The following is a 57,060-nucleotide window of genomic DNA, read 5'->3' as shown; positions in this document are numbered from 1 at the left end:
GTGACGATGTCCGCGGCGCTGATGCGCAAGACGCTGGTGGAGGCCGGGCATCACGCGCGGCACCGCAGCGCGTTCGGCGCACGGCTGCTGGATCAGCCGTTGATGCGCAACGTTCTGGCCGACCTCGCCCTGGAGTCCGAGGCCGCGACCGCGCTCACCCTGCGGCTGGCGGGAGCGGCCGACCGGGCGGTGCGCGGGGACGCGGGCGAGGCGGCGTTCCGGCGGATCGCCACCGCCGTCGGCAAGTACTGGGTCACCAAGCGCGGCCCGGCCTTCACCGCGGAGGCCCTGGAGTGCCTCGGCGGCAACGGCTACGTCGAGGACTCCGGCATGCCCCGCCACTACCGCGAGGCTCCCCTGCTGTCGATCTGGGAGGGCTCGGGCAATGTCAACGCCCTCGACGTGCTGCGGGCGCTCGGCAGGGAACAGGGCGCGGCCGAGGCGCTGTTCGGCGAACTCGCCCTGGCGCAGGGGGCGGACGCCCGACTCGACGCGGCCGTGATCCGGCTGAAGGGCATGCTGTCCGAGGCCTCCCAGACCGGTGCCCGGCGTCTGGTGGAGCTGATGGCGATGGCACTCCAGGCGTCCCTGCTGGTCCGGCACGCCCCGGCCGAGGTGGCCGACGCGTTCTGCGCGACCCGCCTGGGCGGCGACTGGGGGCACGCCTTCGGCACCCTGCCCGGCAGCGCGGACCTGGACACCGTCCTGGAGCGGGCCCTGCCCGCCGCGCACTGACCGGATCGCACACGGTCACGTCTCGATTCCACCCCGTTGTCAGTGCCGTGGTGCAGACTCCGGAGCAGAAGGCACTTGCCTGGGGAGGACGACGTGTTCACGGGGATCGACGAGGTCGACTGGGCCTCGATGCGCCATGCGTACGGCAGCGCCGAGGACGTGCCCGCACTGCTGAGGGGCCTGGCCTCGGCGGACCCCGCCGAGCGTGAGACCGCGCTCGACGGTCTGTACGGCGCCGTGCACCACCAGGGAGACGTGTACGACTCGACGCTCGCCTGTGTTCCGTTCCTGTTCGCGCTGGCGGCGCGCCCGGACCTGCCGGACCGGGGGGCCGTCGTGGAGCTGCTGGTCAGCATCGGCGGGGAAGGCGAAGGGCCGTCCGCCGTACGGGCCGGCGCCGAGGTCTTCGCCCGGCTCACCGGGGACCCGGACCCCGGCGTGCGCGGGACGGCTCCGGGCGCGCTCGTGCGGTTCCTGGACCAACCGGCCCGGGTGCTGGACCTGTTACGGGAGCGGCTCACCGTGGAGCGGGACGACCGAGTCCTGCTCGCCCTCGTCGAGAGCCTGGGACTGTACGCCCGGCGGAACCCCGCGCACGCCGACGCCGCGGTGGACCTCCTGGCGGCCCAGGCCGCGCTGCCGCACGGGCCGGAGCTGCGACTGGCCGCGCTCGGCCAGCTCGCCGGATGCGCGCCCGACCGCATACCCGCCGACCTGGTTCCCACCGCCGTCCGGCTGCTGCAGGAGCGGTCCGAACGGCGGTCCCGCCAGGCGGCACTGTGCGCCCGCCCGCACACCGACACCCTCGTCGGACGGCTGCGCCGGCTGCGGCCGTCCGACGAGGAGGGCTCCCAGCTGCTGCGCACTTTGCACAACGCGCTCGACGGCCGGACCGGCGACCGGATCGCCCTGCTGGTCGGGCAGTTGAGCAGCCCGGAGTGGGCGGACCGGTGCAACGCGGTGTGGATGTCGGGCGGCCTGTTCCGCACCTGGCGTGCCGACTTCAGCGAGCCGGCCGCGCTGATCGGGGCGCAACTGGACGCGTCGGAGGACCGGTTGCGGGACGCTGCGGTGGCCGCGCTGAAGCAGCTCTTCGAGCTCGCCGCTCCCGCGGCGGACGGTCTGCACAGACTGGTGACGGCCCGTCCCGATCTATGGGTCCGGCAGTGGGAGCACGGCGCGCCCGCCTTGGGTGATCCGCTGCGGGCACTGGTGCGGTGCGGGGATCCGCGGGCCGTGCCGGTGCTGGGCGAGGTGCTGGCGGGGGCTGTGGTGCCGGACGACCTGGGTCATGAGATCTCCTGGCTGGGCGCCGCCGCGGCACCGCTCGCACCGGCGCTGCGGCGCCGCCTGGGCTCGCTCGCCCTCGACGATCCAGGGACACCGGGGCGGGCGGCGCCGCTGCTGCGGGCGCTCGGCGGGCTGGGGGACGCGGAGTCGGTGCCCGAGACGCTGCGGCTGCTGGAGGCCGGCGGGGCCGTCGAGTACGCGGTCCCGGCGCTCGGCGCGTGGAGCTCCGCCGCGCGGGAGGCCGTACCGGCGCTGTCGCGGCTGCTGGACACGGAGTTCGCCGTCCCGGCGGCGGCTGCCCTGTGGTCGATCGACGGGGATGCTTCCGCTGTACTCCCCGTGCTGCTGAATGAGTTGAGGCACCGGGACTCCCGTCGGTGGGGGACGGCGGCCGAGGTGTTGGGGCGGATGGGACAGGCGGCCCGTGCCGCGTTGCCGGAGCTGCGCCGGGCGGCCGACTCTCCGGGGCCGGCGGAACGACGGGCGACGGCGGCGTGCGCCCTGTGGCGGATCGGCGGCGAGGTTGAGACGGTCAACCCTGTGCTGCGCTCCGCCTGGACGGAGAAGCCGCACCTGCGCCGCCGGATCGCCGTGTGTCTGCGCGCCATGGGCCCGGCAGGCGCCCCGCTCGGCGACCTCGTGGCCACGGAACTCGCCGCGCTCCGCCGCCACACGGCCCACTCCGAGGGGTACGGCAGCCACGACATCCCGCACGACGAGGAACTACTGCGCCTGTGCCGGGAGGTGCTGCCGGCTCCCTGGACGCAACAACAGGCGGCAACGGGGTGAGTTGTCTGCCAGGAGGTGCCCCCCCTGCTGGGCCCCTGGCCCTGAGCCCCGCCCCACCGCTCACCCCGTCGTGCGCCCCCACAGCGGCCCGAAGCGCGTCCACTCGGTCTCCCACTGGTCGATCCGCTGCCGCTCCAGGCGTCCGCGCAGCATCCGGCCGCCCGCGAACGGCACGACCGCCGCGCCCGCTCCCACCAGGCCCCCGGCGAGGGCGGCGCGCGAGCGGGCCTGGGCGGCGGTGGCGGGCTCGGTGACCAGACGGCCGGTGCGGTCCGTCCAGACGGTGACCGCGGTCCCGGCCTCGCTGCCCGGGCGGACCCGGACCTGGCCGGTGCGGTGGGAGCCGTCCGGGGCCGTCCAGGACACCTCCGCCCACATCCGCTCGCCGTTGAAGACACCGGGCGCGTGAGCGGTCAGCCGCGCCTGCACCGGGCGCCACTCGGCGCGCTCACGGGCCAGGCCGTGCTCGATGGAACCGGCCGTGGCCAGGCCGACGGCCACGCCCACGAGGACGGTGAGCGCCCCGGCCCCCAGCAGCACCCAGGACTCCACCGCGTCGGCACGGCGCTTGAGCGGATTGCGCCGCCAGCGCCACCACCACACCCTCGGACCTCGCAGCGGACCTCGCAGCGGACCTCGCAGCGCCATCGCGGGCTTCCTCCTCATGCGCACACCGACCTGCCGGGCCGCCCTCCCATACGACGGACGGCGCCCCGACGCTCACGCCATCTGCCGGTCCCCCGACCGTCGCACACGCCGCTCACCCCTCGCTCGGGTCTTGGGGAAACCGCCCCTCCCGTCCGGGCTGCGGGCTATCATCGCCGCGCTGACCTGCGACGAAGCCGTTTCCAGAGGTGACTGTCAGTGCCGGGGTGCAGACTGGCCGGTGTCTGAGACAAAGACGTCGCGGAGGTGATCGGCATGACCGAGGTACTGCTGGCGGTTGGCACGCGCAAGGGCCTGTTCATCGGCCGGAAGCGGGGTGGCGCCTGGGAGTTCGACGAGAGCCCTTATTTCAACGCACAGGCCGTGTATTCGGTCGCCATCGACACCCGCGGTGAGACTCCGCGGCTGCTGGCCGGCGGGGACAGCGCGCACTGGGGGCCGTCGGTGTTCCACTCCGACGACCTGGGCCGCACCTGGACCGAACCGGCCCAGCCGGCCGTCAAGTTCCCCAAGGACACCGGGGCTTCACTGGAGCGGGTGTGGCAGCTGCACCCGGCGGCGGCCGAACCGGACGTGGTCTACGCGGGCACGGAACCGGCCGCGCTGTACCGCTCGGAGGACCGCGGGGAGAGCTTCGAGCTGGTCCGCCCGCTGTGGGAGCACCCCACCCGCTCCCAGTGGGTGCCGGGCGGCGGCGGAGAGGGCCTGCACACGGTGCTGACCGACACCCGGGACCCGCGGTCGGTCACCGTGGCCGTGTCGACCGCGGGCGTCTTCCGTACCTCGGACGGCGGCGCGAGCTGGACGCCCTCCAACTCCGGTGTCTCCGCGGTGTTCCTGCCCGACCCCAACCCGGAGTTCGGCCAGTGCGTGCACAAGGTGACGCGGGACGCGGTGACTTTGGACCGGCTGTATCTGCAGAACCACTGGGGGGTGTACCGCAGCGACGACGCGGGCGCGACCTGGACCGACATCGGCGAGGGGCTGCCGTCGACGTTCGGTTTCGCCGCGGCCGCCCATCCGCACCGCGGCGACACGGCGTACGTCTTCCCGATCACCGCCGACGCCGACCGGGTGCCCGCGGACCGCAGATGCCGGGTCTTCCGCACGGCGGACGCGGGCAAGACGTGGGAGGCGCTGTCGGCGGGGCTGCCGCAGGAGGACCACTTCGGCACGGTGCTGCGGGACGCCCTGTGCACCGACGACGCGGACCCGGCGGGCGTGTACTTCGGCAACCGCAACGGCGAGGTGTTCGCCTCCGCCGACGACGGCGACAGCTGGCGGCAGTTGGCCTCGCATCTGCCGGACGTGCTGTGCGTGCGCGCGGCGGTGGTCGGATGAGCCGCACCGGGTCACGGCCGGGCCCCGGCCACCGGTTGATCGCCGCTGTGGGTACGGCAGTAGGGTGACGCCCGTGGCACCACGACCCTTGCATGAGATCGTCGAACCGGGCTGGGCGAAGGCCCTGGAACCCGTCGCCGGACGGATCGCCGAGATGGGCGACTTCCTGCGCGCGGAGATCGCCGCGGGACGCACCTATCTGCCTGCCGGACCGAATGTGCTGCGGGCCTTCCAGCAGCCCTTCGACGACGTGCGCGTCCTGATCGTCGGACAGGACCCGTATCCGACACCGGGACACGCGGTGGGGCTGTCCTTCTCGGTCGCGCCCGAGGTGCGTCCGCTGCCCGGCAGCCTCATCAACATCTACCGGGAGCTGACCACCGACCTCGGGCTGCCGCAGCCGTCCAGTGGTGATCTGACACCGTGGACGGAGCAGGGCGTGCTGCTGCTCAACAGGGCGCTGACCACGGCTCCGCGCAAGCCCGCCGCGCACCGCGGCAAGGGGTGGGAGGAGGTCACCGAGCAGGCGATACGGGCGTTGGCCGCGCGCGGCAAGCCGCTGGTGTCCATCCTGTGGGGCCGGGACGCCCGCAACCTGCGCCCTCTGCTGGGCAGTCTGCCGTCGGTGGAGTCCGCCCACCCCTCCCCCATGTCGGCCGACCGCGGCTTCTTCGGCTCGCGGCCGTTCAGCCGGGCCAACGACCTCCTGATCAGGCAGGGGGGTCAGCCGGTGGACTGGCGCCTGCCGTGACCGGGGCCCGCGGACTCCTCGCCGTCGACTCGGGAGGATCCGGGCTGCGGGTCGTCGTCGGCACCGTCGAACGGGGCGTGCTGGCCCAGCGGGAGTCCCGCGAGCCGGTGCGCACCGGTTCACGCGGGATCGACGCCGGGCACTTTATGGAGCAACTGGTGCCCCTGGTGCGGGAGTCGGCCGCCGAGGCCCGGCTCGCCCAGGTGCACACCGCCGCGATCGGGGCCGCGGGATTCGCCTCGCTCGGGGACGGTCTGCGCGCGGAGCTCCCGGCCGCGCTGCGGCGGGCGTTCGGCATCCGCAGGGTCGCGCTGGTCGCCGACGCCGTCAGCGCCTACGCCGGGGCCCTCGGGTCCCGGCCCGGTGTCGTCCTCGCGGCCGGTACCGGTCTGATCGCCATCGGCACCGACCTGAAGCGCTGGCGCCGGGCGGACGGCTGGGGCCATCTGCTGGGCGACTGCGGCGGCGGGGCGTGGATCGGACGGGCCGGACTCGAGGCGGCGCTGCGGGCGTACGACGGGCGGCCCGGCGGATCGAACGGCCTGCTGGCCCGCGCCGAGAAGCTGTTCGGACCGATGCCCGGACTGCCCGGGCAGCTGTACCCGCGGCCCGACCGTCCCGCCGTTCTCGCCTCCTTCGCGCCCGAGGTGGCCGGCTGCGCCGGGGGCGACCCGGTCGCCGCGGGCATCCTGCGGGAGGCGGCCCGGCACCTGGCCGAGTCGGCGGCCGCCGTCTGCCCGGCCGAGGGGGAGCCGCGAGTCGCGCTCACCGGCGGGCTGTTCAGGATGAGGGACCCCCTCCTCGTACCCCTGGAGGCGGAGTTGGCGCGCCGCCTGCCGCACGCTCGGCGGGTGGCGGCCGACGGGGATCCGTTGCTCGGGGCTGTCCGGATCGCGACGGAGTTGGCGTCGGATGCGCTCACTCTGCCGGGTGACGAATCGATGCTTTGCGTGGTCAGAGACGGGGAGGACTGATCGCCTGCGCCCGCCCGGTGCCGCAACGCGCGTAACTCATCAGACAAAACCGGACGGATACCGCTCACCTGCACCCTCCCCGAACAGGGGAGCCCAGGAAGCCAGTAACATGCGGCGCCATGAGCTCCCCCACTGGGCCCGCCGGCCTGCCAGTACGAATGCCGCGCCCCCGACAGCCGGGCCGGCACCGCCGACCCGAGCCTCTGGCTGCTCCCGAGGGCGCGCCCGCGCTCGTCCTCGCGGTCCCTGGCACGCCGGGCGCCCCCACGCGCAGCCTCGCCGAGGAGGTCGTGAGCATCGCCCGCTCGGAGCTGCCCGGCCTGGATGCCCGGATCGGGTACCTCGACGGGGACGACGCGGAGTTCCCCACCCTGCAGAGCGTGCTCGCGCACACCGCCCACGAGCGCACCGCCCGTTACGAGCAGGCGATCGCCGCGGGTGTGGAGGCCAAGGCCCCCGAGGGTCCGGTCGCGGTCGTGGTTCCGCTGCTGGCCGGTCCGGACAACTCGCTGCTGCGCCAGGTCCGCCAGGCCGTGATGGACAGCCGGGTGGCCGCCGATCTGACCGACGCGCTCGGTCCGCACCCGCTGCTCGCCGAGGCGCTGCACGTGCGGCTGTCGGAGGCCGGGCTGGCCCGCGCCGACCGCGCCCGGCTGTTCACCGTGGCGACCGCCGCGGACGGCATCATCCTGGCGTCCGTGGGCGGCGACGAGGCCGTGCAGGCGGCCGGGATCACCGGCATGCTGCTCGCCGCGCGCCTCGCCGTGCCGGTGATGGCGGCAGCCCTGGACCAGGAGGGCTCGATCGCCTCCGTCGCCGAGCAGCTGCGCGGCTCCGGCTCGCAGCAGCTGGCGCTCGCCCCGTACCTGATAGGGCCGGAGATCGACCCGGCGCTGATCGAGGACGCCGCGCAGGAGGCGGGCTGCTCCGCCGCCGAGCCGCTCGGCGCCTACCCGGCCATCGGCAAGCTGGCCCTGGCCAAGTACACGACGGCGCTGGGCATCGCCCCCCAGCAGCCGCAGGGCGCGCCGGTCCGCTGAGACCCGGCCGACGCCCGACGCACGACGGAAAGGGCCCGCTCCACGAGGAGCGGGCCCTTCGTCGTACGCGCAGGTGCCGCGAGGCCGCTCAGCCGATGAGCACGCAGGATGCCGCCGGGACCTCGATGGAGCCGCCGTAGCGGGGCAGTCCCGACGCCGGGTCCACGGCGAACCAGGCCACGTCGCCGGAGCGCTCGTTGGCCGCGTACAGGAAGCCGCCCGCCTCGGTGAGCGCCCTGGGCCAGTGGCCCCGGCAGGGCACGGTGCCGAGCAGCCGGAGCGTGTCTCCTTCGACGGCGAACGCGGACAGGACGTCCTCGCCGCGGGTCGCGGTCCACAGGAAGCGTCCGTCGGGTGAGGCGACGATGCCCGAGGGGTACGCGTCGCCCGCCGGGGCGCCCGGCAGCACCGGCGTCTCGGCGAGGGGCTTCAGGGAGCCGTCGGCGGTGTCCCAGCGGCAGACGGTGACGGTGGGGGTGAGTTCGTTGATCACGTACGCGTGCGTGCCGTCCGGGTGGAAGGCCAGGTGGCGGGGGCCCGAGCCGGGGCGCAGCGCGTACTCCCCGTGGAGTTCCGGGCGGCCGTCCGTCAGGGTGCACACCCGTACCGAGTCGGTGCCGAGATCGACACTGACGGCCCAGCGCCCGCTGGGGTCGGCCTGCACCTGGTGGGCGTGCGGGGCCTGCTGGCGGGGCGTGTAGGGGCCGGAGCCGGTGTGCGGGAGGACGCCGGAGGGGGCGCTCCCGAGGGAGCCGTCGGGGCGCACGGGTACGGCGCTGACGCTTCCGGAGCCGTAGTTGGCGGTCAGGACGTGTCCGTCGTACAGGCCCAGATACGTGGGGCCGCTGCCGGCCACGGGGGTGGGTGAACCGAGGGGATCGAGCCTGGTGCCGGTCACGCGGTACGCGGCCACGGCTCCGTCGCTCGTCTCGCTGACCGCGTAGAGCGTGCCGCCGTCGGGCGCCAGGGCCAGGTAGGAGGGGTCGGGCAGGTCGTCGTCCGTGCCGGTGAGGACCGTCAGTGCCCCGCTGTCGGCGTCCACGGCCGCCGTCACGATGCCTGGCCCTCCGGCCGCCGTGAACGACCCGATGAAGGCCCGCCTGCCACCGTCTGCCACCGCTGTCCCCTTTCGGTCGGGTGCCGTCCGGAGGTGACGGTAGCAGTCGATCAAACGCGGTCTAGACCAAGTAACCCACATGCGGCGACGTCAGCGGGGCGGAAGGAGGCCTTACCGGGCGACGCCGGGATGCCGGGGACGCCCGGTAAGGAGCGCGCCACCAGGGCGCCTTTTTCGTGGGACGGCGTGGCGCTCCGCCAGGGCGCCTTACGTGGGACCGGCGTGGCGCTCCGCCAGGGCGCCCTGCCGGGCCACGGAGGGCTGCCGCCAGCACGCCCACCGAGCCACGGCGAGGGTTGCCACCAGTAGGCCCCACCGAGCCACGGCGAGGGTTGCCGCCAGTACGCCCCACCGGGCCATGGCGGAGCCCGCCGCCAGCACTCCAACCGGCCACGCCAGGGGCTGCCGCCAGCACTCCAACCGGCCACAGCAAGGGCTGCCGCCAGGACGCACCACCGGGCCACGGCGGAGCCCGCCGGCAACACGCCAACCGGCCACAGCAAGGGCTGCCGCTAGAACGCCCACCGGGCCACGGCAGAGGCTCCTGCCAAGACACCCCACCGGACCACGGCAGAGGCCCCCGCCAAAACACCCCACCGGACCACGGTGAGGGCCGCCGCCGGCACGCCCCACCAGGCACGGCGGGGGCCCAAGACGCGTCCCGAGCTGAGCGGCGCGCGGACTTCCGGAGCGGACCAGCGGAGACCCGGCGCCCGGACCTCCGGAGCCGAGCGCCCAGACCCGGCGACGGGACCTCGGGCGTCGACCAGCGGGACCCGACGCCCGGACCCCCGATCCGACCGCAGAGACCCGGCGACCAAACCTCAGACCCCGACCCCAGACACCCGAGCCCAGACCTCAGACCCCGACCCCAGACACCCCGAGCCCAGACCTCAGACCCCGACCCCAGACACCCCGAGCCCAGACCTCAGGCCCCGACCAGTGGAGACCCCGCGCCCGGGCCTCCAGGGCCGACCAACGGGGACCCCGACGGCCTTCTGAGCGGTGTCGCAAGCTCCGCCAGTGCCCGCTCCAGGCCGTGCAGATGGGCCAGTGCGGGGTCCGCCGCCGGTGGCTGCTCGCCGGGGGCGGTGATGTCCGTACCGCCGGTGAGCGCCTCGACCGCGGCCTCGACGCGCCAGCACGCCGCGGCCAGACGGGCGTCGTGGGAGGCCACCGGGTCGGCGGCGACGGCCACCAGGCCGCGGATCTCGCGGGCGCAGTCGTCGAGCAGGGCGAGGACCCGGCGGGCGCGGCGCTTGCGGCCCCGCATCGGGTTGAGCGGGTGGACCAGCGGGGCGACCGACAGCCGGACCCGGCCGAGGAGCTGCTCCAGCTCGGCCACCCGGGAGGCCGGGTCGGCTGTCGTGGAGCCCGCGAGACGGGCGGCGGCCTCCGCGGTGGCGGCGTGGACGCAGCGCAGGGCGCGCTGGATCCAGGCGTCGGTGACGGCGTGGGTGGTGACGGGCAGGACGAACAGCACAGCGAGGACGGCGCCGAGTGCGCCGACCCCGGTCTCCGCGAGGCGCAGCGCCAGCAGCGCGGGATCGAGGACGCCGAGCAGGCCGTAGAGGAGCTCGGCGAGGAGGGTGACGCAGAGCATCATCCAGGTGTACGAGACCGCGGCCGTGTAGAAGATGCCGAAGACGCAGACGGCCAGGATGACGGCCGTGGGGACGGGCGCGCCGTTCACCGGGAGCGCGATCACCAGTCCGAGGCCGATGCCGATGACCGTGCCGAGGACCCGGCGGAAGCCGCGGACGAGTGTCTCGCCGCGCGAGGTGGTGTTGACGAAGACCCACCAGGTCGCGCCGACGGCCCAGTACCAGCGTTCGCCGGAGATCAGCTGGCCCACCACGAGGGCGAAGCCCGCGCCGGCGGTGGCCTGGACGGCCTGGCGTGTGGTGATCCGGGCCAGGCCGGTGCCGCCGGGGGCGGCGGGCACGGGCGCCGGGGGCAGGCGGCGCTCGTAGCACCACAGGCCGAAGCGCACGCCGAAGGCGATGAGCAGGGACAGCAGCAGGGCGGCGTAGAGCTCGGGGAGGTGGCGCGGGGTCGCCTGGAGGAACTGCGCCACGAAGAACGTCATGAACGCGAAGACGCCGAGGCTGTGCCCGCGCGGCCCCCAGCGGCGCGCGTACACGCCCGCGCCGACCACCGCGAGGAAGGTGAGGTCGCGGGCGAGCGGCTGGTCGTGCAGTTCGGCCGCCGCGGCGAGCACGGGCAGGCCGACGAGCGGCAGCAGCGCGGTGGTGACCGCCTGGCCGCGGACCGTGGGGTCCGTGACGGTGAACAGGGCGAGCAGGGCGGCGAGGCCGCCGGTGACGGCGCCGACGAGGGAGTGCCCGGCCAGCCCGCAGACGACCACCGCGAGACCGATGCCGACGACGGCCCGCGCGGCGAAGCGCAGCCGCGCCCGTCCCGGGTCCGGCGCCATGAACACCCTCTTCAGCACTGCTGTCCGCCCCCTTCTCCGGCCGGCATGAAAAAGGCGCCGCGGAGGTCCGCAGCGCCATCGACGGGCCCATTGCAGCATCAGCCCGACTGCTGGCTCAAGTGGCGTCGAATATGCTGGTCCATTGGTACAGGAAAATCGGTCCCGGCCCGCCCACCGGCGGGCCAACGGACCATGCAGGAGGAGGCCGGGCCCATGGCCGTGGACGAGCTCGACACCCGCATCCTGCGGCTGCTGCTGGAGCAACCGCGCACCAGCGTGCGCGAGTACGCCCGCATCCTCGGGATCGCCCGCGGCACCCTCCAGGCCCGGCTCGACCGCCTGGAACGGGACGGCGTGATCACCGGCACCGGCCCCGCCCTCTCCCCCGGCGCCCTCGGCCACCCCGTCCTGGCGTTCGTGCACATCGAGGTCACCCAGGGACACCTGGACGACGTGGGCGACGCGCTGGCCGCCGTACCGGAGATCGTGGAGGCCTTCTCGATCACGGGCGGCGGGGATCTGCTGACCCGGGTGGTCGCGCGGGACAACGCGCACCTGGAGGACGTGATCCAGAAGCTGATCAGCCTGCCCGGTGTGGTCCGCACCCGGACCGAGGTGGCGCTGCGCGAGCGGGTGGCGCACCGGCTGCTGCCGCTGGTGGAGTCGGTGGGCCGCTCGGCCCGCACATAAGGACCACATATAAAGCCCGCCGGTGAACCCCGACAGTGGCCCTTGGCATGCTGGCTCCATGAGCAATCTCGGCGGCATCTCGGTCATCTTCGATCTGGACGGAACGCTCGTGGACAGCGAGCCGAACTACTACGAAGCGGGACGGCAGACCCTCGCCGAGCACGGCGTGCCGGACTTCTCCTGGTCCGAGCACGAGGGTTACGTCGGCATCAGCACCCTGGAGACGGTCACCGACTGGAAAGCCCGCTACGGCCTGCGGGCCTCGGTGGAGGAACTCCTCGCCGCCAAGAACCGCCGCTACCTCGACCTCGCCCGCGCCTCCACGCGCGCGTACCCGGAGATGCGGAAGTTCGTGGAGCTGCTGGCCACCGACGGGGTGGCGATGGCGGTGGCGTCGGGCTCCTCGCGGGAGGCGATCGAGGCGGTGCTGGCCGGCACCGGCCTGGACACCTATCTGCGCACGATCGTCTCGGCCGAGGAGGTCGAGCACGGCAAGCCCGCCCCCGACGTCTTCCTGGAGGCGGCCCGCCGCCTGGGCGCCGAACCCGCCGACTGCGTGGTCCTGGAGGACGCCGCCCCGGGCGCCGCCGCCGCGCACGCCGCCGGGATGCGCTGCATCGCGATCCCGTACGTCGCCGCGCAGGCCGACGCCCCTGAGTTCGCGACGGCCGGGCTCCTGCTGCGGGGCGGCCAGCCGGAGTTCACGGCGCGGGCCGCGTACGAATGGCTCGCCGCCGCGGGGCAACCCTGAGCCGGTCTCGCTGGTCATGCGTTGCATGATCCGGATGCTCCGCGGCCCCGGGCTGCCCCGATGACGGCGTCGCGCGGTGAGCTGATCCGCGTGTACGAGCTCTATCGCCTGCACGCCGACCGGGAAGGGGCGGAGCTCACCGGGCGGTTGTTCACCGTCGCCGCCCGGCTGGCCGCGGGGGCCGCGGTGGTGCTCGGATGGCTGGCCGGGATCCTGTTGTGGGCGCATCCCGACGGGACGGGGCCGCGGACGGCTCTGGCGGTCGGCGGCGCCGGACTGGCCTGCGGGGTGCTGTGGGCCGTACTGCTGTGGCGGGCCGCGCGCTGGCTGCGGCGCGGCCTGGTCGCCGACGCGGGCAGCCGGCCGCCTCGGGTGGCCGGTCTGGCGTCCGACAACTGGGGTGACCCCGAGTGGCTGTGGAACACGCTGAGGATCGCGAACCTCGTGCTGATCGCCGTGCCCATCGCCGGGTTGGTGCTGGCCCTCGGCGCCACGGCCTCGGCGACGGACCCGGACAGATGGCTGACCGCGGGGCGGTGGGTGGTCACCGGGGTGGTGCTGCTGATCACCGGGCTCATGGGCGGGATCATCGGCGGCTTCTCCGTCGGCTTCGGCGCCGGCACCGAGGACTGCTGGACCCTGCGCGGCGCTCTGGGCTGGCTGCTGGTCTACGGCGTGCCCTTTCTGCTCGCCGCGCCACTGCTCTCCGGCGTGCACGCGATGTGGACCGGCATCCTGGCCGGTGTCGCCGTGCTGTGGCTGCTCGTCGCGCCGGTGAACAAGGCCGCCAAGGAGATCCCGAGCGTCTCCTCCGACTGAACGGCCGGAACTGACCGCTCCGGACCTGTTGACCCCCACGCGCCTCCTCCCTATCGTCTGGTCGACTCTTCGCACATTGTTCGAAATACCGGCAAGGCACTTGTCGGTCATCGTGAGCACGACGTGGACCCGTGGAGGAGCACCCATGGCACCGCCCCTCTCCAGACGCTCCCTTCTCCAGGCCTCGGCCCTCGCCGCGGCCTCCCTCGCGCCAGCCTCCCCCGCCGCGGCGGGCGTTGCTCGAGCACCCTCCGCCGCCGCACCGGCCACCTGGACCGTACGGCCCTTCACGCTCGGCCAAGTCGCCCTCGGCCAGGGCCTCTTCGCCGACAAGCGCAAGCTGATGCTCGACCACGCCCGCGGCTACGACGTGCACCGGCTGCTGCAGGTCTTCCGTGCCAACGCCGGTCTGCCCACCGGTGACGCGGTCGCCCCCGGCGGCTGGGAGGGGCTGGACGGGGAGGCCAACGGCAACCTCCGCGGGCACTACACCGGCCACTTCATGACCATGCTCGCGCAGGCCTGGGCGAGCACCGGTGAGCAGGTCTTCGCCGACCGGCTCCGCACCATGGTCGGCGCGCTGACCGAGGTGCGCGCGGCCCTGCGCGAGGACCCGCAAGTACTGAGCACCACAGGGAAGTTCGGCACCGCGGTCGAGAACGTGCGCGGCTCCTACCAATACGTCGACCTGCCCTCCGGCGTCCTCGGCGGCACGTCCGCGGTGACCCTGTCGGCGTGGGTGAAGCCCACCCACGACGGTGACTGGGCCCGGGTCTTCGACTTCGGTGACGACACCACGCGGTACATGTACCTGGCCGCCCGCAACGCCGACGGAGTGCCGCGCTTCGCCCTCACCACCGCGGGCCCGGGCGCCGAGCAGGGCCTGAACGGCACCGCCGCGCTCCCGCTCCACCGGTGGAGCCACCTCGCCGTCACCCTCGCGAACGGCACCGGCGTCCTGTACGTCAACGGCACCGAGGTGGCCCGCAACACCGCGATGACCCTCACCCCGGCCGCGCTCGGCACCCCCGTCAACAATTGGCTCGGCCGCTCGAACTACACCGCCGACCCCGTCTTCGCGGGCGCCTACGACGAGTTCAACATCTGGTCGCGGGCCCTGACGGCCGCCGAGATCACCGAGCTGCAGAGCGAACGCGCCGCCGGTTCCTCCGCCGGACGCGGCGACCTGGCGTCGTACGCCTTCGACGAGACCGCAGGCGGCACCTTCGCGGACGCCTCCGGCCGGAACCTCACCACCGCCCTGCGCCGCACCTGGGGCGCCCCCAGCCACCCCGGCTTCCTGGCCGCCTACCCGGAGACGCAGTTCATCGACCTGGAGTCGAGGACCAGCAGCGACTACACGCAGGTGTGGGCGCCGTACTACACCGCGCACAAGATCCTCCGAGGCGTCCTCGACGCCTACCTCGCCACCGACGACGCCCGCGCCCTCGACCTCGCCTCCGGCATGGCCGACTGGATGCACGCGCGGCTGTCCCGGCTGCCCGAGGCCACGCTGCAGCGTATGTGGGGCCTGTTCTCCAGCGGTGAGTTCGGCGGCATCGTCGAGGCCGTCTGCGATCTGCACGCCCTCACCGGCAAGGCCGAACACCTCGCGCTGGCCCGGCTGTTCGACCTCGACCGGCTCATCGACTCCTGCGCCGCGAACACCGACATCCTCGACGGGCTCCACGCCAACCAGCACATACCGATCTTCACCGGGTACCTCGGGCTGTACGACGCGACGGGCGAGCGGCGCTACCTCGACGCCGCCAGGAATTTCTGGGACATGGTCGTCCCGCACCGCATGTACGGCATCGGCGGCACCAGCACCGGCGAGTTCTGGAAGGCGCGGGGCGTCATCGCGGGGACCCTCGGCGCCACCACCGCCGAGACCTGCTGCGCGTACAACCTGCTGAAGCTGAGCCGCACGCTGTTCTTCCACGAGCAGGCGCCGAAGTACATGGACTACTACGAGCGGGCGCTCTACAACCAGGTGCTCGGCTCCAAGCAGGACAAGCCCGACGCGGAGAAGCCGCTCGTCACCTACTTCATCGGGCTGACGCCCGGTCAGGTGCGGGACTACACGCCCAAGCAGGGCACCACCTGCTGCGAGGGCACCGGCATGGAGAGCGCCACCAAGTACCAGGACTCCGTGTACTTCCGCAAGGCCGACGGCAGCGCCCTCTACGTCAACCTGTACAGCCCGTCCACGCTGACCTGGGCGGAGCGGGGCCTCACCGTCACCCAGACCACCGGTTATCCCAGGGAGCAGGGGTCCACCCTGACCTTCGCGGGCGGCAGCGCGGCCTTCGAGCTGCGGCTCAGGGTGCCGCCCTGGGCGACGGCCGGGTTCCGCGTCACGGTCAACGGCCGTGCGGTGTCCGGCACTCCGGCGCCCGGCAGCTATTTCACGGTGTCCCGCACGTGGCGCGGCGGCGATGTCGTCCGGATCGCCGTGCCCTTCCGGCTCCGGGTGGAGAAGGCCCTCGACGACCCGTCGCTGCAGACGCTGTTCTACGGCCCGGTGAACCTGGTCGGCCGCAACTCCGCCACCGTGTATCTGGAGTTGGGGCTCTACCGCAACGCCGGTCTCTCCGGCGACCTGCTGCCCAGCCTCACCCCGGTCGCGGGCAAGCCGCTGCATTACACCCTGAACGGCACCGAGTTCGCCCCCTTCTTCGAGGGCACCGAGGACCCCACGCACGCCTACTTCCGGCGGGTGGAGCCCCGGGTGGTCTTCGGCACCACGGACTCCGGTGTCGCCAACCCGGCACGTCCCGACGGCACCACTCTGCTGGATGCGATCTGGGCCGGGGCTCCGTTCGGCGGCAAGGCCGCCCTGCTGTCCCGGGTGCGGTCCACCGTGGACGCGTGGGTGGCGGCGGGGCTGCTGGGCGGGGCGGACGGGCGGACGGTGGTGCGCACGGCGGAGCGGGCCACCTTCGCCCCCTGACCCCGGGGCCAGACGGCCTACGACCTGCGGCGGGGCTTGCCGCGGCGGCCGGGGGCGCTCTTCTTGGCCGGGGCGGGCTTGCGGCGGGCGGGTGCGGGCTCGGGGCGCTTGCGCTTGGGCTGCTCCTCGGCCTGCGGGGCCGAGCGGCCGCGGGTGCTGTTGACGGTGCGGCCGCGGACCACGCCGATGAAGTCCTCGATCCGGTCGGTCGTGGCCTCCTCCGGCCAGGACAGGGCGATGCCCGACTGGGGGGCGTCCACCAGGGTGCGGTAGGTGAGATCCTTGCGGTGGTGCAGGCGGGCCAGTGACTGGGGCACGACCAGCAGGCCGACATTGGCCGCGACCAGCTCGACGGCGTCCGCGGTGGTGGCCGGGCGCTCGAAGCCGGGTTGCCCCGGCGGCCGCTCCCACCCGATGACGTCGTCCAGCGGATGGAAGACGACGTCGTCGGCCAGGTCCTCCGCGGTGACCTCGTCGACGGCGGCCACGGCGTGCTCCTTGGGGACCACGACGACCGTGGTCTCCGTGTAGAGGGGGATCGCGCTGAAGAACGTACGGTCGACCGGCAGCCGGACGAACCCGGCCTCGGCGCCGCCGTCCCGCAGCACACCGGGCGCCTCGGCCGCGGTGACCGGGACGAGCTCCAGGGGGACGTCGGGGTAGCGCTCGTTCCAGATCCGCACCCACTTCGAGGGTGTCACTCCGGGAACGTACGCGAGCCGGAACGATGGAGGTGCTTCCGAGCCTGTCACCTGGCCAGGTTACCGGCCGTGGTCGGCGGTCGTTCACCCACTCGATACCCTTGAGGCATGACGTCGCACCAGACCGCCCAGACGATGAAACCGGCCACCGCCGCCAAGAAGCTGGGTGTGTACCTCGAGGCCACCCCCTCCGAGTTCCAGGAGGGTGTCGTCTCGCGCGCCGAACTGAACGCGCTCCAGGCCGAGCCGCCCCAGTGGCTGCGTGACCTGCGCGCCAACGGCCCGCACCCCCGTCCGGTGGTCGCGGCGAAGCTCGGTGTGTCCATCGCGGGCCTCGCCCGGGGCGGGGTCACCGAGCCGCTCACCACCGAGCAGATCGAGGCGGTGAAGCAGGAGCAGCCCGAGTGGCTGCAGAAGGAGCGCGCCACCCAGGCGGAGGTCCGCAAGGAGGCTGCCCGCCTGAAGCAGCGGGACGCCGAGCGCCAGGAGTCCTGACCCCTCGTCCACCTGCCGAAGAAGCCCTGCTGGGAAAGCCCTGCCGGGAAAACCCGCATGCGTACACGCGTGCGGTTCTGGGAGCATCCCGGCATGGATCGCAGCCTGGAATCGCTGGTCGTCCGGCACACTCACCGTCTCCCCCTGCCCGCGCGGCCCGCGGGGTCCCCGGCGCGGGGCGAGGTGGTGGCGCGGCAGTTCGACGCCGCTTTGATGTCCGTGGGCTTCAAGCTCTCCGCGGAATTGCTGGAGCACCTGTCGGGGTTGTCCGAGGAGACGGTAGCCGCCCTCGCCGAGCGCACCCTCGGCACCGTCCGGACCATGGTCGGCGACCACGTCCGGCACAACGTCTACTTCGTCGACTTCCCGGCGAACGTGCCGGACACCCTCGACTTCTGGCGGGACTGCATCGTCCGGGCCCTCGCCGACGAGTCGGTACGGCCGGCCGTCCTCGCCCAGCTGAGCAGCGGGGTGGTGAACCTGCTCACCCTGCCGTCCTACGGCCGCTACCAGCACTCGTACGCCGAGATGCTCGCCGCCCACGACGAGCTGATCGCCGCCGGCGGTGACCGGGTGACCGTCCTGCACCTGGGCGGCACGCTCGAGGACGAGGTCGGCGGCCTGTACCTGGCGCTAGCGGGGTCCACCACCCCGCTGGGCGAGGAGCACCTGGCCGACCTCGCGCTCCTCGCCGGGCTGTGCGCCGACGGACCGCAGCCGGAGAAGATCCCGGTGCGGGAGAACCGGGCCGTGGTCAACCGGGCGCGGCTGGCGGCGGGGGCCGTGCCGCTGCTGGACACGGTCACGGACGTACTGCGGCTGGCGTGCGCGCTGTGCGACGGAGACGTCACCCTCCAGGAGCCGACCAGGTTCCGGGCGCTGTCCCGTGCGACGCGCCGCGCGCTGCTCGCGGGGCTCGACTCCGTCGTGGCGGCGGCGCCGGGCAAGCTCGCCGACGTACCCGTGCACCGCGAGGCGTTCAAGCGGCTCGGTGAGCGGCTGCATCCGCACGAGTTCCCGCGGTGGCCGCACGCCGCCGAGGTGTTCGCGGTCGCGCGCGGTGAGCGCGAGGCGCCGTCCTTCGACCGCCGGGTGGAGGAACTGCTCGGCGCGGACGACGTCGTCGGGGCCGCGGAACTGCTGAAGTCCGCGCCCGGGCGGCTGTTCCGGTCGCTGGACCGGCTGCTGCGCACCTGCGGGGAGCAGCGCGAGCGCGATGCCGTCGTGGCCGCCGCGGAGGCGGTCGCCCCGGAGGTCTCCGGCCGGGTCCTGCTGTCGGTCCGTGAGCATCTGCACAACCGGACCGACGGCACCGACCGGCGCCGGGTGTTCATCAACCGGCTCGGCCGGGCCTGGGTGACGGACGATCTGCGCGCGCCGGTGCCGGCGCCCGAGCGCGCGCGGCTGATCGACGCGCTCGACGCCGAGCTGCGCCGCCGGCTGCCGGACCCGGGACAGCTGCTCGTCGACCCCGACGTCCTCGACGTGGCGCTGCCGCTGAGCGGACGTGCCACGGCGGCCGGGCTCGGGGTGCTGCCCCGGGGTTCGCTCTCGCCGGTCGAGGGAGAGCTGCTGCGGTTCTTCGTGTACTGGAAGCAGCGGCACCGGGACACCGACTACGACCTGTCGGCCCTGATGCTGGACCAGGACTACGCGACGGTCTGCTGGCTGTCGTACACCCAGCTGACCGAGGTGGAGGGCGAGCACTCCGGTGACATCACCGAAGCGCCGCACGGGGCCTCGGAGTTCATCAACCTCCGGCTGGGGGCGGTGCGCGGGACGTTCGTCGTGCCGCAGGTCAACCTCTACTCCGGGGAGGGCTTCGAGGAGGTCGCCGAGTCGTTCTTCGGGTTCATGCTGCGCGAGGGCGAGCAGAAGGGGCGGCCGTTCGAGCCCCGGACCGTGCGGATGAAGTCGGAGCTGCGGGGTCCGGGCCGGGTGGCGCTGCCGCTCGCCTTCCTGCGCGGGGCCGACGGCCGGTGGCGGGCCAAGTGGCTGCATCTGTACCTGCGGGGCGCGCCGGCGTCCAACCGGGTCGAGGGCAACCAGGTTTCGGTGGCGGCGCTGCTGCGCGGCATCGTGGAGCGGGAGCAGTTGACGGTGCGTTATCTGGCGGAGCTGATGGTCGGCGGTGCCGTGACGGTGTGGGACGGCAGCGAGGTCCCGGAGGGTCCGGTCACCTACATCGGGCTGCAGCGGCCCGAGGGGCTGCACCCGGAGTCGCGGATCGTGACCCTCGAAAATCTGCGCGACCTGATACCGGAGTGACTGATAGCGTGAGCCGCGGCGAGGCCATGAGGGGGCTTCCTTCTACCTCCGCGAAAACGGATTCGATGCTAGTCCCTTCGCTCTCCTCGCCCTCGACATGCCTCCGGCCGTCCCGCCACCGTGCGGGACGGCCGGAGGCATGTCAGCTGTCGTAGTCCACCGTCAGCGTCTCGGAGACCGGGTACGACTGGCAGGTCAGGACGTACCCCGCCTCGACCTCCGCCGGTTCCAGGGCGAAGTTGCGCCGCATGTCCACCTTGCCGTCGGTGAGCAGGGCCCGGCAGGTGCCGCAGACGCCGCCCTTGCACGCGAACGGCAGATCGGGTCGGCTGCGCTGGGCGCCGTCGAGGACGGACCGCTCGCGGGGCAGGGCGGAGGTGGTGGAGCGGCCGTCGAGGACGACAGTGACCTGGCTGACGGGACCGGCCGGCCCGGACTCCGTGTGGTGCACTTCGCGTACGGGCTCGTCGTCGGCGTAGAACAGCTCCTGGTGGACCCGGTCGGCCGGGACACCGAGTCCGTCGAGGACCCGCTGGGCGTCGCGGACCATGCCGTGCGGGCCGCACAGCCACCAGTGGTCGGCACCGGGCACGTCGACCAGGCCGTCGATGAGCGCCGTCAGCCGCTCGGCGTCCAGGCGGCCGGAGAGCACCTCGGCCTCCCGGGGTTCGCGGGACAGGACGTGGGCGAGCTGGAAGCGGCTCGGGTACAGGTCCTTCAGGTCGGCCAGTTCGTCGGCGAACATCACCGTGCCGCTGCGGCGGTTGCCGTAGAAGAGGGTGACCCGGGAGCGGGAGTCGGCGGCCAGGACGGACTCGGCGATGGACAGCATGGGGGTGATGCCGGAGCCCGCGGCGAGCAGCACATGGTGGCCCGGGGTGGTCAGGTCGGGGGTGAAGCTGCCGGTCGGGGCCATCACTTCCACGGTGTCTCCGGGGCGCAGCTCGTTGACCAGCCAGGAGGAGAACAGGCCGCCGGGCACCACGCGTACGCCGATGCGCGGGGCGGTGCCGACGGGGGTGCAGATCGAGTACGAGCGGCGCTCGTCCCGGCCGTCGGTCACGCGCCGCAGGGTCAGGGACTGGCCGGGCGCGAAGGCGAACTCCTCGGCCAGCTCGGGCGGGATCTCGAAGCCGACGGCGGCGGCGTCCTCGCACAGCGGCTGCACGGCGGCGACCCGCAGCGGGTGGAAGACCGGGCGGCGGCGCGGGCGCGGCTTCACGGCCTCGGCGGGGGCGGTCGGGGCCATCAGATCTCCTTGACGTACTCGAACGGCTCGCGGCAGGCACGGCAGCGCCAGAGCGCCTTGCAGGAGGTGGCGGCGAACCGGGAGGTCTCCTCGGTGTCCGCGGAGGCGCAGCGCGGGCAGGGCACCGTGCGCCGGATCGGCGACAGGGTGAGCGGCACCGGGCCGCGCGGGGCGGGGCCGGGCGGGGCGATGCCGTGCTCGGCCAGCTTGCGGCGGCCCTCGGGGGTGATCCAGTCGCTGGTCCACGGCGGGTTCAGGACGGTGCGGATCTCCACGCGCGGGTATCCGGCGTCCCGGAGACGGGCGGCGACGTCGGCGCGCATCTCGGCCATGGCGGGGCAGCCCGAGTAGGTGGGGGTGAGCTCGGCGACGACGGTGCCGTCCTCGGTGAGCGTCACCTCGCGCAGGACGCCCAGGTCGGCGAGGGTCAGCATGGGCAGTTCGGGGTCCGGCACCTGCTCGGCGATGTGCCGGGCGTGCCGCGCGTCGAGCTGGAGGGTCACCATGTCGCCCCCGGGTGGGCGCGGGCCACGCTCTGCAACTCCTCCAGCAGCGGGGCCAGATGCTCGGTGTGCTCGCCGGCGCGGCCGCTGCCGGGGGACGGCCGGTAGACCGGCATGGGCAGCCCGGCCTCCTCCGTCACCTGGCGCAGCACGGCGACGACCTCGTCGCGGACGTCGCAGGCGGTGAACAGTTCGCCGAGGTACGGGGCGACCTGCTCGACGGCCTTGCGCATCCGGCGGTGGGACTCCTCGGTGCCGTCGCCCAGGCGGACCGCCCACTCGGCGGCGTACTGCCGGTGGTAGGTCAGTTCCTTGACGCCCTTGGCGGCGACGGCGGAGAGCACCGGGTCGGGGTGGGTGACCAGTTGCTGGAAGTGGGCGAGCCGCCAGCTGGACAGGGCCAGCAGCCGCACGACGGTGAACGCGAAGTCGCCGTTGGGGAGTTCGGTGAGCCGGACGTTGCGGAAGTCGGCCGGGGCGCGGAAGTAGGCGTAGGCGTCCTCGTCGCGGCCGGTGCCGTCGGCCTGTCCGGCGCGGGAGTACAGCAGCCGGGCCTGGCCGAGCAGGTCGAGGCCGATGTTGGCGAGCGCGACCTCCTCCTCCAGCTCGGGGGCGCGGGTGATCCACTCGGCGAGGCGCTGGGCGGCGACGAGGGCGTCGTCGGCCAGGGCGACGCAGGACGCGGCGAGTTCGCCGGCGTCGACGCCCTCGGGCACGGTCGTGTCGACGCCGTGCAGGGGGTCCTCGAAGCCGGTGCCGTACGCCCAGCGGGTGTCGTCCTCGTGGCCCTCGGCGAGGGTCAGGTAGACGTGGTCCTCACTCATCCACGGCTCCTAGATGTGCGGGACATCGTCGGGGATGTCGTAGAACGTCGGGTGGCGGTAGACCTTGTCCGCGCTGGGGGCGAAGAAGGGGTCCTTCTCGTCGCGGGTGGAGGCCGCGATGTGTTCCGAGCGCACCACCCAGATCGACACGCCTTCGTTGCGCCGGGTGTACAGGTCGCGGGCGTGGGTGAGGGCCATGGCGTCGTCGGCGGCGTGCAGCGAGCCCACGTGGACGTGGTTCAGGCCGCGCTTGCCGCGCACGAACACCTCGTACAGCGGCCAGTTCTGCGAGTTGCTCATGCCGCCGGCTCCTTCCGGGCCCGCTTGGCCGCGTGGGCGGTGGCCGCCTCGCGCACCCAGGCACCTTCCTCGTGGGCGCTTCTGCGCCGCTGCGTTCGCTGGTCGTTGCAGGGTCCGCCGCCCTTGATGACCCGCATCAGCTCGTCCCAGTCCGGGGTGCCGAAGTCGTGCCGGCCGCGCTCGGCGTTCCACTTCAGCTCCGGGTCGGGCAGGGTCACGCCGAGCTTGTCGGCCTGCGGGACGGTCATGTCGACGAAGCGCTGCCGCAGTTCGTCGTTGCTGTGCCGCTTGATCTTCCAGGCCATGGACTGCGCGGAGTTGGGGGAGGCGTCGTCGGGCGGGCCGAACATCATCAGCGAGGGCCACCACCAGCGGTTCACCGCATCCTGGACCATCTCGCGCTGGGCGTCGGTGCCGCGCATCATCGTCATCAGCAGTTCGTAGCCCTGCCGCTGGTGGAAGGACTCCTCCTTGCAGATGCGGACCATCGAGCGGGCGTAGGGGCCGTAGGAGCTGCGGCACAACGGGACCTGGTTGCAGATCGCGGCGCCGTCCACGAACCAGCCGATCACGCCGACGTCGGCGAAGGTCAGCGTCGGGTAGTTGAAGATCGACGAGTACTTCTGGCGGCCCTCGATCAGCCGCTCGGTGAGGTCCGCGCGGTCGGCACCGAGGGTCTCCGCCGCCGAGTACAGATACAGCCCGTGTCCGGCCTCGTCCTGCACCTTGGCGAAGAGGATCGCCTTGCGGCGCAGCGAGGGGGCGCGCGTGATCCACTCGCCCTCGGGCTGCATCCCGATGATCTCCGAGTGGGCATGCTGCGCGATCTGCCGGACCAGCGTCTTGCGGTAGCCGTCCGGCATCCAGTCGCGCGGCTCGATCCGCTGGTCGCGCGCGATCGTCGCGTCGAAGTGCTCCTGGAGTGCCTCCGGGGGCGAGGCCTCGGCGTGGTGTGTCGTGGTCATCTCCACCAGCTTCCCAACCGACCATTCGTTCGGTATCAGTGTGACGCCTTTCCGGCCCTCCGGCAAGACCCTTCGCCGCCCTTGACAGCCACCGGACCGACTGGTTGTTTGACCGGTGCCGCATGCTGACCGAATGATCGGTCGGGGCACGAGGTGGTGGAGATGCCGACGAAGGAGTCCCGATGAGCAACCTGGGCGAACCCCTCCCCCACGACCTGCTGGACGACGGCGAAAGACTCACCCGCGAACAGCTCGGGGAACTCCAGCTCGACCGGCTGCGGGCGACCTTGCGGCACGCGTACGACCATGTCGAGCTGTACCGCAAGAAGTTCGACGAGGCCGGGGTCACCCCCGAGGACTGCCGCACGCTTGCGGACCTCGCCCGGTTCCCCTTCACCACCAAGGCCGACCTGCGGGACACCTACCCCTTCGGCATGTTCGCCGTGCCGATGTCGCAGGTGCGGCGCGTGCACGCCTCCAGCGGGACCACCGGCCGCCCCACGGTCGTCGGTTACACCGAGAACGACCTGTCGATGTGGTCGGACGTGGTCGCCCGCTCGATCCGGGCCGCCGGCGGCCGCCCCGGCCACAAGGTGCACATCTCCTACGGCTACGGCCTGTTCACCGGCGGACTCGGCGCGCACTACGGCGCCGAACGGGCCGGCTGCACGGTGATCCCCGCCTCCGGCGGCATGACGGCACGCCAGGTGCAGATCATCCAGGACTTCCGGCCCGAGATCATCATGGTCACCCCGTCCTACATGCTGACCCTGCTCGACGAGTTCGAGAAGCAGGGCGTCGATCCCCGCGACACCTCTCTGCGGGTCGGCATCTTCGGCGCCGAGCCGTGGACGGAGGAGATGCGCCGTGAGATCGAAGAGCGCGCGGGCCTCCACGCCGTCGACATATACGGGCTGTCCGAGGTGATCGGTCCGGGCGTGGCGCAGGAGTGCGTGGAGACCAAGGACGGGCTGCACATCTGGGAGGACCACTTCTACCCGGAGGTCGTCGACCCGGTCACGGACGAGATCATGGCCGAGGGCGAGGAGGGCGAGATCGTGTTCACCTCGCTCACCAAGGAGGCGCTGCCGATCATCCGTTACCGCACCCGGGATCTGACCCGGCTGCTGCCGGGCACCGCCCGCCCGGCCTTCCGCCGGATGCGGAAGGTCACCGGACGCTGCGACGACATGATCATCCTGCGAGGGGTGAACGTCTTCCCCACCCAGATCGAGGAGATCGTGCTGCGCACCCCCGCGGTGGCCCCGCACTTCCAGATCCGGCTCACCCGGCGCGGCCGGATGGACCACCTCACCGTCCGCGTAGAGGCCCGCCCCGACGCGGGCCCCGACCAGCGGCGGGCCGCCGCCGACGCCATCGCCCAAGGCGTGAAGGACGGCGTGGGGGTCAGCGTCGAGGTGGAGATCGTCGAGCCGGAGACCCTGGAGCGCTCGCTCGGCAAACTGAAGCGCGTGAAGGATCTCCGCCAGGCATAGGTCAGTTGCCGCCCCGCGTCCTGAGCTACCGGTCGAGCCGCTCGATGTGGGCCACGTTCCGCAGATCCTCGGCGTCCTGGCTGGCCTCGGCCGTGAACCAGGCGTCGAGGATCTCCTTCAGCAGGGGCTCGGAGGTCAGCCGCAGGCTGAGGGCGAGCACGTTGGCGTCGTTCCAGCGGCGGGCGCCGTCCGCCGTGGGGGCGTCCGTGCACAGGGCCGCCCGTACGCCGGGCACCTTGTTCGCGGCGATGGAGGCGCCGGTGCCGGTCCAGCAGCAGACCACGGCCTGATCGGCCGTACCGGCGGCGACCTCGCGGGCCGCCGCCGCGGAGCAGACCGCCCACTGGGGGTCCTCCCCGGGCCGCAGCGCACCGTGCGGCACGACCTGGTGGCCGCGCCGCTCCAGCTCCGCGAGGAGGAGGCGGGCCACGGGTTCGTCCATGTCGGAGGAGACGGAGATCCGCATGTCCGCGAGCCTACTCGGCCGCCCCGTCAGTGATTCGGGGTCGCGCGGCTGATGTCCGCCAGGGCGGTGTGCGGGTCCTCGGTGACGGCGAGGTCGCCGAGGCTGACCATGCCGACCGGGCAGCCCCCGTGCTCCACCACCGGCAGCCGCCGTACCGCGTGCCGGCGCATCAGCTCGATCGCGTGGTCGGTGCTGTCCTCGGGGCCCACGGTGACGACGGGCGGCCGGCTGCACACGGCCCCGACCGCGGTGGTGTGCGGGTCGCGGCCGTCGGCGATCGCCCGCACCACGATGTCGCGGTCCGTGAGCACTCCGAAGAGATCACTGTCGTAGACGACCAGGACGTCGCCGAGGTTCTGCTCGCTCATCACGCGGGCCGCCTTCTCCACCGTGGTCATCGGTTCGACGGCCACGGCTCCGGGCGACATCACGTCACGGATCCGGTGGATCATGGGGCACCTCCTAGGGCCGTTCCTTGCGCAGGAAGCGGCGCAGACGGGTCAGGGTCCAGGTGTTGATCACGTCGTCCGCGGTGAGCCAGCCGCGCTGGGCGGTCGCCACGCCGTGGCGCAGATTGGCCAGGTGGGGCACGGCGTGCGCGTCGCTGTCGATCGCGAACCGCACGCCGTACCGCTTGGCCCGCAGGATGTGCTCGTCGCCGAGGTCGAGCCGGTCCGGGTGGGCGTTGATCTCCAGGGCCGTGCCGGTGCGGGCGCAGGCGGCGAAGACCTCGTCGAGGTCGGCGTCGATGCCCGCCCGCCTGCCGATGAGCCGGGTGGTGGGGTGGCCGATGATGTGCACGTACGGGTTCTCGCAGGCCCGCACGAGCCTGCGGGTCAGGGCCGTCCGCCCCTGGTCGAAGTGCGAGTGGACCGAGGCCACGCACAGGTCGAAGCCGGCCAGGAACTGCTCCGGCCAGTCGACGTCCCCGTCGGGGCCGATGTTCAGCTCGGCCCCGTGCAGCAGCCGCATCCGCCCGGCATCCAGGCTTCGCACTTGCTCGCGCTGGGCGAGCATCCGCTCGTCGGTCATGCGCTGCATGGACAGGTCGGGACCGTGGTCGGTGATCGCGTAGTAGGCGTAACCGCGTTCGGCGGCCGCGGCGACCATGTCCTCCAGGGAGGCGAGCCCGTCGGTGAGGTCGGTGTGGGTGTGCAGATCGCCCCGTACGTCCGCCTCGGTGACCAGCTCGGGCAGCTCGTCGCGCAGCCCCGCCTCGATCTCCCCGCGGTCCTCGCGCAGCGTGGGCGCGATCCACGGCAGCCCGAGCCGGGCGTAGACGTCCTCCTCGGTCCGGGACACGATCTTCTTGCCGCTCTCGGCGTCGAACAGGCCGTACTCGGACAGCTTCAGCTTCTGGTGGACGGCGATCTCCCGGACCCGGATGTTGTGCGCCTTGGAGCCGGTGAAGTACAGCAGGGCCGCGCCCCAGGAATCCGGCGGTACAACGCGCAGGTCGACGGCGAGCCCCCGGTCGGTGCGCACGGAGGTCTTCTTCTCCCCCCGGGCGATCACCTCCGAGACGTACGGCAGCTCGGTGAGGGCCCGCATCACGGGCCCCGGCGTGCGGGCGGTGACCAGGACGTCGAGGTCGCCGATGGTCTCGCGGCCCCGCCGCAGCGATCCCGCGTACGCGCACCGCCACACGCCGCCGACCCCGGACAGCGCGGCGACGACCTCCTCGGCGAGCCCGGTGGCGACGTCGATCAGCACCCGGCCGCCGGAGGCGCGCAGCAGATCGATGCCGTGCAGCAGCTTCTCCTCGGTGCGCGGCCCGAAGCCCTTCAGATCGCGCAGCCGCTCCTGATGGATCGCGTCGGCCAGCTCGTCGATCGAGGAGATGCCCAGCTCTTCGTAGAGCATCAGGGCCTTCCTGGGGCCGAGGGAGGGGATCGCCGTCAGCCGGCGCACTCCGGCCGGGATCCTGGCGCGCAGTTCCTCGACCGCACCGACGCTGCCGCTGGTCAGGTACTCGGTGACTTTCTCGGCGATCGAGGTGCCGACCCCGGGGATCTCCTTGAGGCCCGTGGCGTCGAGCCGGGCGACGTCGGTGTGGTGGCCGCCGATCGCCCGGGCCGCCTTTTCGTAGACGCGTGCCCTGAACGCGTCTCCTCCGGTGATCGAGATCAGGTCCGCGTACTCCTGGAACAGCGCGGCGACCTCGTCGTTGGCCCGAGCCACACGTTCAGGGTAGGCACGCGGCGCGGGTTCAGTCGCCCGCGGAGGCCCGGACGTGGTCGGCGCACCACTGGCGGGCCGCGTCGGCGACCTCGTCCAGGGCGCCGGGCTCCTCGAACAGGTGGGTCGCGCCGGGCACGACATGCAGCGTGCAGGGCACCCGCAGCCGCCGCGCCGCCTCCTCGTTGAGCCGCAGCACCTCCCGGTCCCGCCCGCCCACGATCAGCAGCACGGGCGCGCGTACGGCGTCCAGGGCGTCCTCGGCCAGGTCGGGCCGTCCGCCCCGGGAGACCACGGTCAGCACGCGCGCGGGACGCTCGGCGGCGGCCATCAGGGCGGCGCCCGCCCCGGTACTGGCACCGAAGAGGGCGACGAGCAGCCCGCGGGTGTCGTCCCGCTCCGCCAGCCAGTCGATCGCGGCCACCAGCCGCCCGCCCAGCAGCGGAAGGTCGAAGCGGTGCTCGCCGGTGAGCTCGTCCCGCCGTTCCTCCTCCTCGCTGAGCAGGTCCATCAGCAGGGTGCCGAGCGCGGCCGTCCGCACCGCGGCGGCCACCTGCCGGTTGCGGGGACTGTGCCGGGAGCTGCCGCTGCCGTGCGCGAACAGCACCACCGCGCGCGCGGAGTCCGGCAGGACCAGGTCGCCCGCCAGTTCGATGCCCGGGCCCGCGGGCACCACGACCGAATGGGAGATCATCACCATCGCCTCCGCTCCCCGGGTTCCTCCGATCCGGCCGCGCAACCGGCCTGCCGGTGACCGGTTCCCGAAGAGGCCAAGGCCCCGGCGGGGCGTTGTCAGTGGTCTCGCCTAGAGTTCCCGTCACTTGATCACTGAGTGCGGGGAGGCACCTGTGGGGTGGGTGACGGCCGGCGACTACGAGGTCGCTCTGGACGCGGGGAAGGTCGTGTGCCGCAACGCGGCCGGGCGACGGCTGAAGTCGGTGCCGGCCAAACTCGCGGACGAGCCCGCGCTGGTGGGGCTGCGTCAGCTCGCCGAGTGGCTGGAGCGGCACGAACGGCAGTGCCTGACCGAGGTGGAGCGCTGGATGGTGCGCTCGCTTCCGGTGCCACTGGCGGTCGTCGCCCGGGTGTGGCCCGACCCGGCCTGGCAGCACGCCCTGCGCGACCTCGTGGTCACCGGCCCGGACGGCGCGGTCGCCGGCTTCCTGCGGGACGCCGACCCGGACCGCGGACTCGGGCTCGTCGACCTCGACGGCGACACCGTGCGCATCAGCCCCGAACTCGTGCGCATCCCGCACCCGGTGCTGCTGGAGGACCTGGAGGACTTGCGGGAGTTCGCCGTCGAACTCGGCGTCGAGCAGCGGGCCCAGCAGCTGTTCCGCGAGGTATGGCACCGCCCCGCGGATCTCGACGCCGATGCCACGGCCGTGGAGGACTACGCGGGCGGGGCCTTCAAGGAGCTGCGGTTCCTGCACGGCAGGACCACCCAGCTCGGCTACCGCGTCCGCGGCGGTGACGCCGTCTGCTCGCTGCGCGAGGACGGCCGCGCGCTCGAGGCCCGCGTCTGGATCGGCGACTACGACACCTACCTGGAGACCGAGACCGGCCCGCTCACCTGGACCGACGGCAGCGGCAAGGTGCTGAGGCTCGGTCAGGTCGGGCCGGTGGCCTGGTCGGAGGGGATGCGCATGGCGGCCGCGCTGTACGCCGGGCGCGACATCGAGGACGAGGAGAAGGCCGCATGAGCACGTACGACGAGACCACCGCGGCCGCGCTGCTGGAGGCGGGCGCCGTCCTGCCGCCGGGCACCACCGCCCGCGAGGACGCGGACACCCTCACCGTCCGCACCTACACCCACCCCGCACTGGACGACCGGCGCGTGGTCCGGCTGGTCCCGGGCACCCTCGGCGAGGCCGAGGACCTGGCCCTGGAGTTCCTCGGGCTGGCCCGCGAGCCCCAGGCGCCCGAGATCGGCCAGGTGCGCCGCGAGACCCTCGGCTTCCCGGCCTGGGCACTGGTCCACGACCCGGCCAACGGCCACCACGCCCTGGCCCTCGTCAAGGACGTCGAACGGCTCGCCCGCCAGGCCAAGTCCCGCCCCGGCACCGCCAAGGAGGGCTTCGAGGAGCTCGGCGAACGGCTCGGCCGAGCCGTCCCGCACTTCCTGCCGACCTTCTACGAACAGGCGGCCCGGATCTTCCTCCAGCACGAGAACACCACCTACGCGGCGGCCTTCTTCGGCAAGGCGCGCGAGGCCGAGCGGGTGCACGCGCTTGCCGTGGACGAGGACCGGCAGCGGGCGGTGTTCCTGGAGTTCGCCTTCGCCGGGGCGCTGACCGTCAAGGCCCTCAAGGAGCATGTGAAGGACCTCGCCCGGCGGCTGGACCCGCGGGAGGCGTGGGCGCAGTACCGGCAGCTGACGGTGGAGCGCTGCGCGGCCGGCATGCCGCCGTACGCCTCGCTGCCGCAGGACGCACGGAGCCTGATCAAGGCGGCCGGGCTGTCCCGGGTCACCGAGGAGTGCGAGCTGGTCGCCGACCTGATCGCCTCCCCGGCCGCCGTGCGGGCCCCGGCCTCCTTCTGGAACACCTACCGGGCCACCCTGACCGTCCTCGCCGAACAGCGCCCGGCGGTACGGGTGCGGCTGCTGGAGATCATGCCGAGCGGTCTCGGCCGCAGCGTCGAGGACGACGAGTTCTGGCTGGGGCTGCTCGCGGAGACCGGCGCCGACCGGTTGCTGACCGGCGAGGACGCCGAAGCGGCGGGCGCGGTCGACGCGGCGGACTGGCTCGGCCGCTGGGCGAGCCACCGCAAGCACGGCGCCGCGGTCTCCTGGCGCTCCCCCGCCACCCTCGCGCTGGTCGCGCGCATGGCGGACCGGCTGCGCGCCGACGCCCGGCCGGTCGACCTGTTCACCGGCCGCTGGCACGCCGGAGCCGACCCGGACCTCCTCGACCTGTGCGCGGCGCAGGACGTGCCGCTGGCGATGCCGGACGAGGACACCCGGGTCCATCTGGGGCTCGACCGGTGGCTGCGCGACGAGCGCGCCGGCCGCCGCGACCTGACGGCCACCGCTGCCGACCCCCGGCTGCGGCGGCTGCTGTACGAGGCGATCGGCACCCTGAGCGGCGACCATGCCCTGTCCGGCGTGCTGGAACCGGTCGCCGGGCATCCCGTACTGGGCGAGGTGCTGCGCGACTGGCTCGCCGACTCGGCCGCCGAGTACACCGGGGCGACCGGCCTGCCCGCGGCCCGCACGGCGCTGGAGCGGATGCGGCCCTTCCGTCCGGTGGCCGCCCGTGTCCACGCCGAGGCGGTCGCCCGTGTCGCCGCCCACGACGTCACGCCGGTGCTGGCGCGCACCCTGCGCGCGGGCATCCTGGACGAACTGGGCTGGCCCGCCCTGGAGGAGGGCCTGCGGCTGCTCGACACGGAGACCCGCGGCAAGGGCCACCACGACGAGCTGGCGGTCGGCGAGGCCTGGCCCGCACTGATCCTGTCCCGGGGACACAAGGCGGTCGTCGTCGGGCCCGAGAAGGTGCTGCTCGAGCACGATCTGCGGCTGCCCGTCGAGCTGGACCGCTGGAACCGCCCGCAGTTCCGCTGGACCGACGGCGAGCTGCTGGTGATGTGGCGGCAGGAGGGCAAGCAGGTCGGCTACTGGTCGGCCCGGCCGTCCGAGGTGTTCACCCTGGGCGGCGAACAGCTCGGCTACGGCTACGGTCGTCACCTCGGCTACCCCTCGATCCCGCTGCCCGGCGGCGGCCGGGCCACCGGCGGCCGCACCCTGCACGCCGGCGACACCGTCCTGCCCGCCGGCCGTGCCGTCATCGGCGACGGCACCACCTGCTGGCGCGAGGGCCGGCAGGGGCGGCAGGAAGTGTGGCTGGAGTACGACCCGGCGACCGGCACGCACGGGCGTGCCTCGCTGCCCGCCTTCCTGCGGTCCGCCGTCCGGGAGGACGCCCGGCTGGAGCAGCGCCTGTGCGAGGTCCTGCCCCTGCAACCGGGGCTGGAGCAGAGCCCGTTCGGCACCGACGGCACGGTCCTGGGCCGCTGGGTGCGCACCGCGGGGACGGGCGGCGAGGCGGTGACGACCGCCGGTACACCGGACGGCCGGACCGCGGTCCTGCGCCGCACCGGCGGCGTTCCGCTGGGCTGCCTGCGGCTGCCCGGGGGCGCCGCGCCGGTGGTCGCGATGACCGGCGGGCAGATCGGCCTGTTCGCGCCCGACGGCGGGCTGCTCGGCCGGGTGACCGTGGGCGAGCGCGGCAGCGAGTTCGCCGCCGGCAGCCGGTACGTACCTCCGGTGGCGTTCTGGCACGCGCTGCGCCCCCGCGACGAGCGGGCCTCGGCGGTGCTGCGCGCCCTGAGCGACGAGCGGGCGGCCGGCCTGCTGCGGGCCGGCACCGCCGCCCTGGCGGAGCACCGGGCGCAGCTCGCGGCGGCCGGTGACGCCGAGGCCCGCGGCAAGCTCCCCTCCGCCGACGAGGTCCTGGTGCGGGCCGTCGCGTCGGCACTGCCCGAGGTCACCGACGGGCGGCTGCTGCTGGGCGTCTCCGCCCTGGTCCGTGCGGCACTCCGGCTCACCGAGTCGGCCACCGCCCTCGCCGCCCCGCCCATCGAGCGGGACCGCCCGGACCGCCGCCGCACCGAGGGCATGTTCGCGGACTACCACCCCGAGCACGGCGACGACCGGACGCTGAACAGCGCCGCCGGTGGCATCGCCGGGCTGTGGGGAGGCTGGAGCAGCCAGCGCCAGTGGACCGCGCTGCGCCAGATCCGCGCGGTGAACCACGTGCTGTCCGGACAGCCCGCCGACGGCAAGCCGCTGTCCGCCGAACCCGGCCGGCCGGCCCCGCTCGGCGACGGCTGGACCAGCGACGAGCACACCGTCCCCGGCATCGGCATGATCTGGCCGTCGCTGCTGGGCGTGCTGCGCCCGCTCGCCTACCGCGCCGCCCTGCCGACGGTGTCCGAGGCCCAGCGCGAGGCGCTGCTCCTGCTGTTCGAGGCCCTCGCCGAAGGACCGCTCGCCGCACCCGGGGACAGCCTGCGCGAGGTCCTCCTCGGCGAGCCGCGCGACAACCAGCACCGCGTCGGCCAGGTACTGCGCCGGGACGGCCGTACCGTCGTCATTCTCGGCTGCCAGAACATCGACACCGCGCGCGGGAGGGTGAACTGGCTGGCCCTGGACCACGATCCGTCCGGCCGGTTCGGCGCGATCACCCACTTCACCCTGGAGCGCGAGACCCGGCACGGCCAGGGGTTCCCCGCCGACGGGCTCGCCGCGGTCGCCCGGCTCATCCGGGACAAGGGCGCGGCTCCCTGGCGGGCCGAGGCGCCCGAGGCGTTCGCCGCCGTGACGCGGGGCGGGCTCGGGCCGCTCCAGGCGACCGTGCTGCTGGCCGCCCAGCCGCGTGATCACGACGCGCAGACGCTCGCCGTCATGGGCCTGAAGCCGCGCCGGATGGACCAGGCGAACAGCATGCTCGACTCGCTCACCACGGAGGACCGCACCGCACTGCTCGGCGCCCTGCTGCCCGCCGACCCCGCCGACCTGTGGTCGACCGGGCCGGACCTGGAGGGCGCGGGCCGGGTGTGGGCCGAGCGGCTCGGCTCCGTCGTCCGGGTGCCCGAGGAACTCTCGGCGGACCTCGCCGGACTGCCCGCCGCCTCCGCCGGGGTGGTCCTCAACCCCGGGCGCACCCGCTGGATCAGCCGGACCACGGCCCTGCGCCCCGACAAGGACGGCAGCTGGGTCCCGGACGACCCGTCCGCCCTGCCCAGCCACTACGACCTGGGCAGCGCCGTGGCCGCCCTGGCCTCGCTCGCCTACGCCCTCCCCTACGGGCACCCCCTGCGCCCCGTTCTCCCGGAGAGCCTCGCCGCGCTGCGCCGCCGGTTCGCCGACCCGGAGCTGGTGCTCCCGCTCGGCGTGGAGTGGACGGAGAAGGGCGGCCCCACGGCCGTGGAGGTGCGCAAGGCGTACGGGCTCGCGGAGACCGGAGGCGCCGACGCGCAGGGCCAGATCCGCGTCGGCGAGGCGCTGGTGCTGCGGCCCTGGCACGGGGACAGCGAGATCACCCTGGTCCGCCCTGCGGGCCTGACCGGGCCGGACGACTCCGTGTTCGGCCTCCTGGAAGGGCTCGTCGGACCCCAGCGCGGCGCGGGACTGGGGTGGTTGCGGGCACTCCTCGGCGACGACCTCGCCCGGGCCGTCGCCGCCGACGGCCCCGCCGGGTACGCCCAGGACCCCATGGTCAGCGTGCCGGACCTGGTCACGGAGGTCGCCGCGGCCCACGGCCTGGGCGAGGACGCGGCGGCGCTCTACCTCCAGCTGCTCGCCCTGCCCGACCCGACGGACCGCAACTGCGCCCGCTGGACCGGCTGGAAGCCCGCCCGGCTGAAGAAGGCCCGCGTGGAACTGGCGGCGACCGGCCTGGTCGTCGAGGCCAAGCGGCCGCGCGCCGGGCGCGCCCTCTTCCTGCCCGGAGGCTGGCGCGACCTCAAGGGCGCCGCGCTGCCGGTGGAGAGCTGGAAGGAGGGCCTGTACGCGATACCCGAGCGGATGCGTACCGTGCCGCACCTCCCGCTGCCCGAACTGTTCGCCCGCGCCTGGGAACGGGTCCGCGCCGGCGACGCACCGGCGTACGAGGAGCTGATCACGCGGAGGGGACGCCGCCGATGACGACCCCGCGACTGGCCGGGCACATGCCGGCCGACCGGGAGAACCAGGTCGGCCAGACGCCGGCCGACCGGAAGGACCGGGCCACTCCGACGCCCGCCGACCGAAAATACCAGGCCGGCCACACACCCGCCGGCTGGAAGCACCAGGCCACGCGCACGCTTACCGACCGGAAGCACCGGGCCAGCCAGAAGCACCAGGCCATTCCCACGCCCGCCGACCGGAAGCACCACGCCAGCCACACGCCCACGGACCGGAAGAATCGCCGCCGATGACCTTCACCCTGCCCTCCGCCCCGGCCCGCCAGATCGTCCCGCCCGAGGATCTGCACGCCACCGAGCTGGCGTTCCTCGCCGCGTACGACGATGGGCCACGTCCGCCCGCCTGGCACCTCACGCCCCGGGCCGTCGTCACGTTCGTCATGGGCAGCGGCGGCCAGGCACTGAAGCTGCCCGACACCGCCGAGGTACCGGACGGCGTGCCGCGGCGCCTGACGGTGTCGGCCAAATTCGTCGGCGAGCGGGCGCTGGTCGAGCGGTGTGTCGTCACGCTCGCGGGAGAGCGCGGGCTGCTGCTGGTCGGCGAGCCCGGCACCGCCAAGTCCATGCTGTCCGAGCTGCTGTCGGCCGCCGTGTGCGGCACCAGCGGCCTGGTCGTGCAGGGCACCGCGGGCACCACCGAGGACCAGCTCAAGTACGGCTGGAACTACGCCCTGTTGCTGGCCCAGGGCCCCAGTCGGCAGGCGCTGGTGCCCTCGCCGGTGCTCACCGCCATGTCGCGGGGCGCCATCGCCCGGGTGGAGGAGGTCACCCGCTGTCTGCCGGAGGTGCAGGACGCGCTGGTCTCCCTGCTCTCCGAGCGGCGTATCGCCGTACCCGAACTGGCGGGCGGCGAGGATGCGTTGGCGCACGCCGCGCCCGGCTTCAACCTCATCGCCACCGCCAACCTGCGCGACCGGGGCGTCTCGGAGATGTCCGCCGCGCTCAAGCGCCGCTTCAACTTCGAGACGGTCGGCCCCATCGCGGACCTCGACGCCGAGACCGCGCTGGTGCGCAGTCAGGCGCGGGCGTCCGTGGAGCGGGCGGGTGCCGCCTTCCAGGTCGACGACGCGGTGCTGGAGGCCCTGGTCACCGCCTTCCGGGACCTGCGGGAGGGCCGGTCGGCGGAGGGCTGGGAGGTGGAGCGGCCGTCCACCGTGATGAGCACCGCGGAGGCGGTGTCGGTGGCGGGCGCGCTGGGTCTCGCGGCGGCGTACTTCCCGGGCGACCGCGATGTTCTCGGGCTCCTGCCGGGTCATCTGCTCGGGGTGGTCCGCAAGGACGACCCCGCCGACGCGGCCCGGCTGCGCGGCTACTGGGACGGCCCGGTCCGACGGCGCGCCGAGCAGGGCTCCGCCACCTGGCGCACCCTGTGGGACCTGCGCACGGTGCTGGAGGGCTGACGGTCATGCCCCTCTCCCCCGACGAGGCCGTGGCGGCCCTGACCGATCCGGCGGGGCCGTACCTCATCGGCGTACGGCACCACGCGCCGTCCCTGGCAGCGGCGGTGCCCGCCCTGCTGGACGCGGCGAAGCCGGACGTGGTGCTCGTCGAACTCCCCGCCGAGATGCAGGAGTGGCTGCCGTGGCTGGGCCACGAGGAGACCCGCGCCCCGGTCGCCCTAGCGGCAGCGCCGCCGGACGGGGGCGGCGGACCGGCGTTCTACCCGTTCGCCGACTTCTCCCCCGAGCTGGCCGCGATCCGCTGGGCGGCTCGGCGGGGGATCCCGGTCCTGGCCTGCGACCTGCCTCTGGCCGACCGGGCATGGGGAGCGGGACAAGCCGCGCTGCGCCCGGCGTCCGCCGGCCCGGGCGGGCGCGGTTCGGCGGGACCGGCGTCCGTCGCCCCAGGCAGGCGCGGTGCGGTCGAGTCGGCGCCCGTCGGTCCGGGGGGACGCGATGCGGCGGGGCCGACGGGCGTTGGCCCCGGGGGGTCCGATACGGCGGGACCCGTGCCCGTCCGCCCCGAGGGGCGCGGTGCGGTCGGGCCTGCGCCTGTCGACCCCGAGGGGCGCGGTTCGGAAGGATCCGCGTCCGTTCGCCCCGAAGGGCGCGGGCCGGTGGGACCGGCCTCCGGCGGCCCCGAGGGGCGCGATACGGCGGGACCCGCGTCCGTTCGCCCCGAAGGGCGCGGGCCGCTGGGACCGGCCTCCGGCGGCCCCGAGGGGCGCGATACGGCGGGACCGGTCTCCGTCGGTCCGGAGTCGGTGGGGTCGGCGGGGTCGGTGGGTGTCGGGCCTGGGATTGCCGATGCGTTGCGGGCCCGGCTCACCGGGCGTTCGGGGGACGATCTGTGGGACCGGCTCGTGGAGGCCACGGCGCCGGGCTCGCCGCCGGAGGCGCTGCGGCGGGCGGCGCTGCTGACGGGATGGGCGCTGCGCGAGGACGCGGCGGCCTCGGGGGGCGTGCCCGAGCTGGATCTGCGGCGCGAGCGGTGGATGCGGGCACGGCTGGCGGCGGCGACCGCCGACGGGGCGCGGGCCGCGCTGGTCGTCGGCGCGTTCCATGCCCCGGCACTGACCGCGGGCGAGCCCGCCCCGGAGCTGGACGCGCCCGCGGCGGGCGGGAGTTGGATCACCTCTCTCATCCCGTACACCTACGCCCTGCTGGACGAACGGTCCGGCTACCCGGCCGGTATCCGCGACCCGGAGTGGCAGCACCTGGTGCTGCGCGCGGCCGGGGATCCCGCCGCGCTGGAGGAGGCGCTGACCCGGGCGGCGGTGGAGGTGTGTGCCGCGTTGCGGTCGCTGGGGCATCCGTCGGGGCCCGCCGACGCGCGGGAGATCAGTCGGCTGGCCGGTGATCTGGCTCGGCTGCGGGGGCTGCCCGCGGCAGGGCGCGGCGAGTTGGCGGAGGCGGTGCAGACGGTGCTCGCGCAAGGCGAGCCGTACGGCCGGGGCAGGGCCGTCGCCCTGGCGATGGAGCGCGTCCTCGTCGGGACCCGTACCGGCCGGCCCGCGCCCGGCGCACCGCGCAGCGGCCTCGCTCCGGCGGTGGAGTCGGAGGTGGCCGCGCTCGGACTGCCCGGCCCGGGCCACGGCAGCGCCCCGCGTGATCTGCGGCTGAATCCGCTGCGGTCGGAAGTGGACCGCCGACGCGAGGTGCTGCTGCGGCGGCTGACGGTGTGCGGGGTGCCGTACGGGCGGGCCCAGGAGGTGGCCGGGGCGGGCGGGGCCGAGGCGCTCACCTCGCGGTGGGAGGTGCGCTGGACTCCCGCCACGGCGGCGATGCTGACCGCGGCGGGCGTACGCGGGGTCACGGCGGCGCAGGCCGCCGAGGGTGTGCTGCGCGAGCGTCGGCGCACGGAGCGGGACGAGGGCGGCAGTATGGCCGAGCAGACGCTGCGGGGACTGCGGGAGGCGGCGGAGTGCGGACTGCCCGCCCTCGCGGACGAACGGCTCGCCGATGTCGCCGACGTGCTGCCCCACTCCGGTACCCTCCCCGAACTCCTCGCCGCCCTCGCCCTGTCGGACCGGCTGCGCGCCGGTCACATCCCGGGGCTCGGCGCCGACGAGGACCGTACGGCGAGGGCCGCCGCCGTGGCCGAGCTGCTGACGTCCGCCGCGGTGCGACAGGTGGACGGGCTCACCGGTTCCGAGGACCCGGCGGACGCCCACGCCCTGCTCGAACTGGCCCACCGTGCCGACGAGTTGGGCGACATCCGGCTCGCCGACGCGCTGGCCCGGCTGGCCGCCGACGGTTCGCCGCTGATGCGGGGCGCCGCAGGGGCCGTACGGGTGCTGCTCGGACACGAGGCGCCCGGCGCGCTGGGCGGCCGTATCGCCTCCTGGGTCGACTCGGCGACCGGGCCGGAGTCCCGGTCTGATCTCACCGCGCGCCTCACGGGCGTACTGACCGCGGCCGGACCGCTCCTGGAGTCGGCCTCGGCCGCGCTGGAGCCGCTGCTGAGCCGGGTGGTGGAGGTGTCCGACCGGGCGTTCCTCGACCGCCTGCCCGCGCTGCGGGGCGGGTTCGACACGCTCAGCCCGGCGGCGCGTGAACGCCTGCTGTCCGCCGTCGAGGAGCGGCTGGGCGGCACGGCAGACGTGACCGACATCGGTGCGGTGGAGCCCGCCGCGCTCGCCGCCTGGACCCGCGCGGATCTGGTGGCCCGGGCGGGGCTGGAGGGGCTGGGGCTGCTGCCGGCACCGCGAGCCCTCCCGGCGGCGTCGGCTGCCCTTCCGGCGGTGGTTGCCGCTCCGGCGGCGTCGGCTGCCCCTCCGGCGGCGGCACGATCAGTCCCGGTCGCGGCACGATCCATCCAGGTGGCGCCACAATCACACCCGGTGGCGCCACTAGCCCTTCCGGCGGCGCCCGAAGAGCCCGGGACCGCTCCGGTCCTGGAGGATGACCGCCTCTCCCCCGCCGACCGCTGGCGGCTCGTGCTGGGCCGGCGCACCGATCAACTGCCGCGTTCCGCCGCCGGTTTGGCGACCGCGCTGGACGAGTTGTACGGCACCGGGCGCGGTGAGGGCAGTCGAGGCGGGCTGCCCGGCGCGGGCGGCCGTGGCGGCGGTCGGGAGGCCCCCTATCCCGGGGTGCGGGAGTGGTCCGAGGAACTGGCGGCGCTGTTCGGGCCGGGGATCCGGGAGGAGGTGCTGGCGGCAGCGGCGGCGTCGGGGCGGACCGATGTGCTGGCCGAGCTCGATCCGGAGCGTGCGCGGCCCTCGGTGGATCTGCTGCGGACGGTGCTGCGGCATGCGGGCGGACTGCCCGAGGCCCGGCTGGCCGCACTGCGCCCGCTCGTGCGGCGTCTGGTGGACGCGCTGACCCGGGAGCTGGCCACGCGGCTGCGACCGGCCCTGCACGGTACGGCTCTGCCGCGGCCGGGGCGGCGGCCGGGCGGGGGCCTGGACCTGCCGCGCACCCTGCGCGCCAACCTGGCGACGGCGCGGCGCGGCCCGGACGGGCGGATCGTGGTCGTCCCCGAGCGGCCGGTGTTCCGTACGCGGGCGAAGCGGGCCGCGGACTGGCGGCTGATCCTGGTCACGGACGTGTCGGGGTCGATGGAGGCGTCCACGGTGTGGGCCGCCCTCACCGCCTCCGTGCTGGCGGGAGTGCCGACGCTGTCCACGCACTTCCTCGCCTTCTCCACGGAGGTCATCGACCTCACCGGCCATGTCGACGACCCGCTGTCCTTGCTGCTGGAGGTCAGCGTGGGCGGCGGCACGCACATCGCCGCGGGGCTGCGGCACGCGCGGGAGCTGGTGACCGTGCCGTCGCGGACGCTCGTCGTGGTCGTCAGCGACTTCGAGGAGGGCTATCCGCTCGGCGGGCTGCTAGCCGAGGTGCGCGCCCTGGTCGGGGCCGGCTGCCAGGTGCTGGGCTGCGCGAGCCTCGACGACGCGGGCCGCCCCCGCTACTCCACCGGCGTGGCGGGACAGCTCGTCGCCGCGGGCATGCCGGTGGCCGCCCTCAGTCCGCTCGAACTCGCCCGCTGGGTAGGGGAGAAGATCGCATGAGCCCGGGCCTTCCGCCGGTCGCGCCGGATGTGACCGCAGAACTGGTCGAAGCGCTGTCGCCCCGGCTGCGCAAGCGGCTGGACGCGGGTGTCGCCAAGCTGGCCGGGCGTCCGGCCGTCGTGAACGGCGACACGGTACGCGTGGCCGTGGACGACGACACCGACCTCGAACTGCACGCGCCGGGCGGGGTGGTGAGCAGCGCGGACGCGATCCGGTGCGGGTGCCTGCTGGCGCCGGCCTGTCTGCACCGGGCCGCGATCGCATCGGCGGCACCTGTCGCGGACGCCCCGGCCCCGGACGACGCCGCGGAGCCGACGGCGACCACGGCAGCGCCACCGGATCCCGACCCGGCGGCGGCCACGCCAGCACCACCGGATCCCGACCCGACGACGGGCTCGGCAGGCCCGTCGAGTTCCGACCTCACAGAGGACACGGCATCCCCGCCGAACCCCGCCCCCACGACGACCACAGCAGCACCGCCAGATCCCCTCCCGACGTCGAACACCACAACGCCACCGGATCCCAACCCCACGACGACCCCGCCAGCCCCGCCGAACCCCGCCCCCGCGACGTCCACAGCACCACCACCGGAGCCCGACCCCACCGCAACCCCCGGCCAACTCACCGCCGTTCACGCCCTGCGCGCCGCGGCGGCCGCCGTGCTCGACGCCGGTACGGACGGCGCCGGGGCCGTCGTGCAGGCGGAGTTGCTGCGCGCGGCGCACACCGCGCGGCTCGCCGGGCTGCCCCGGGCCGCCGCGGCCGCGGTCGCCGTGGTCACCGGGCTGCGCGCGGCGCGCGGAGCGGATCCGTCGTACCGCCTCGCCGACCTCGTCACCGCGCTCCACGCCGTGCTGAGCGCCGCGCACCGCCTGCCGCGCGCCACCGGCCCCGAACTGGCGGCGCTGCGCGGCAGCGTGCGGCAGCCGTACACCCCGGACGGCTCCCTGCGGCTGTACGGCCTCTTCTCGGAGCCGGTCCTCACGGCGACCGGTTACGCGGGCGCCGTGACCTGGACCGCCGACGCGCAGGGCCGCCTGTACACGGTGTCCGACGTCGCGCCGGGCGGGGCGGGCCGCGCGGTCGGCGCCGCCGAGCGTGCCGTACGCATTGGAGACACCGCGCTGACGCACCGGGAGTTGTCCCGCGCGGGGCTCGCGGTGTCCGGGGCGACGGTGTCGCCGACCGGGCGGCTGGGCGCGGGCAAGGGGGTACGGGCTGTGCGCGCGGCCGGGGTGGCGTGGGACGGCGATCCGCTGCACCGGCTGTGGGCCGTGCCGGTTGCCGAGCAGGCGCTGCGGGCTCTGTCCGAGGACGGGCACGACCTGCTGTTCCTGGACGTCACGCTGCTCGGCACGGTCCGTGAGGCGGCGGGTGACTGTCTGCTAGCCGACTGCGGCGGTCTGACGGTCCGTCTTGCCGCCGCCCATGACCATCCGGCGCTTCCCGACCGCGACAACCTGCGGCTGCTGGCCGCCGCGCCGGGCGCCCGGCTGCGCGTCGTGGCACGTCTCTCCCGCGCCCCGCACGCCCGCGCCCTCCTGCTGGCCACGGCCCACCCCGCCGACCCCGACGCCCGCGTGGACCTGGGTTTCGACCGCCTCCAGCACGCGGACCTGCCCGGCCCCGCACCCACGGCTCCCGCACCGGCGGTTGTCGCATCCCCTCCCGATGAACCCCCGCTGCACCTGCTGCGCCGCCGAGTGCAACAGGCCGCCTCGGGGGGCCGCCGGGTGCTGGCGTTCCCCGGCGACAGCGCCTCCGACGCCCGGCGTCTGGGCCGCCTCGGTCTCGCCACCGCTGGGGACCTGCTGGAGGAGCTGCACGCGGCGGCCGCGGACCGGGATCGCGATGCCTTCGGCCGCCTGATCCCTGCCGACGCCGATCGTTTCGCCCGAGCCTGGCTGGGTGCGGCCCACTACACGGCCGAGGTGGAGCGGACGCTGTGCGCGGCGGCCTGGGGAGCGGAGCCGGGCCTGGCGTGAGGTGGCATCCCTCATACCGGTCCCAGCGTCGCTCCTACCGGTCCCGGCATTCCCTCACACCGGCCCCGGCATCCCTCCCCCGCCCTTGAGCCGTTCCAGGTCGGACGGCCGGACCTGGATGGCCAGCACCGCGATCAGCGCCGCGACCACGGTGAAGATCGCCGCTGTGATGAAGGCCGAGGAGACTCCGGCGGTGAGCACCTCGTCCGACCAGGGTGGCGGCAGCTCGCCGGTGCGCTCGAAGCGCAGGCGTTCGGCGGGGGTGGCCTGGGCGAGGTAGTCCGGTACCTGTTTGTCCGCCTCGTTCCTGCTCGCCGTGCCGAACATCGTGACCAGGATGGACAGGCCGAGCGAGCCGCCGACCTGCTGCGTGGCGTTGAGGAGCCCGGAGGCCGCGCCGGTCTCCCGGACCGAGACGTTGGACAGCGCCATCAGCGTGAGCGAGACGAACTCCATGCCCATGCCGAGGCTGAAGACGAGCATCGGTCCGAGGACGCTGCCGGCGTAGGTGGAGTTGACGTCGGTGAGGGTCAGCCAGCTCAGACCGGCCGCGGCCAGGATGGCGCCGGCCACCATGAAGGGTTTGGGCCCGTACGTGGGCAGGAACTTGGACGCGAGACCGGCGCCGATCGCGATGACCGCGCTGACCGGCAGGAAGGCGAGCCCGGCCTGCAACGGGCTGAAGTCCAGCACGTTCTGCACGAAGAGGGTCAGGAAGAAGAACATGCCGAAGATCGCGGCGGCCAGGCACAGCATGATGCCGTAGGTGCCCGCGCGGTTGCGGTCGAGGAACATGTGCAGCGGCGTGATGGGCTGGGTGGACCGGCGTTCCACCAGGATGAACGCGGCGAGGAGGAGTACGGCCGCGGCGAACGAGGCCAGGGTCAGCGGGTCGCGCCAACCGTCCTGCGCGGCTCGGATGAAGCCGTACACCAGCAGCACCATGCCCGCGGTGGAGGTCAGGGCGCCGGTGATGTCGAAGTGGCCGGGGTGGCGTTCGGACTCCTTGATCCAGCGGGGTGTGGCGAGCGCGATGAGCAGTCCGATGGGGACGTTGACGAAGAGGACCCATCGCCAGTTCAGCCACTCCACGAGCATGCCGCCGGCCAGCAAGCCGATCGCGCCGCCGCCCGCCGAGACGGCGGCGAACACGCCGAACGCCCGGTTGCGTTCCGGGCCTTCGCGGAAGGTGGTGCTGATCAGAGCGAGGGAGGTCGGGGAGGCGATGGCGCCGCCAACGCCCTGGAGGGCACGTGCGGCCAGGAGTTGGGGCTCGTTCTGGGCGAACCCGCCGAGCAGGGAGGCGAACACGAAGAGCAGCACGCCGAAGATGAACACCCGCCGTCGGCCGAGGATGTCTCCTGCCCGGCCACCGAGGAGCAGCAGTCCGCCGAAGGTCAGGGTGTAGGCGTTGACCACCCAGGACAGGCTGGTGGTGGAGAAGTCCAGGGAGCGCTGAATGTCGGGCAGCGCGATGTTCACGATGGTGATGTCCAGGACCACCATCAGCTGGCACGAGGCGATGACGAACAGGGCCATCGCGTTCCCGCCACCGCCGTTCTCCTTGGCGGTGGTCTGCGGGGATGTGGGCTGCGGGCTAGAGCTCATGTCGTGTCGCACTCTCGGGGCTTGCACCCTCGTGAGGGGTCGGTGAACGGCTCCGTCCACCGTCGGTCCACCGTTCGACCGTACGCCGGTGCCCGGGCGGTCACCACTCGATCAACCGCACCCCCTTGACGCTCGGGAGGGCCGTTGGCACACTCCCGGGCCATCGCAGAAAACGCTTGCTATGTCACGCGCCGTGTGTGAATCGATTCAATCACCGCGTATTCCACACCGCAGGTGACCAAGGCGCGTCCCCGCGCCCCCAACCCCCCATAGGAGAAGCCGAGATGGCACATCGAGCCGCAACAGCCCGCCGCAGGCGCGCCGTTGTCACCGCAGCCTGCGCCACCGCCCTGCTCACCGGCGCCGCCTTACTGTCCGAGCCCGCGACCGCGGCCGCACCGCAGCCCGCCGCGGCCTGCGGTGAGGGCACCTACCAGGCGGAGGCGGTGCTCAGCGGCAGCACCTGGACCGCCCGCCGCGGCAGTTCCGTGGTCTACACCGGCACGGACATGCGCGCGGCGATGCAGGCCGCCGTCAGCAGCCTGACGGCGGGCCGCACATCGAAGGAACGGGTCGTCGTACGCGGCTCGGGGTCGATCAGCGCCGGGTCCCGGGTCTCCCTGCCCAGCTACACGGTCCTCGACGTCTGCGGCACGATCAACGTCACCGGATCGGGCTCCGGCGACCAGGCCCCGGTCTACGCCCGGGGCGTCCGCGACATCGAGGTCCAGCATCTCAACGTCACCGGCGCACCGCTCTACGGCATCTTCATGCGCAACGTCCAGAACGTCGTGCTCGGCCAGATCGACATGCGCCTGTCGGCCGGGCTCGGGGTCCGCATCGACAACCGCGGCGACACCAGCCAGTGGACCCGCAACGTCCGCATCGACAGCGTGTACGTGTCCGGCGCGAGCAGCCACGCGGTGGAGACGTACGGCGTGGACGGCCTCACCGTCGGCACGGTCACCGCCCGCAACGTGGGCCACTCGGGCCTGCTGCTGAACCAGACGATCAACGCCACCGTCACCAGGGTCGACGCCGACGGCGCGGGCACCGGCACCGGTTACGCGGCCTTCCGCATGGCCAACCGCAATGGCCGGGTGGGCAGTTCGTATCCCACCAACATCCGGGTGGGCGAGGTGATCGCGCGCGGCGGCGGACGCGGGGTGTTCTGTGTGTCGGAGAGCGGCGGGGCGGTCATCGACCGGGTCAACCTGTCGAACACGGGCAACAACGCGATCCTGATCGAGAACTGCACCAACGTGAACATCGCCGCCCAGAGCGGCAGCGTCACCGGCGGCGGCGAGATCCGGCTCGCGGCCCGTTCGGAGTTCCCCAACAACTCCGACATCACCATCCAGAACCTCACGGTCACCAACTCGGCGATCAACGAGAACCCCTGCGGGACCAACACCACGTTCCGCAACAACACGCTCGTCAACAGCCGGCAGACCATCTGCTGAACCGCGAGGGGCGGACCGGCCGCAAGGCCCGTCCGCCCCCGTGCGCGTGTTCCCCGATCAGCAGGTGCGGCCCAGGTAGTACGCGCCGTCGATCTTGGAGGAGGAGCCCAGCCAGGTCTTGCCGGGGGCGACACATCGCTCGTAGTCGGGGGCCCAGGCGGCCTCGACCTTGATGACGACCCGGGAGCCGTCCGAGGTGCAGTGGTGGTAGTAGGCGTCGGAGCCGGTCTCGAAGAAGCCGCACGGGTCGGCGACGGCGGAACCGGCGGCCGTGGTGACCACGCCGAAGGAGGAGAGGACGAGGGCCGCGCTGCCGAGGGCGCCGGTCACGAATCGACGAACAGACAAGGAAAACTCCATGCGGTGAGGGACCGGGCCCCGGGCCGGCGGCCGATCCGATGATCAATGCCGAGCCAGGATCACCGCTTCCCGCCGCCGAGTTGATCAAGTGGTGGTCCTCTTCACCCGGCGTATCGATTTGTCGTTGCGCCGATCGGTTGACGAGGACTCAAGGCGGCCCAGAGGTTGTCGATCCTGCGCCCGCGCCATACCCCATCGATGTCACAGAACTATGGCGCCCGGTGTCCTGTGGGGGACGCAGTCGTCAGCGGAGGGGGCCACACATGGCAGGCACGACACAGGCGGGCGACTCGGCCACGAGGGCGTTCGTCGCGCACCGCAATCTGCTCTTCACCGTGGCCTACGAGCTGCTCGGCTCGGCCGCCGACGCCGAGGACGTTCTCCAGGAGACCTGGCTGCGCTGGGCGGGCGTCGACGTGGCCGCCGTACAGAATCAGCGCGCGTACCTCGTACGGATCGCCACCCGCCAGGCTCTCGTCCGGCTGCGCACCCTGGAGCGCCGCAGGGAGACCTACGTCGGCCCCTGGCTGCCCGAGCCGCTGCTGACGGCGCCGGACGTGGCGGAGGACGTGGAGCTGGCCGACAGCGTCTCGATGGCGATGCTGCTGGTGCTGGAGACGCTCACGCCGACCGAGCGGGCGGTGTTCGTGCTGCGGGAGGTGTTCGCCCTCGACTACGACGAGATCGCCGAGGCCGTGGAGAAGAAGCCGGCGGCGGTACGGCAGATCGCCCACCGGGCCCGGTCGCATGTCGCCGCGCGCCGCCCGCGCGGAGAGGTCTCGGCGGCGGAGTCCAAGGCCGTGCTCGGGGCCTTCCGACGCGCGGTGGAGACAGGGGACTTGCAGGGCCTGCTCGACATCCTCGCGCCGGATGTCGTGTTCCTGGGCGACGGCGGCGGGGTCGCCCAGGCCGCACTGTCGCCGATCGTGGGCGCCGGGAGCGTAGCGGCACTCCTGGCCGCGTCCCGGCTGGCCTCGGTGGCCCCGCTGGAGCCGGCCCTGGTCAACGGCTCCCCCGCGCTGGTCCTGCGCCTTCACGGGGAGGTCGACACGGTGCTGGCGGTGCGCATCGACGAGGGCCTCATCTCGGGCCTGTACGCGGTCCGCAACCCTGAGAAGCTGGCGCGGATGGGGCGGGAGACGGAGCTGCGGCGCCGGGTGAGCACGTACTGAGGGCGTTGCGCCGGAGCGTGGCGGACACTCCGGCGGTCACATGCCGATGAAGCTCACCGTCTCCGTCATCTCCGCGCGCCCCGTGCGCAGCGCCGGCACGCCTTCCTTCTCGAATCCCACCGCGACCCCGCAGAAGAGCACGAGCCCGTCGTCCGCCCCGACCGCCCGGCTCACGGTCCTGCGGTACATCGTCCACATCACCTGGGGGCAGCTGTGCAGCCCCTCCGCCCTCAGCAGCAGCATGACCGTCTGGAGGTACATCCCCGCGTCCCCCCACTGTCCGGGCCCCATCGCCCGGTCGAGGTAGCAGAACAGGACGACCGGCGCCCCGAACGCCTCCGAGTTCAGGGCGGCGATCTTCCTGGGGCGGTCGGGGTCGTCGCGCTCGATGCCCAGCGCCGCGTACCGCTGGGCGGCCGCGGCGGAGAAGCGGTCCGGATACGGCGAGGCCAGTCCCGCCGGATACATCGGGTACTCCCGCTCGTCACCCGGGTCACCGGCCAGGGCCCTGGCCGTCGCGTGGCGCTTCAGCTCGGCCAGGGGGTCGCCGGTGACGACGTACAGGTGCCACGGCTGGAGGTTCCCGCTGGACGGGGCCCGGGTCGCCGCCGTCAGCACCCGCTCCAGCACCTCTCGGCGTACCGGCTCGGCGCTGAACGCCCGTACGGCCCGGCGGCTGTCCACGGCCTCGTACACATCCACGTCTTCTCGCCCTTTCCCCCGCACCGGAGCCGCGACAGCGGAAACCGCGTTGCCCCGGACCGTGGCGATCACTAAGGTCCTTCGGGTGACTGCCGGGTCGGCCATGGGCCATGCACGAGTGAGCGTCCCGGCCTCGGCGTGAGCCCGAGGCGGGCCAGAGCCCCGCCCTCCCCTCCGCGTCCTCCCGTAGGCGCCCGCACGCGGCGCCCGACCCAGCGGATACCGAGACCCGGAGAAACCCACCACACATGCCGAACGAACAGCAGCACCCGCACGCTCCCGAACTGCCTACGACCTCCGTCCAGTTGAACCACACCGCCGTCTACGCCACCGACCGGCAGCTGTCCGCCGAGTTCCTGGCCGCCATCCTGGGACTTGAGGTCGGCGCCCCCTTCGGGCCGTTCCTCCCCGTCGACCTCGGCAATGGCGTCACGCTCGACTACTACGAGATGCGTACCGAGCCGATCCAGCCGCAGCACTACGCGTTCCTCGTGCCCGACGAGCAGTTCGACGGCATGATCGCCCGCCTGGAGACCGTCGGGGTCACCTACTACGCCGACCCCGGTCACACCGAACCCGGCCGGATCAACCGCCTGTTCGGCGGTCGCGGCGCCTACTTCGACGACCCGGACGGCCACAACATGGAGATCATCACCCGGCCCTACGCCCGCCCCTAGCCGGCACTCCTCGCCTGGCCCTGCTCCTCCGGCCCCCACGCCTGGAGCAGGGCCAGGCACTTGTCGTCGCGCAGCAGGTGAACAGGAACTCGTCGACGCCGTCGAGCACCACCTCCTTGCTTGCACACCCATGGGCAATAACCTAATCTGCACATGAGTGAGCAATTAACTGCCATCGTGCCGTAGGCGCACCCCCGCCTTCCGCCCCTCCCTGAATCTCAGGACGTTCCATGCCGCTCTTCGCGAACACCCCCGTCGAGAAAATGCCCGGCCCCTACCCCCGCCGCTGGTGGGCCCTGCTCGTGCTCTGCCTCAGCCTGCTGGTCGTCGTCATGGCGAACACCTCGCTGATCGTGGCCGCGCCCGACATGACGAGGGACCTCGGGCTGTCCAGCAGTGACCTGCAGTGGGTCATCGACGGCTACACCGTCCCGTACGCCGCGCTGATGCTGGTCCTGGGGGCCCTGGGCGACAAGTACAGCCGGCGCGGCGCGCTCGTCAGCGGGCTGTTGATCTTCGCGGGCGGGTCGGTGATGGGCAGCGTGGTCGACGAGACCGAGCTGGTCATCGCGGCCCGCGCCATCATGGGCGTCGGCGCCGCCGTGGTCATGCCGGCCACGCTCTCCCTGCTGGTCGCCATCTTCCCCAGGGGCGAGCGGGTGCGGGCCATCACCGCCTGGACCGCCACCTCCGGCCTCGCCATCGCCGCGGGCCCGCTGCTGGCCGGCCGGCTGCTGGAGGACCACGCCTGGGGCTCGACGTTCCTGATCAACGTGCCCATCGTCCTCGTCGGCGTGGTCGGCGCGCTGGTCCTCGTCCCGCCGTCCAAGGCACAGGGCATGGGGCGGATCGACTACGTCGGCGGTCTGCTCTCCATCGCCTCCGTCGCCGCGCTCGTCTACGCGATCATCGAGGGCCCGCACTTCGGCTGGGGCGCCGGACCGGTCACCGCGGCCGTGGTCGCCGGCGCCGGTCTGCTCGCGTTCGTCGTGTGGGAGCTGCGCCATCCGCACCCGATGCTGGACGTGCGCAAGTTCCTCCAGCGGCCCTTCAGCGGCTCGATGATCGCGGTGCTGTTCTTCTTCTTCGGCACCTTCGGCTCGATCTACTACTCCACCCAGTTCCTGCAGTTCGTCCTCGGCTACGACGCCCTGGAGACCGGTCTCCGGCTGACGCCGCTGGCCGGGGCCGTGTTCGTCGGCGCCGCCGTCACCGGCAGGCTGTCGCCCAGGCTCGGGGTGAAGGCGATGGTCGGGACCGGGATGGTGCTCGGCGCGGTGGCCGTCTTCCTGCTCACCCTGGTCGACGCCGGCTCGGGGTACTCCGCCTTCCTGCCGACCATGCTGCTGCTCGGTTTCGCGATCGGCCTCAGCGTCTCCCCCGCCACCGACACGATCATGGGCTCCTTCCCCGAGTCGGAGCTGGGCGTCGGCGGCGGCGCCAACGACACCTCGCTGGAACTCGGCGGTTCCCTCGGCATCGCGCTGCTGGGCTCGCTGCTCAGCACGTCCTACCAGGACAGGCTGACCGACCTGGTCGGCGGACAGTTGCCGGCCGAGGTCCTGCACACCGCCCAGGAGTCGGCGGGCGGTGGCCTCGCCGTCGCCGAGGAGATCGCCGAGGACCCGGCCGGCGGCGCCCAGCAGGCCCAGGCCCTGGTCGACGCGGTGCACGAGGCGTTCGCCCACGGGGTCGCGTACACCAGCCTCGTCGGCGGCATCGTCATGGCCGCCGGTGCCGTGCTCGTCCTGCTCGTCCTGCCGGGCAACCGCGCCATGAAGCAGCACCAGGAGCAGTCGCCCGAGCCGCGGGAGGAGCGGGTGAGCGCTAGCGGGTCACCACGGTGAGCACCGGGTAGATCCTCGGCGTGGTTTCGGGGATGCCGAGTTCCTGGAGGATGGGCCCGAGGGTCTCCCCGAACTCCCGGAACGCCTCCTCGGACTCCCATACGTCGACCACGAGCCAGCCGTCGGAGGTGGGGGCGGCGGTGTGCGAGACGAGGCCGGCCACCGGCCAGTCCGAGGGGCTCGTCAGGGGGCCGGGGCGGCCGGTCAGCCGCTCCACGCTCTGCTCGTACTGGGCCTGGGTCATCCCCGGCAGTTCGTGGACCACGACGACGGACATGGGGCGCTCCTCACAGGGCGGTACAGGGTCCGGCCCAGTCGACCACCCCGCCGCGTCAGGGGCGCGTCGGCCTGAGCCGTACGGAGCACACGGGGCAGGCCGCAGGCGGGACCGTCGGGTCAGTCGTCGGCGCCGACCGTGCGGACCGCCGTCGGCGCGATCTCGGCGACCACCCCGCTCGCCCGCTCCTGCGGCACCCCGGCGGCGATCAGCGTGGTGAGGGCGGTCCTGGCGCCGTCGTCCGCCAGCGCCCCGGTGTTGACCTCCTCCAGCAGCGCGACGTGCATGGCCTCGAGACCGGCGCTCAGCACGGCGGGCGGCAGATGGGTGTGGAAGACACCGTCCCGCTGGCCCCTTTCCAGGATGGCGGTGACCTCGGAGCGGGCCGGGGACAGGATCTCCGTGACGCGCTCGATGCCGAGGTCGCGCCGGGCGAGCGCCAGGAGCATCCGGTAGCGGTCGCCGACGGGCCACATGGTGAGGACGAAGTGTGCGAGCGCCCGGTCGGCCGGTTCGGCGGGCCTGACCGCCTCGGCCAGCGCGGCGCGCAGCGACTCGGACGCCTCCTCGGCGAGCGCCTCCAGCAGCGCCGGGCGCCCGGGGAAGTGACCGAAGAGCGTGCGCCGTACGACGCCGGAGGCCCGCGCCAGTTCCTCCAGCGTGATGTCGGGATTGCGGCCGAGCTCCTGGCGGGCGGTGGCCAGGATGCGCGCCCGGTTGGACCGCGCGTTGCGTCGCTGCGGCACGCGGGCCACGGGCTTGGTCACGGGGAACCTCGGTGAAGCGGTACGGGGGGACGACGGGGGACCGGAGGCGGTCGTCTTCATTCTGGCACGACGGGCGCTCCCCGCCCGGCCGTTGGCCGGCGAGGGTGCGCGGGTCGTCGTGCTCATCCTCCGGCCGCCTCCGCGGGCGCCGAGGACAGCGGGACCGGGGTGAACATGGGCGGCTCCTCCTCGGGCGTGAGCGCGGTGGGGCCGTACACCCAGTCGGTGAAGGAGTAGTCGTAGGTGTCCCGCTCCCGCATGATCGCGTTGCGCCGGCGCCGGGGCTCGCCGTCGAGGTGCCACAGCTCGCCCCAGGCACGGGCCGTGGTCTGCACCCGCCGGCAGTGCGGCACGCGAACCGCCTCGTAGGCCGCGAGGGCCGCGTCCCAGTCCGGGTGCCGGGCATGGTGCTCGGCCAGTACCCAGCCGTCCTCGATCGCCATGATCGCGCCCTGCGCCAGGTACTGGAGGGGCGGGTGGGCGGCGTCACCGAGCAGGGCGATCCGGCCGTGCACCCAGGTGTCCACGGGGTCGCGGTCGAGCATCTGCCACCGACGGTCCCGCCACATCAGCGGGATGCCCTTGCGTACGGTGTCGCAGGTGGCCTCGAAGGCCGCGTCCAGCTCGTCGGGGGTGCCCCAGTCGGCCTGTCCGGCCAGGGCCTTGGGCGACTCGAAGACGGCGACCTGGTTGAACATGTCGCCGCCGCGCAGGGCGTATTGGACGAAGTGGCAACGGGGGCCGACATGGACGGTGACGTCCTTCTCGGCGATGCCGTTCTCCCGGACCTGCCCGATCGGGACGGCGGCACGGTAGGCGACGTAGTGGGAGCTGACGACGTCGTCGCCGACGAGCAGGCGGCGGGCCGTGGAGTGCAGCCCGTCGGCCGCGACGACCAGCGGGGCGGACTCGGTCCGGCCGTCCTCCAGCACGGCCCGGGCCCCGCCGGGAGTGTTGTCGTAGCCGATGACGGTCCGGTCGGTCAGCAGCTCGACACCGGCGCGTTCGCAGGCGCGCAGGAAGATGCCGTGCAGATCGCTGCGGTGGATGACCATGTACGGGAAGCCGTACCGGCGTTCGAGGTCGCGCAGGTCCAGCCGGGTCAGCTCCCGGCCGTCGAGCGCGTCGCGCATCACCATGTGCTCGGGGAGGACGCCGAGCGTCTTGGCCTCCTCCAGCAGGCCGTACTCGGCGAGGATGCGGGTGCAGTTGGGTGCGATCTGGAGGCCCGCGCCCACCTCGCCGAACTCCTCGGCGCGTTCGAGGACGCGCACCCGCAGTCCCTGGCGGGCCAGGGCGAAGGCGGCACCGAGGCCGCCGATCCCGCCGCCGACGATGAGGACGTCGGGGCCGCAGGGAGGGTTCATGATCTGCTCCTTCGGTCGCGGGCGGCGGCGCTCAGAGCCAGGGGCCCAGGGCGGGGGCGGATGTGCCGGTGTCCCGGCCGGTCAGATATGCGGCCAGGTCGGGCAACTCGGCGGTGAGGAGCGTGGGTTCGCCCTCGCCCGGCAGGTCCCAGGCGGCGGTCGGGGCCCGCAGGGCGACGGCCGGGCCCGGTGCCGCCGACCGTTTGGCCACGACGTCGTCGCACAGCGCCGTGAGGAAGTCGTCCGGGAGATCGGCGAAGGTGACGGTGGCCGCCAGATCGACGGCGTGCACGCAGACCTCGCGGGCCCGCAGCCAGGGCACCTCGGTGGCCGGTACGGTCCGGCCCTGCGCGGTGACGACCCGCGCCCGCCACTGCGCCTCGCCGAGCGCGGCCATCCCCTTCTCCAGGGCGTGCGCGGAGTCGCGCAGCCACGCGGTGAGTTGGGCGGCGGGCAGGGCTCGGCCCCGCTCGATGCCCCGGGCGCGCTCCTCGGGCGAGGCGTACATCGGGGTGGCTTCGCCGGTGGCGGCCCAGTGCACGAGGTTGAGAAGCGCGTCGGCGTTGGCCGCCACATGGGCGACCAGGTGCGCGCGGGTCCAGCCGGGCAGGGCGCTCGGCTCGTCGAAGCCTGTGTCCACCGCCCCCAGGAGCAGCTCGGTGCCGAGCCGGGCCCAGCGGCGGGCGTCATCGAGGGTGCGCGGCATCAGGCGGACTTCTCCTCGACGACCCGGTTCTCCAGGCGGCCGATGCCCTGGATCTCGGTGACGACGGTTTCACCGCCCAGGAGGTAGCGCTCCGGCCGGCGGGCGTGGCCTACGCCACCGGGGGTGCCGGTGGCGATGATGTCGCCGGGGTTGAGGCGGACGACGGTGGAGACGTACCCGATCAGGTCGACGGGGTCGAACAGCAGGTCGCCGGTGGAGTCGGACTGCATGACCTCGCCGTCCACCCGCAGCGTCACGTCCAGGGCGGGGCGCACCCCGCCGGGCAGCTCGTCCGGGGTGACCAGGAAGGGGCCGACGGGGGTGGAGGAGTCCCACATCTTGCCCTGGAGCCATTCGCGGGTGCGGAACTGCCAGTCCCGGCAGGTGATGTCGTTGAGCACGGTGAACCCGGCGATGGCCGCCTCCGCCTCGGCGCCCCGGGCGCGGCGCGCGGGGGCGCCGACGACGACGGCGAGTTCGGCCTCCCAGTCGAACTTCGCGGTCTCCTGCGGGCGCACGATGTCGTCGTGGGCGCCGATCAGGCAGTCCGCGAACTTCGCGAACAGCGTGGGGTGTTCGGGCAGGTCGCGGCCCATCTCCTGGATGTGGTTGCGGTAGTTGAGGCCGACGCAGACCACCTTGGTGGGGGCGGGGACCACGGGCGCGAAGTCGGCGCCGTCGAGGGAGTACGTCGTTCCGGTCACCGTCGCGGCCAGGCCCTGCCAGTCGTCCTGGCCGAGCAGAGCGCCCACGTCGGGGAACCCGAGGTCGACCAGCCCTGCCCCGTCGAGGCGTACGGCCCTCGTCGTACCGCCGGTGCGGAGGGTCGCGAGCTTCATCGGGGGGTTCCTTCCACGTGGGTGCGGTCGAGCCGCAGGGCTTCGAGGACGGGCGCGTCGCTGAACCGGAACAGGTCCAGGGCGCCCGAGTCGGAGTCGGTGGTGCCGGCCTCGGAGCGGACCGAGAAGGGTTGCCAGGAGGGGACCACGAAGAGGTCGCCGCGGGTGACCGACCAGGTGACGTCGCCGACGGTGACGGTGCCGGAGCCGTCGAAGACCTGGTGGACCGACGAGCCCGTCTCGCGCACCGGAGCGGTCTCGGTGCCGCGGGCGATCCGGTGCATCTCGGCCCGCATCGTGGGCAGCACGTCGGCGCCGGTCGCCGGATCGGTGAACCGGACGGCGGCGTGACCGGGCTCGACGGTGCCGCCGTAGCCCTCCGCCTCCAGGGCGAGCTGGTCGGTGAGGGCGCGGTCGGTGTGCTCCCAGCGGTAGGCGAGCAGCGGTGAGCCGGGGCCGGTGGGCGCGGCGCCCACCGGGCGCAGGCCGGGGTGGCCCCACAGGCGTTCGGCGCGCGAGCGGTCGGGGGTGGTCCGCTCGGCGTCGCCGAGCCGGTCCCGGCCGAACTCGAAGAACTGGCTCTCGATGGCGTACTGGAAGGGGATGTCCAGGCCGTCGATCCAGGCCATCGGCTCGGCGGTGGCGTTGTGGTGGGCGTGCCGGTTCCAGCCGGCCTGCGGCAGGAAGTCACCGCGCCGCATGGCGACCGGGTCGCCTCCCACGACCGTCCACACGCCCTCGCCCTCCACGACGAAGCGGAAGGCGTGTTGGGTGTGCCGGTGCTCGGGGGCGTCCTCGCCGGGCATGAGGTACTGGATCGCGGCCCACAGCGTCGGTGTGGCGAAGGGCCGGCCGCCGAGGGAGGGGTTGGCCAGCGCGATGGCCCGCCGCTCGCCGCCCCGGCCGACCGGGACCAGGTCGCCGGCCCGGGCCGCGAGGTGCCGCAGCCGCTCCCAGCGCCACAGGTGCGGCAGGGCCCGGGAGCGCGGATGGGCGGGCATCAGGTCGCCTATCTCGGTCCACAGCGGGACGAGCAGTTCCTGTTCGAAGCCCCGGTACAGCTCTTCCAGCGCCGGGGTGACCTCGGGCTGCCCGTCCGCGGCGACGGCCTGGAGGCGGACCGGCGAACCCGTAGCGGTGTCGTGCGCGATGGAGGACTGAGTCACGGACGACAGCGTGCGCGGCGTCCGTGGGGAGAACGGTGAGATTCTGGAGAGCAGAATCCGAAGGGCAGGTCACCGGTCATGGACAAGCCGCTCAAGAATCCGCCGCCCTACCCCATCGCCAGCGTGGACCACGCGCTGCGGGCGGCGATCGTCCTGCAGATGGAGGGCGGCGCGACCGTGTCGCAGATCGCCGAGCGGCTGGGCGTCGCGAGGTCGACCGCCCATCGGATCCTCGCCATGCTCGTCTACCGGGACTTCGCCGTGCAGGACGAGGACCGCGTCTACCGCGCGGGCCCGGTGCTGGAACTCGCCGCGCACTCCCAGTCGCTCGTGTCCCGGCTGCGCACGGCGGCCCTCCCCCATCTGCACCGGGTGGTGGATCTGCTGGAGGAGACCGCCAACCTCATCGTGCGCACCGGGGACACGGCCCGGTTCGTCGCCGGCGTGGAGTGCCGGCAGGCGCTGCGGGTCGGCTCCCGGGAGGGCATGGTGTTCCCGGCGCACCGCACGACGGCGGGGCTGTTGCTGCTCGCCGACCTGCCCGAGGCGGAGCTGGCGGAGGTCTACGCTCCCGAGCGGTACCGTGACCGCCCGGCCGAGCGGCCCGATCTCGCCCGGCTGCGCACCGAGTTGAGACGGCTGCGGCGCAATGGCTTCGCCGTCAACCGGGAGCGCTCCGAGCGCGGCCTCGTCGCCGTCGGGGTGCCGGTGCGCGACCGGGACGGCACCGCGCTGGCGGGCCTGTCGGTGTCGATGCCCAGCGTGCGGTACGACCCGCACCGGCTCCAGCCCCTGGTCGCCACCCTCAACGCCACGGCCCACGCCCTGGAGAAGGACCTCGCCGAGCAGGACTGAGCGTCCCGGCCGCACGGCGCCAGTCCGTCGCACGACGGTGCGTCAAAGGGGTGACACAGCAAGCGAGTTGTGGTTAGCCTTACCTAAGTTTGTGTGCACGGTTTCAGGGCGCTGTGGATCCGGTCCGGAGGATGCGTGAGGAAAGCGGACCTGCCGGGACGGGACGTCCTGCGGCGTGCGGTGGGCGGTCAGCGCCGGGACGTCGCGCTCGGCGCGGTGCTGGGCATGGGCCACCAGACGGGCGAGGCCCTGGTGCCGCTCGTCATCGGACTCGCCATCGAGCGCGGTGTCGTGGACGGCGACGCCGCCGGACTGCTGCTGTGGCTCTGCGTCTTGGCCGTCGTCTACGTCGGCCTCTCCTTCAGTTTCCGCTTCTCCGCACGGGCCGGTGAACGCGCCTCCGTGACCGCCGCGCACCACCTGAGAACCGCGCTGGTCGAGCGGGTCCTCGCGCCCGAAGGCGGCGCGGCCGAGGGGCGGTTGCCCGGCGAGCTGGCCAACACCGCCACCGAGGACGCCAAACGGGTCGGCGCCGTCGCCATGGCCCTCATCGTCGGTATCGCGGCCTCCACCGGACTCGTGGTCGGCGCGGTCGTGCTGCTGCGCATGTCCGTACCCCTCGGGCTGCTCGTCCTGCTCGGCACCCCGCTGCTGCTGTGGCTCGGCCATCTGCTGAGCAAGCCCCTGGAGCGGCGCAGCGAGACCGAGCAGGAGCGCGCGGCCCACGCCTCGGGCGTGGCGGCCGACCTGGTGGCCGGACTACGCGTCCTCAAGGGCATCGGCGCCGAACCGGCGGCCGTGGCCCGCTACCGCCGGATCAGCCAGGACTCCCTCACCGCCACCCTGCGCGCGGCCCGGGCCGAGGCCTGGCAGAACGGCGTGGTGACCATGCTCACCGGCGCGTTCCTCGCCCTGGTCGCCCTGGTCGGCGGACGGCTCGCCGCACGCGGTGACATCAGCCTCGGCGAGCTGGTCTCCGCCGTCGCACTCGCCCTCTTCCTCATCGGCCCGCTCTCCGAATTCTCCTGGGTCAACGCCGAGTTGGCGCAGGGCCGGGCCTCCGCGGCGCGGATCGCGGAGATCCTTGGTGCGGGTCGTGCCGTCACGGCGAAGGTGTCCGGCGGGGCGCTCGGCCGCGTCGAGGGCAGGCTGCGGCTGCGCGGCCTGTCGTACGGCCCCCTGCGGGAGGTCGACCTGGACATCGCCCCCGGCGAGACGGTCGGCGTCGTCACCACCGACCCCGCCGACGCCGTCGCCCTGCTCCAGCTGCTCGCCCGCCACGCCGATCCCGACGAGGGCGCCGTGGAACTGGACGGCACGGACCTC

Annotated in this window: 47 protein-coding genes (2 of these 47 cut by a window edge); 25 read left to right on the top strand and 22 right to left on the bottom strand. The window is 73.6% G+C overall.

The annotated features are described in order from the left end of the window. Window positions 1-735 carry the 3' portion of an acyl-CoA dehydrogenase family protein gene (locus tag ACFYW5_RS16815; protein WP_389417742.1) on the top strand. It extends 921 nt beyond the left edge of the window, so the window shows 735 of its 1,656 coding nt (coding positions 922-1,656); its start codon lies beyond the left edge, outside the window; it ends in the stop codon at window positions 733-735. Between the two features lie 93 nt (window positions 736-828). Beyond that, window positions 829-2,814: a HEAT repeat domain-containing protein gene (locus ACFYW5_RS16810; protein WP_389417741.1), complete on the top strand. Its 1,986-nt coding sequence runs from the start codon at window positions 829-831 to the stop codon at window positions 2,812-2,814. Between the two features lie 60 nt (window positions 2,815-2,874). Here the strand turns inward: ACFYW5_RS16810 and ACFYW5_RS16805 are convergent, their stop codons facing one another. After that, window positions 2,875-3,462: a hypothetical protein gene (locus tag ACFYW5_RS16805; RefSeq protein WP_389417740.1), complete on the bottom strand. Its 588-nt coding sequence runs from the start codon at window positions 3,460-3,462 to the stop codon at window positions 2,875-2,877. A 273-nt stretch (window positions 3,463-3,735) separates the two neighbouring features. Between ACFYW5_RS16805 and ACFYW5_RS16800 the strand changes: the two genes are divergently transcribed. The 4 genes from ACFYW5_RS16800 (at window position 3,736) to ACFYW5_RS16785 (ending at window position 7,586) form a co-directional block, all read left to right on the top strand. Next, on the top strand, window positions 3,736-4,821 hold the full coding sequence (locus ACFYW5_RS16800; protein ID WP_389417739.1) for a WD40/YVTN/BNR-like repeat-containing protein: 1,086 nt from the start codon (window positions 3,736-3,738) through the stop codon (window positions 4,819-4,821). Between the two features lie 73 nt (window positions 4,822-4,894). Next, window positions 4,895-5,572 (top strand): uracil-DNA glycosylase, encoded by a 678-nt coding sequence (locus tag ACFYW5_RS16795; RefSeq protein ID WP_389417738.1) that lies wholly within the window; start codon window positions 4,895-4,897, stop codon window positions 5,570-5,572. Next, a complete protein-coding gene (locus ACFYW5_RS16790; protein ID WP_389417737.1) occupies window positions 5,569-6,546 on the top strand; it encodes an N-acetylglucosamine kinase in 978 nt (325 codons plus the stop codon). Before ACFYW5_RS16795 ends, ACFYW5_RS16790 begins: the two co-directional genes overlap by 4 nt. Window positions 6,547-6,665: 119 nt before the next feature. After that, window positions 6,666-7,586 carry a sirohydrochlorin chelatase gene (locus tag ACFYW5_RS16785; RefSeq protein WP_389417736.1) on the top strand — a complete coding sequence of 307 codons (921 nt, stop codon included), beginning with the start codon at window positions 6,666-6,668 and terminating at the stop codon, window positions 7,584-7,586. Between the two features lie 88 nt (window positions 7,587-7,674). Here ACFYW5_RS16785 and ACFYW5_RS16780 read toward each other — a convergent pair whose 3' ends face one another. Continuing rightward, window positions 7,675-8,703 carry a lactonase family protein gene (locus ACFYW5_RS16780; protein WP_389417735.1) on the bottom strand — a complete coding sequence of 343 codons (1,029 nt, stop codon included), beginning with the start codon at window positions 8,701-8,703 and terminating at the stop codon, window positions 7,675-7,677. Window positions 8,704-9,631: 928 nt separating this feature from the next. Further along, the gene (locus tag ACFYW5_RS16775; RefSeq protein WP_389417734.1) at window positions 9,632-11,158 is read right to left on the bottom strand and encodes an FUSC family protein; all 1,527 of its coding nucleotides are present in this window, start codon (window positions 11,156-11,158) and stop codon (window positions 9,632-9,634) included. Window positions 11,159-11,353: 195 nt separating this feature from the next. Here ACFYW5_RS16775 and ACFYW5_RS16770 point away from each other — a divergent pair, with 195 nt between their 5' ends. The 4 genes from ACFYW5_RS16770 (at window position 11,354) to ACFYW5_RS16755 (ending at window position 16,353) form a co-directional block, all read left to right on the top strand. After that, window positions 11,354-11,830 carry an Lrp/AsnC family transcriptional regulator gene (locus ACFYW5_RS16770; protein ID WP_389417733.1) on the top strand — a complete coding sequence of 159 codons (477 nt, stop codon included), beginning with the start codon at window positions 11,354-11,356 and terminating at the stop codon, window positions 11,828-11,830. A 58-nt stretch (window positions 11,831-11,888) separates the two neighbouring features. Next, on the top strand, window positions 11,889-12,581 hold the full coding sequence (locus ACFYW5_RS16765; protein ID WP_389417732.1) for an HAD family hydrolase: 693 nt from the start codon (window positions 11,889-11,891) through the stop codon (window positions 12,579-12,581). A 60-nt stretch (window positions 12,582-12,641) separates the two neighbouring features. Beyond that, window positions 12,642-13,400 (top strand): hypothetical protein, encoded by a 759-nt coding sequence (locus tag ACFYW5_RS16760; RefSeq protein WP_389417731.1) that lies wholly within the window; start codon window positions 12,642-12,644, stop codon window positions 13,398-13,400. Between the two features lie 145 nt (window positions 13,401-13,545). Further along, a complete protein-coding gene (locus ACFYW5_RS16755) occupies window positions 13,546-16,353 on the top strand; it encodes a beta-L-arabinofuranosidase domain-containing protein (protein ID WP_389417730.1) in 2,808 nt (935 codons plus the stop codon). Window positions 16,354-16,370: 17 nt separating this feature from the next. Here ACFYW5_RS16755 and ACFYW5_RS16750 read toward each other — a convergent pair whose 3' ends face one another. Further along, window positions 16,371-17,105: a LysR family substrate-binding domain-containing protein gene (locus ACFYW5_RS16750; RefSeq protein ID WP_389417729.1), complete on the bottom strand. Its 735-nt coding sequence runs from the start codon at window positions 17,103-17,105 to the stop codon at window positions 16,371-16,373. A 57-nt stretch (window positions 17,106-17,162) separates the two neighbouring features. Here ACFYW5_RS16750 and ACFYW5_RS16745 point away from each other — a divergent pair, with 57 nt between their 5' ends. Together ACFYW5_RS16745 and ACFYW5_RS16740 are read left to right on the top strand one after the other, a co-directional pair. Continuing rightward, entirely contained in the window at window positions 17,163-17,549 is a 387-nt protein-coding gene (locus tag ACFYW5_RS16745) for a DUF5997 family protein (protein WP_389417728.1), read from the top strand. 93 nt (window positions 17,550-17,642) lie between these two features. Further along, window positions 17,643-19,817: a hypothetical protein gene (locus tag ACFYW5_RS16740; protein WP_389417727.1), complete on the top strand. Its 2,175-nt coding sequence runs from the start codon at window positions 17,643-17,645 to the stop codon at window positions 19,815-19,817. Window positions 19,818-19,959: 142 nt separating this feature from the next. Here ACFYW5_RS16740 and paaE read toward each other — a convergent pair whose 3' ends face one another. The 5 genes from paaE to paaA are packed head-to-tail and all read right to left on the bottom strand — an operon-like array spanning window position 19,960 to window position 23,658. Next, window positions 19,960-21,066: a 1,2-phenylacetyl-CoA epoxidase subunit PaaE gene (gene paaE, locus ACFYW5_RS16735; RefSeq protein WP_389417726.1), complete on the bottom strand. Its 1,107-nt coding sequence runs from the start codon at window positions 21,064-21,066 to the stop codon at window positions 19,960-19,962. Next, window positions 21,066-21,572, bottom strand: coding sequence for a 1,2-phenylacetyl-CoA epoxidase subunit PaaD (gene paaD, locus ACFYW5_RS16730; protein ID WP_389417725.1), 507 nt, complete (start codon window positions 21,570-21,572; stop codon window positions 21,066-21,068). The genes paaE and paaD overlap by 1 nt, the downstream gene beginning before the upstream one ends. Continuing rightward, the gene (gene paaC, locus ACFYW5_RS16725) at window positions 21,566-22,393 is read right to left on the bottom strand and encodes a 1,2-phenylacetyl-CoA epoxidase subunit PaaC (protein ID WP_389417724.1); all 828 of its coding nucleotides are present in this window, start codon (window positions 22,391-22,393) and stop codon (window positions 21,566-21,568) included. The genes paaD and paaC overlap by 7 nt, the downstream gene beginning before the upstream one ends. A 9-nt stretch (window positions 22,394-22,402) precedes the next feature. Further along, a complete protein-coding gene (gene paaB / locus ACFYW5_RS16720) occupies window positions 22,403-22,693 on the bottom strand; it encodes a 1,2-phenylacetyl-CoA epoxidase subunit PaaB (RefSeq protein WP_389417723.1) in 291 nt (96 codons plus the stop codon). Further along, window positions 22,690-23,658 (bottom strand): 1,2-phenylacetyl-CoA epoxidase subunit PaaA, encoded by a 969-nt coding sequence (paaA, locus tag ACFYW5_RS16715; RefSeq protein WP_389417722.1) that lies wholly within the window; start codon window positions 23,656-23,658, stop codon window positions 22,690-22,692. Before paaA ends, paaB begins: the two co-directional genes overlap by 4 nt. Window positions 23,659-23,840: 182 nt before the next feature. Between paaA and paaK the strand changes: the two genes are divergently transcribed. After that, the gene (paaK, locus tag ACFYW5_RS16710; protein WP_389417721.1) at window positions 23,841-25,154 is read left to right on the top strand and encodes a phenylacetate--CoA ligase PaaK; all 1,314 of its coding nucleotides are present in this window, start codon (window positions 23,841-23,843) and stop codon (window positions 25,152-25,154) included. A gap of 25 nt (window positions 25,155-25,179) precedes the next feature. On the opposite strand, the gene ACFYW5_RS16705 is transcribed toward paaK, so the two are convergent. From ACFYW5_RS16705 to ACFYW5_RS16690, 4 genes are read right to left on the bottom strand one after another with little or no spacing between them, the layout of a single operon-like run. Then, entirely contained in the window at window positions 25,180-25,620 is a 441-nt protein-coding gene (locus ACFYW5_RS16705; RefSeq protein WP_389417720.1) for an RpiB/LacA/LacB family sugar-phosphate isomerase, read from the bottom strand. Between the two features lie 26 nt (window positions 25,621-25,646). Further along, entirely contained in the window at window positions 25,647-26,072 is a 426-nt protein-coding gene (locus ACFYW5_RS16700) for a CBS domain-containing protein (RefSeq protein ID WP_389417719.1), read from the bottom strand. Window positions 26,073-26,082: 10 nt separating this feature from the next. Then, window positions 26,083-27,801: a DNA polymerase/3'-5' exonuclease PolX gene (gene polX, locus ACFYW5_RS16695; RefSeq protein WP_389417718.1), complete on the bottom strand. Its 1,719-nt coding sequence runs from the start codon at window positions 27,799-27,801 to the stop codon at window positions 26,083-26,085. 28 nt (window positions 27,802-27,829) lie between these two features. Further along, window positions 27,830-28,492, bottom strand: a complete 663-nt coding sequence (locus ACFYW5_RS16690) for a dienelactone hydrolase family protein (protein ID WP_389417717.1) — start codon at window positions 28,490-28,492, stop codon at window positions 27,830-27,832. Window positions 28,493-28,646: 154 nt separating this feature from the next. On the opposite strand from ACFYW5_RS16690, the gene ACFYW5_RS16685 reads away from it, so the two are divergent. The 6 genes from ACFYW5_RS16685 to ACFYW5_RS16660 are packed head-to-tail and all read left to right on the top strand — an operon-like array spanning window position 28,647 to window position 41,928. Beyond that, complete coding sequence (locus ACFYW5_RS16685; RefSeq protein WP_389417716.1) at window positions 28,647-29,501, top strand: DUF4132 domain-containing protein; 855 nt, start codon at window positions 28,647-28,649, stop codon at window positions 29,499-29,501. Beyond that, the gene (locus tag ACFYW5_RS16680; protein WP_389417715.1) at window positions 29,498-34,447 is read left to right on the top strand and encodes a hypothetical protein; all 4,950 of its coding nucleotides are present in this window, start codon (window positions 29,498-29,500) and stop codon (window positions 34,445-34,447) included. The genes ACFYW5_RS16685 and ACFYW5_RS16680 overlap by 4 nt, the downstream gene beginning before the upstream one ends. Beyond that, the gene (locus tag ACFYW5_RS16675; protein WP_389417714.1) at window positions 34,444-34,719 is read left to right on the top strand and encodes a hypothetical protein; all 276 of its coding nucleotides are present in this window, start codon (window positions 34,444-34,446) and stop codon (window positions 34,717-34,719) included. The genes ACFYW5_RS16680 and ACFYW5_RS16675 overlap by 4 nt, the downstream gene beginning before the upstream one ends. Beyond that, window positions 34,716-35,885 (top strand): AAA family ATPase, encoded by a 1,170-nt coding sequence (locus ACFYW5_RS16670; RefSeq protein ID WP_389417713.1) that lies wholly within the window; start codon window positions 34,716-34,718, stop codon window positions 35,883-35,885. The genes ACFYW5_RS16675 and ACFYW5_RS16670 overlap by 4 nt, the downstream gene beginning before the upstream one ends. A 5-nt stretch (window positions 35,886-35,890) precedes the next feature. Further along, window positions 35,891-39,943: a DUF5682 family protein gene (locus ACFYW5_RS16665; RefSeq protein WP_389417712.1), complete on the top strand. Its 4,053-nt coding sequence runs from the start codon at window positions 35,891-35,893 to the stop codon at window positions 39,941-39,943. Next, the gene (locus tag ACFYW5_RS16660) at window positions 39,940-41,928 is read left to right on the top strand and encodes a hypothetical protein (protein WP_389417711.1); all 1,989 of its coding nucleotides are present in this window, start codon (window positions 39,940-39,942) and stop codon (window positions 41,926-41,928) included. Before ACFYW5_RS16665 ends, ACFYW5_RS16660 begins: the two co-directional genes overlap by 4 nt. 54 nt (window positions 41,929-41,982) lie before the next feature. On the opposite strand, the gene ACFYW5_RS16655 is transcribed toward ACFYW5_RS16660, so the two are convergent. Continuing rightward, on the bottom strand, window positions 41,983-43,536 hold the full coding sequence (locus ACFYW5_RS16655) for an MFS transporter (RefSeq protein ID WP_389417710.1): 1,554 nt from the start codon (window positions 43,534-43,536) through the stop codon (window positions 41,983-41,985). A gap of 284 nt (window positions 43,537-43,820) precedes the next feature. Here ACFYW5_RS16655 and ACFYW5_RS16650 point away from each other — a divergent pair, with 284 nt between their 5' ends. Then, window positions 43,821-44,999 (top strand): hypothetical protein, encoded by a 1,179-nt coding sequence (locus tag ACFYW5_RS16650; RefSeq protein ID WP_389417709.1) that lies wholly within the window; start codon window positions 43,821-43,823, stop codon window positions 44,997-44,999. A 57-nt stretch (window positions 45,000-45,056) separates the two neighbouring features. Here ACFYW5_RS16650 and ACFYW5_RS16645 read toward each other — a convergent pair whose 3' ends face one another. Further along, window positions 45,057-45,347 carry a DUF6355 family natural product biosynthesis protein gene (locus tag ACFYW5_RS16645; protein WP_389417708.1) on the bottom strand — a complete coding sequence of 97 codons (291 nt, stop codon included), beginning with the start codon at window positions 45,345-45,347 and terminating at the stop codon, window positions 45,057-45,059. Window positions 45,348-45,622: 275 nt separating this feature from the next. On the opposite strand from ACFYW5_RS16645, the gene ACFYW5_RS16640 reads away from it, so the two are divergent. Then, the gene (locus ACFYW5_RS16640; protein WP_389417707.1) at window positions 45,623-46,531 is read left to right on the top strand and encodes an RNA polymerase sigma-70 factor; all 909 of its coding nucleotides are present in this window, start codon (window positions 45,623-45,625) and stop codon (window positions 46,529-46,531) included. Between the two features lie 36 nt (window positions 46,532-46,567). Here the strand turns inward: ACFYW5_RS16640 and ACFYW5_RS16635 are convergent, their stop codons facing one another. Further along, window positions 46,568-47,233, bottom strand: a complete 666-nt coding sequence (locus tag ACFYW5_RS16635) for a nitroreductase (RefSeq protein ID WP_389417706.1) — start codon at window positions 47,231-47,233, stop codon at window positions 46,568-46,570. 248 nt (window positions 47,234-47,481) lie between these two features. On the opposite strand from ACFYW5_RS16635, the gene ACFYW5_RS16630 reads away from it, so the two are divergent. Beyond that, a complete protein-coding gene (locus tag ACFYW5_RS16630; RefSeq protein WP_389417705.1) occupies window positions 47,482-47,910 on the top strand; it encodes a VOC family protein in 429 nt (142 codons plus the stop codon). A gap of 230 nt (window positions 47,911-48,140) precedes the next feature. Then, window positions 48,141-49,757 (top strand): MFS transporter, encoded by a 1,617-nt coding sequence (locus ACFYW5_RS16625; RefSeq protein WP_389417704.1) that lies wholly within the window; start codon window positions 48,141-48,143, stop codon window positions 49,755-49,757. Here ACFYW5_RS16625 and ACFYW5_RS16620 read toward each other — a convergent pair. The 6 genes from ACFYW5_RS16620 to ACFYW5_RS16595 all read right to left on the bottom strand — a co-directional run bounded on the left by ACFYW5_RS16620 (window position 49,738) and on the right by ACFYW5_RS16595 (window position 54,879). Further along, on the bottom strand, window positions 49,738-50,034 hold the full coding sequence (locus ACFYW5_RS16620; RefSeq protein ID WP_389417703.1) for a hypothetical protein: 297 nt from the start codon (window positions 50,032-50,034) through the stop codon (window positions 49,738-49,740). The genes ACFYW5_RS16625 and ACFYW5_RS16620 overlap by 20 nt on opposite strands. Window positions 50,035-50,153: 119 nt before the next feature. Further along, a complete protein-coding gene (locus ACFYW5_RS16615) occupies window positions 50,154-50,801 on the bottom strand; it encodes a TetR/AcrR family transcriptional regulator (protein ID WP_389417702.1) in 648 nt (215 codons plus the stop codon). Between the two features lie 122 nt (window positions 50,802-50,923). Beyond that, window positions 50,924-52,168: an FAD-dependent monooxygenase gene (locus ACFYW5_RS16610; RefSeq protein WP_389417701.1), complete on the bottom strand. Its 1,245-nt coding sequence runs from the start codon at window positions 52,166-52,168 to the stop codon at window positions 50,924-50,926. A 31-nt stretch (window positions 52,169-52,199) separates the two neighbouring features. Further along, window positions 52,200-52,874: a maleylpyruvate isomerase family mycothiol-dependent enzyme gene (locus ACFYW5_RS16605; protein WP_389417700.1), complete on the bottom strand. Its 675-nt coding sequence runs from the start codon at window positions 52,872-52,874 to the stop codon at window positions 52,200-52,202. Then, window positions 52,874-53,713 (bottom strand): fumarylacetoacetate hydrolase family protein, encoded by an 840-nt coding sequence (locus tag ACFYW5_RS16600; RefSeq protein WP_389417699.1) that lies wholly within the window; start codon window positions 53,711-53,713, stop codon window positions 52,874-52,876. Before ACFYW5_RS16600 ends, ACFYW5_RS16605 begins: the two co-directional genes overlap by 1 nt. Next, window positions 53,710-54,879 carry a cupin domain-containing protein gene (locus ACFYW5_RS16595; protein WP_389417698.1) on the bottom strand — a complete coding sequence of 390 codons (1,170 nt, stop codon included), beginning with the start codon at window positions 54,877-54,879 and terminating at the stop codon, window positions 53,710-53,712. The genes ACFYW5_RS16600 and ACFYW5_RS16595 overlap by 4 nt, the downstream gene beginning before the upstream one ends. A 78-nt stretch (window positions 54,880-54,957) precedes the next feature. Here ACFYW5_RS16595 and ACFYW5_RS16590 point away from each other — a divergent pair, with 78 nt between their 5' ends. Continuing rightward, a complete protein-coding gene (locus ACFYW5_RS16590) occupies window positions 54,958-55,734 on the top strand; it encodes an IclR family transcriptional regulator (protein ID WP_389417697.1) in 777 nt (258 codons plus the stop codon). Window positions 55,735-55,869: 135 nt separating this feature from the next. Next, window positions 55,870-57,060: the 5' portion of an ABC transporter ATP-binding protein gene (locus tag ACFYW5_RS16585; RefSeq protein ID WP_389417696.1), read on the top strand. It continues 507 nt past the right edge of the window; only the first 1,191 of its 1,698 coding nucleotides appear in the window; the start codon lies at window positions 55,870-55,872; its stop codon lies beyond the right edge, outside the window.

The sequence above is a fragment of the Streptomyces sp. NPDC002779 genome (assembly GCF_042888685.1).
GTDB lineage: Bacteria > Actinomycetota > Actinomycetes > Streptomycetales > Streptomycetaceae > Streptomyces.
The sequence above is the reverse complement of the archived record's forward strand: the minus strand, read 5'-3'. Positions and strand labels throughout refer to the sequence as shown.

Excerpts from the sequence above, each read along its gene's own strand:
- ACFYW5_RS16805 (WP_389417740.1), bottom strand. The coding sequence starts at position 3,462 with ATGGCGCTGCGAGGTCCGCTGCGAGGTCCGCTGCGAGGTCCGAGGGTG.
- ACFYW5_RS16800 (WP_389417739.1), top strand. The coding sequence starts at position 3,736 with ATGACCGAGGTACTGCTGGCGGTTGGCACGCGCAAGGGCCTGTTCATC.
- ACFYW5_RS16785 (WP_389417736.1), top strand. The coding sequence starts at position 6,666 with ATGAGCTCCCCCACTGGGCCCGCCGGCCTGCCAGTACGAATGCCGCGC.
- ACFYW5_RS16770 (WP_389417733.1), top strand. The coding sequence starts at position 11,354 with ATGGCCGTGGACGAGCTCGACACCCGCATCCTGCGGCTGCTGCTGGAG.
- ACFYW5_RS16765 (WP_389417732.1), top strand. The coding sequence starts at position 11,889 with ATGAGCAATCTCGGCGGCATCTCGGTCATCTTCGATCTGGACGGAACG.
- ACFYW5_RS16760 (WP_389417731.1), top strand. The coding sequence starts at position 12,642 with ATGACGGCGTCGCGCGGTGAGCTGATCCGCGTGTACGAGCTCTATCGC.
- ACFYW5_RS16755 (WP_389417730.1), top strand. The coding sequence starts at position 13,546 with ATGGCACCGCCCCTCTCCAGACGCTCCCTTCTCCAGGCCTCGGCCCTC.
- ACFYW5_RS16745 (WP_389417728.1), top strand. The coding sequence starts at position 17,163 with ATGACGTCGCACCAGACCGCCCAGACGATGAAACCGGCCACCGCCGCC.
- ACFYW5_RS16740 (WP_389417727.1), top strand. The coding sequence starts at position 17,643 with ATGGATCGCAGCCTGGAATCGCTGGTCGTCCGGCACACTCACCGTCTC.
- paaE (WP_389417726.1), bottom strand. The coding sequence starts at position 21,066 with ATGGCCCCGACCGCCCCCGCCGAGGCCGTGAAGCCGCGCCCGCGCCGC.
- paaD (WP_389417725.1), bottom strand. The coding sequence starts at position 21,572 with ATGGTGACCCTCCAGCTCGACGCGCGGCACGCCCGGCACATCGCCGAG.
- paaC (WP_389417724.1), bottom strand. The coding sequence starts at position 22,393 with ATGAGTGAGGACCACGTCTACCTGACCCTCGCCGAGGGCCACGAGGAC.
- paaB (WP_389417723.1), bottom strand. The coding sequence starts at position 22,693 with ATGAGCAACTCGCAGAACTGGCCGCTGTACGAGGTGTTCGTGCGCGGC.
- paaA (WP_389417722.1), bottom strand. The coding sequence starts at position 23,658 with ATGACCACGACACACCACGCCGAGGCCTCGCCCCCGGAGGCACTCCAG.
- paaK (WP_389417721.1), top strand. The coding sequence starts at position 23,841 with ATGAGCAACCTGGGCGAACCCCTCCCCCACGACCTGCTGGACGACGGC.
- ACFYW5_RS16705 (WP_389417720.1), bottom strand. The coding sequence starts at position 25,620 with ATGCGGATCTCCGTCTCCTCCGACATGGACGAACCCGTGGCCCGCCTC.
- ACFYW5_RS16700 (WP_389417719.1), bottom strand. The coding sequence starts at position 26,072 with ATGATCCACCGGATCCGTGACGTGATGTCGCCCGGAGCCGTGGCCGTC.
- ACFYW5_RS16690 (WP_389417717.1), bottom strand. The coding sequence starts at position 28,492 with ATGATCTCCCATTCGGTCGTGGTGCCCGCGGGCCCGGGCATCGAACTG.
- ACFYW5_RS16680 (WP_389417715.1), top strand. The coding sequence starts at position 29,498 with ATGAGCACGTACGACGAGACCACCGCGGCCGCGCTGCTGGAGGCGGGC.
- ACFYW5_RS16675 (WP_389417714.1), top strand. The coding sequence starts at position 34,444 with ATGACGACCCCGCGACTGGCCGGGCACATGCCGGCCGACCGGGAGAAC.
- ACFYW5_RS16670 (WP_389417713.1), top strand. The coding sequence starts at position 34,716 with ATGACCTTCACCCTGCCCTCCGCCCCGGCCCGCCAGATCGTCCCGCCC.
- ACFYW5_RS16665 (WP_389417712.1), top strand. The coding sequence starts at position 35,891 with ATGCCCCTCTCCCCCGACGAGGCCGTGGCGGCCCTGACCGATCCGGCG.
- ACFYW5_RS16660 (WP_389417711.1), top strand. The coding sequence starts at position 39,940 with ATGAGCCCGGGCCTTCCGCCGGTCGCGCCGGATGTGACCGCAGAACTG.
- ACFYW5_RS16655 (WP_389417710.1), bottom strand. The coding sequence starts at position 43,536 with ATGAGCTCTAGCCCGCAGCCCACATCCCCGCAGACCACCGCCAAGGAG.
- ACFYW5_RS16650 (WP_389417709.1), top strand. The coding sequence starts at position 43,821 with ATGGCACATCGAGCCGCAACAGCCCGCCGCAGGCGCGCCGTTGTCACC.
- ACFYW5_RS16640 (WP_389417707.1), top strand. The coding sequence starts at position 45,623 with ATGGCAGGCACGACACAGGCGGGCGACTCGGCCACGAGGGCGTTCGTC.
- ACFYW5_RS16630 (WP_389417705.1), top strand. The coding sequence starts at position 47,482 with ATGCCGAACGAACAGCAGCACCCGCACGCTCCCGAACTGCCTACGACC.
- ACFYW5_RS16625 (WP_389417704.1), top strand. The coding sequence starts at position 48,141 with ATGCCGCTCTTCGCGAACACCCCCGTCGAGAAAATGCCCGGCCCCTAC.
- ACFYW5_RS16620 (WP_389417703.1), bottom strand. The coding sequence starts at position 50,034 with ATGTCCGTCGTCGTGGTCCACGAACTGCCGGGGATGACCCAGGCCCAG.
- ACFYW5_RS16610 (WP_389417701.1), bottom strand. The coding sequence starts at position 52,168 with ATGAACCCTCCCTGCGGCCCCGACGTCCTCATCGTCGGCGGCGGGATC.
- ACFYW5_RS16605 (WP_389417700.1), bottom strand. The coding sequence starts at position 52,874 with ATGCCGCGCACCCTCGATGACGCCCGCCGCTGGGCCCGGCTCGGCACC.
- ACFYW5_RS16600 (WP_389417699.1), bottom strand. The coding sequence starts at position 53,713 with ATGAAGCTCGCGACCCTCCGCACCGGCGGTACGACGAGGGCCGTACGC.
- ACFYW5_RS16590 (WP_389417697.1), top strand. The coding sequence starts at position 54,958 with ATGGACAAGCCGCTCAAGAATCCGCCGCCCTACCCCATCGCCAGCGTG.